The sequence below is a fragment of the Vibrio inusitatus genome, assembly GCA_024346935.1.
In the GTDB taxonomy this organism is placed as follows: domain Bacteria; phylum Pseudomonadota; class Gammaproteobacteria; order Enterobacterales; family Vibrionaceae; genus Vibrio; species Vibrio inusitatus.
In genome coordinates this window covers 2,537,227-2,594,897 of sequence record AP024878.1, presented here as the reverse complement: position 1 = coordinate 2,594,897, position 57,671 = coordinate 2,537,227, and the positions used below count along the sequence as shown (strand labels likewise).

Sequence of the window (57,671 nt, the reverse complement as noted above, 5' to 3'; positions counted from 1 at the left end):
GTTGTTCCTCTTACTCCGCGATCGGCGATTGACTCGAAACTGCCTTGTTCCGCCCTTAGAAAAGGGGAAGTAGCATTAGTTGGAGCAGGACCTGGCGACCCAGAACTATTAACGATTAAAGCGCTGAACATGCTTAGACAAGCCGAAGTTATCTTGTACGACTATCTAGTGTCGGATGAGATTATGTCGTTGGTTTCTAGTGACGCTATTCTGGTCTGCGTCGGCAAGCGAGCGGGTGCTCACAGTGTCCCGCAGCATAAAACAAATCAGCTACTTGTCGACTTTGCCAAGCAAGGTTATCGAGTTGTACGAATTAAAGGTGGCGATCCTTTTGTTTTCGGGCGAGGTGCGGAGGAGTTGGAAATCTTGGTCGATAATGGTGTGAGTTTTCAAGTGGTGCCAGGTATTACTGCGGCTTCTGGAGCAACCGCTTATGCGGGTATCCCTCTTACACACAGAGATTATGCGCAGTCAGCTCTGTTTGTTACTGGACACCTTAAAGAAGAAGACGCTAGTGTTGACTGGTCTACGTTAGCGAGAAAGAACCAAACACTAGTCATTTATATGGGCTTAATGAAATCTGGTTTTATAGAGAAGCAACTTCAACAGCATGGTAGGTCAGAAGATACTCCTATCGCGATTATTGAACGCGGCACGCAGTCGTCACAAAAAGTCATCTATGGCAAGCTTTCAGAGTTAAATGAGTTGTCTACACAGGCCGCATCTCCAGCGCTTATCGTAGTAGGAGAGGTGGTTGCTTTAGGTAAGAAATTAGAGTGGTTCAATAAAGATAGTGAGCATAGCCAAGAGTTAGCTTATATCTAATAAAAAAGGCCTGAGTAGTCACTACTCAGGCCTTTAGAAAAGATCAGAAAGCTTAGTCTTCGTAAGCCTCTAATGAGACACCATTGAGAAGATACCCAGTTTCAGCTAACTCACTCTCTATGGTTTGCGCCTTTAGTTCACCAACCACGTACACCACATCCCACAACTGCTGCACGGGAGCCCCACTTGGGAACTTCACGTAGATGATTTGGTTTGGTGGTGGTGGCGGTACGTGAATACAAGCACCAAAGTAGGGTACGAGTAGAAATTCAGTAACGTTATTGGCATCGCCTTCTAACGGAATGACAAATCCAGGGATCTTTACTTGGCTACCATCAAGCTCTGTGCGCACCGAGCCGACTTTAGGTTGCGCCGCTGCATTTGTACCCTCGTGACTTGATGCTGAGGGCATACCCTGAATATCAAATTGAGCGCGCTCACTTTCAGGAACTAGATCAATCCAGTTCAGTTGAAGTGGTTCGGCATGCGCCACAATGCTACATATTGTTAGCGCTGCGGCAGCAACCCAAAGGGTTATTTTTTTCATAACTTATCTCTTAAATTCGAATTGTCATGCCATCAGCAAGAGACTGACGGTATGCCCTAAATGCAGGTATAAATCCGATGACAACGCCTGCGCCTAATACTAGGCCAATCAAAGTCCATTCATGAGTGGTCAACATATTCAACTCAATACTTATACCATAAAGTTGCTGTACTATGGGCTTTAGTATCAATAACAGAGCGTAAAGCCCAGCAACACCAGTGGCAATACCGGCCATAGTCAGCGCTGTTGCTTCGCTTACCAGTAAAACAAAAATATGCCGAGGTCTTGCACCCATCGCTCTTAATATTGCCATTTCTCTGCGACGCTCTTGTAAGCTGGTTAATAAGCTACTCAGCATGCCAAGTAGACCAGCAATAACGACAAAGCCAGATACCGCGAGTAAGGCTTGTTCTGCAACAGACATCATACCCCATAGCTCGTGTAAGGCTATGCCAGGCAGTATCGCACTTAGAGGCTCTTTGTTATAAGTGTTAATTTGTCGCTGTAGAGTAAAAGTTTGTATCTTAGATTTTAATCCCAGCATGAAGGCTGTAATTTCTTTAGGCTGAAAATCAATCTTCTCTAGTACGTCCGCTCCAGGGTTCCCCCCCATGTTAGTACCTGATTCCCATCCAACATGAATTGCTTCTATAGCTTGTAGAGACACGTGTACGGTTTTATCTACAGGAGTCCCTGTTGGTGCCAATATACCGACTACTTTAAAAGGTAGATTGTCGTGCCTTGCAAAGCCAACATCCGCGATACCGTGCGCGATGATGATCTCTGTTCCTACTTTGTATCCGAGGGTTTTAGCGACATCTGCACCAATGGTGGCTTCAAAAAGGCGATTGAATGGTTTACCTGCACTCAATTCTAGGTGCTGTTTCTTGCCATATTTGTAGTGATCAAAATAGGCTTGCGTGGTGCCCATTACCCTAAAGCCTTTATGGGAGTCACCAAGGGAGATAGGTATAGCCCAGTCTACCGCAGGGTTGTTGCTGAATTCTTCAAAACTCTTCCAATCAATATTATTGGTGGCATTACCGATGCGAAAGACAGAGTAAAGTAATAGGTTTACCTGGCCTGAGCGAGCCCCCACTATCAAGTCGGTACCAGAGATAGTATTAGCAAAACTGTTTTTAGCTTGAGTGCGAATACGTTCTACGCCAAGGAGTAATATAACCGAGATAGCCACTGTCAAAATGGTGAGAAAAGCAGTGGTTTTTCGATTTGAAAGGCTTTTCCAAGCTAAATGCGCGGTCGCGTTCATTAATTTAATGCTCCGGTTTTAACTAGGTTGATATCTTGCAGGTTGATGCCTGTCTCGAACAGCTTTTCTAGTGTTGGGTCATGACTAACAAAGATTAACGTAGAGTTGGCTTGCTCTGCCTGCTCCATGAGTAATTCGATAAATGCGGTACGGTTTGCATAATCGAGAGCTGAAGTTGGTTCATCGGCAATGATAAGCTGTGGTTTACCAATGAGAGCACGTGCTGCTGCGACTCGTTGTTGTTGTCCGATACTCAGTTCAACCACAGGTTTATTCAATAAATCTTCAGCAAGATGGAGTCGCAGTAATAGTTCGCGGGCCTGCTGTTTGAGATCTCCGTCAACCCCACTTTTTCTTTGCTTGGAAAAATGACAGGGAAGCACGACATTATCGATCACGGATAAGTAAGGCAGTAGATTAAATTGCTGGAAAATATAACCAATGTTATCTGCACGGAATCTATCTCTTTGAGTCTGAGAAAGGGACGATAGTTCAGTATCCAATACCTTGAGAGAACCGCTTTCACACGAGGCAATGCCAGTCAGAAGACTAAGCAGAGTTGATTTACCACAACCACTTGGGCCCTTAATAAATATATGCTCGCCTCTATTTACCTTAAGTTTTGGTATATCTAGAGTAGGCGTAGGATTATCGGGCCATGAGAAGCGAACATCTTGTAGTTCGATAACGGTGTCTGTTTGAGAACGTTTGGTCACTATACTTCCTATTATCAATATGTTGAAAAGTGACAGGAGTTGGCCACTCCGCAGTAGTAGCCATTTTTTGACTAAAGCTTGATAACAGTATTATCTTTGGTTAATTCGGTAGCAATTTGTGCTGAGTCAGTTAGCAGGTTAACACGGATTGTCTGCGTACCACTGAATAGCTTGAACCAGTCGCTATCAATCTCGGTAAGCTTGCTGACATCTTTACACTGGTATTGATACGCAATGTTGAACTCACCGTGGCCACCACTATGCTCGTGGTCATGGTCATGGTCATGGTCATGGTCGTCGTGAGAGTCATGATCATGTTCTGAATGATCGTGCGCATCGTGGTCATGATGATCGTGCTCATCGGCATGCTTATCGTGGTCGTGAGAGTCATGGTCATGCCCATCATGATGATCAGCATGATCGTCACTGTGTTTATCATGATCGTGATCTTCATGATCAGAGTGATCATGTTCGTCATCACCACCTAGTGTGTGAGACACTTGTGCAGTGGACAGCTCACAGCCTGCTGCCGAACTCATTTTTAAGATAGAGTCAGCTGCATTGAGTTGAACAACCGCTTTTTCCAAAGCTTGTTGCTGCTCATCATTGCTTGGTGCGTGTTCAAAACCAACTACATCTGCACCTGGAGCAAGAATTTCAACAAGAAGGTCTTTGCCATCTTGAGCAATATTAAACTCAACACTGCCGTGAACGTGAGCACCATGTTGACGGAAGTTTTCTTCAGCATGAACTGAAACAGAGGCTACCGCTAGCGTTACAGCGCTTAGGGTGAATAGTGGCTTAACAGCTTTTATCATTGTTCTAATTACCTAAAGAAGTTAAAACGACGCATTGTAGCGTCGAAATCTTTCAATCATATTTCTCTGTTATTTCTAATCCTAACGGTTCAAGTTGGAACTAGCTAACAGAACTCAGACAGTCAAGCTTCTAAAAAGTTTGAGTTTTATAGATTTTCCTTAACTAAAGTGATCACTTGCTGTATCTCTTCAGTCGTTAACTCACCCTCTTTAGCCCAAAGGATATTTCCGTTCTTATCTTGAACCGCAATCAACGAAGTCTTTGATTCAAGATCCCAAGCTTTAGCCACAGCGCCATTTTCATCTAACACGATTGAGGAGTGCGGGAACTCAATTTTACTGTCTTCTGCACTCGATTTTACAAATGAGCTAGTACCCCAAATGGCATCATCTTGATTCACTATGGTAGTGGTTTGGTACTTATCCTGTGGGAAGTCGGCTAAGACTATTGCATCTATCATTGGCTTATTTAAAGCCTTAGCTGCAGAGCGACCAGCAATAGCTTGTATTACGCGCGTCTTACCCACCATGCTTGCTGAATCCCACTCATGATATGTTATATCATCATTTTTTACCATCGCTTCCCCATGACTGACAACGCTCACCATTGGGACTTTGTCTCCGGTATTTAGGTTCAGTGCCCATGAAGACAATGGTAGGGTCATTCCTAGTACAGCGATTAAATGTTTTACTTTCATATATCTTCCGTTGTTATGCTACAAGCGATCGGTGGCTTTAAGTATATGTTAAATAGATTATTTCACACTTCAGACTCATTGTTTTGTGGAGGAAAGCAGACTCCAGTACCGCCAATCCCACAATAACCATTCGGATTTTTAGCTAAATATTGCTGGTGATATTCTTCCGCAAGGTAATAGGGGCCAGCCGATGCAATCTCTGTGGTAATAGAGGGTTTTCCTGATTCAATGAGTAAGTCTTGGTAAGCGGTTTGTGACTCTCTTGCAACAAGCATTTGCTCATCACTGTAAGTATAAATAGCCGATCGATACTGAGTTCCTCGGTCATTGCCTTGGCGCATCCCTTGAGTAGGGTCGTGCTTTTCCCAAAATATTTGCAGTATTGTGGCTAAAGAAACCTGATTTGGGTCGAAGGTGACTTGCACGATCTCTGTATGACCGGTGTTCCCAGAGCAGACCTCGTCATAGGTTGGGTTAGGTGTATAACCTCCGGCATAACCGACGGAAGTAGATACAACCCCTGGGATTTTCCAGAATAGACGTTCTGCTCCCCAAAAACACCCCAAACCAAGTAAGATTTGCTGGCAACCTTTTGCTGGTGGCGCGGTCAAATCCGTGTGATTTACAAAGTGTTGCCCCGACTCAAGGATAGAATTATCACGACCCGGCAGCGCATCTTCCTTTGAAATCATGATTTGTTTGTCAAACATGTGGCCTCCTAGCGAAAGTAAGTGATTTTTTAAATTTTTTATCATGGATCAATCCTTTATACTATTTAGTCGCTCCCTTGGGGAATTTTTCTGGCTACACATCTCTGTTTCGTTACAGGAAGTACAGTAACAATTACATAATGAATCAACGCGTAATACGGATATTTATCGCTATCACTTTTTTGGTTTTCAGCCAACTAAGTCGAGCTGAGGCTACTCTTAACGTTAATGGACTTTCTGATAAGGCCGAAGACAACGTTGAGGCATATCTGTCTGCGATTCCTGAAAAAGAGTATTCCACTTCCCTCCGTTTTCAATCTCGTGTTGAAGAGAGCATAGTTCAAGCGGTTAGAGCTTTGGGCTATTACCACCCTGAACTCAATTTTACGGTAAATGAAGAAGAGCAAGAGCTTAACGTGGATGTTAAGTTAGGTGATCCTGTAGTTATCGAAAAACTGGATATCCAGTTGAGTGGTGAAGCAGAAGACGACCCTGCATTTGAGGCTTTAATCAAGGCAAGTAAGCTTAAGAAAGGTGCACAACTTAGTCATGGCGATTATGACGAGCTAAAGTCTGGCCTACGTAATTTAGCACTCAGGCGTGGCTACTTTGAAGGAGATTTTAGTGTTACACGTCTGGAGGTTGCCCCAGAACTCAATCAGGCTTTTGTACATCTGCATTACGAAAGCGGTATCCGATATACTTTTGGACCTACTAGCATATCAGGCTCGCAAATAGAGCGAGATAGAGTGTTCTCGCTGATTCCTTTTGAGCAAGGTGACCCCTACCTTGCTAGTGATATAGGCCAACTCAACCAAAATTTATCCAGTACTTCATGGTTCGCTTCTGTGTACGTAGAGCCCGATCTGAGCCAAGTCGGCAACGGGAAACGAGAACTGCCAATGGCAATTCGTCTCTCTCCGCAATCTCGCCATCAAGTGGAAACAGGTATTGGTTACTCTACTGATGTAGGGATCAGAGGTTCACTGAATTGGAAGCGCCCATGGCTGAATCCTCAAGGCCATAGCTTTACCAGTAGCTTTTCACTGTCTAAGCCTGAGCAAGAAATTGTAATGGGTTATAAAATACCCCTTGAAGATGTACTTCATGAATACTATCGAATTCAATATGGTATGAAATACCTAGATAACAACGATACTGAAAGTTTTGAATCGAGCCTAGGTCTAGAAAGACACTGGCAACTAGAAAGTGGTTGGCATCGAACCGTTTTCATTCGTTTACTCAATGAAGACTTTACTCAGGGTATTCAGGAAGACCGCTTTACTATGCTACTGCCAGGAATCTCATATTCTAAAACGCGCTCACGCGGTGGTGCTATGCCTAACTGGGGTGATAAGCAGACGATTTCGTTTGAGTATGGCGATCCTGCGGTTTTATCTCAAGCTCGTGTATTTCGAGTGCAAGGAAGAACTACATGGATTCGTAGTCTTGGTCGTAATCATCGTGGCATCTTCTATATCGGCGGTGGTGCCAACTTTACTGAATCTGTATTTGATCTACCCCCCTCTTTACGTTTCTTTGCCGGTGGCGATAACAACCTCCGTGGTTATGAATACGAATCTATTTCTCCAAAGGATAGTGAAGGCAAGCTAACGGGTGCTAAGTATATGGTCACGACTAGTCTAGAGTATCAATATCGAGTGCACGGAAATTGGTGGCTAGCAACCTTTGTGGATTATGGTGATGCATGGAATGAAACACCCGAAGGGAAAACCGGTACTGGTGTTGGAATAAGGTGGGCGTCACCAGTGGGGCCAGTTAGGCTTGATTTCGCCTTTGGTTTGGATGTAGAAGAGGGTACCGATAAGTTCCAACTTCACTTCGGTTTAGGGCCTGAGTTGTAATGACAAAAGAATCACAACAAAACGAACAGCAAGCAACAGCGGAATCACCGCCAGTCACCAAGAAAAAACGTCCTTTGTGGCGTCGCTTCTTGCGTGGAATTGCTCATCTCTCACTGGGGATGCTAGCTCTGATTTTGTTTATCATCATTATGCTATGGGTACTCCTTTTCACTAATTCAGGACTTAATGGAATTATTTGGACTGCTGAAAAATTCGTACCTGAATTAAAGGTAGACGATACCGAGGGCGCTTTACTTAACGACTTCCAGTTATATGGCATTCAATATAACAATCCCGACTTGTTCGTAGCACTACAGGCAGAAAAGCTTGCACTAGATATACAGTTGCGCTGCATTCCCAAGGTTGAGCTGTGTATCAAAACCTTAGGAGTAGAAGGTGCCAATTTTGCACTCACTGATATAGCTCCAAGTGAAGAGGCAGTAGAAGATCAGCCTAGCGAGCCAATAACTAGCATCTCGCTTCCTTTTGGGTTGGGTGTAAAGATTGAGCGCCTATATCTCAATAGAATTGACCTGGATATTTTGGGTAACAAGATCGCATGGAAAGAGTTTGAAACGGGCGCGCGAATGCGCTTTGATAGCCTGACTTTGAACCCTACACGTTTTGATGGTGGGAGACTCACTCTTGCCTCTAGCGAAGGTGAGACAGAAGTGAAACAGGAGACCAGTGCTGATTCACCTAAATCAAAGATTGTGTTACCTGAGGTATGGATTCCTCTTAGTGCCAAGATTGAAGATATTACCGTCACCGACTTTAAAATGACCTCACCAGAGATAGAGGTAGACCGAGCACATTTGATGGGCTCTGCTGAAGGAAACAAGGTAACTGTTCAAACCTTTGAATTATCTATGCCACTCGTAGATTTAAATTTAGAGGGCGAAGTAGAGCTAAAAGAAGACTATCCGCTCACTATTAATACCGATGCAAAGATAAAACAAACTACGCTTGCTGGCCAAACGCTGTCATTGAGTGCCCAGGGCAGTGTCGCTAACTTAGCGTTAAGTGCAGGATTGAGAGAACTCATTATTGCCGATATTGATGCCCAACTAGAGCCGTTAGATCCAGACATTCCATTTGATATTGATCTAAGACGAGCGCAAGTGCAATGGCCGTTACAAGGCGAAGCTGATTACCAAGCACAAATTGCATCATTGAAAGCTAAGGGTATTTTAAACAAGTATACACTCGACTTAATGGGCGCTGCACAAGGTAAGACTATTCCAGATGTCGATCTTACTGTGGATGGTGAGGGCAGCCTAGAGCATATTGATCTGAAAAGTATCGACGTTAAAACTTTGCAAGGTGTAATTGAAGGTAGTGTGATGGCCAATTGGGCTAGTCCTATAAATTGGGCTGCCAATCTTCAATTAAAAAATGTCAAACCAGGGAGTTATTGGCCAGAGGCTGAAGGTGATATTAGTGGTAGTTTGGCGACCACAGGCCGATTACCAGAGAAAGGCGGTTGGGAAGTTGAGCTTTCAGAGCTCGATATTGACGGCATCTTTCGTGATTACCCTCTCAATATCAATGGTGTACTTGAAGCCAAAGACTCGACAGGAAAGGGAGACTATCGGCTCGATACTCCTGGCTTAGTTGTAGCGCATGGGCAGAACAAAATCCGTATTTCAGGAAACCTTGATGAAAACTGGAATCTAGATACCAAGCTCGATATCCCAGAAATAAAGCATACAGTGCCTGATTTAGACGGTTCTGCGATGGGATTAATTGAGCTTCGAGGCCCCTTTGCTACACCTGAAGTCATCGCTGATGTTTCTGCAAATAAGATTGCTTGGCAAGATCAGGTAACAATTGAGTCTATAACTCTGAAAGGTGATGTGGAGCCATTGCCCACTCCGGGAGGAAAACTCAATTTGGTTGTGCAAGGCTTGCAGCACCTAGAACAGAAAGTTACCCGCAGTGAGTTTAGTTTTAATGGAACTCAAGAACAGCATAGGGCTTCATTTAGCATTGATTCAGAGATGGTTAAGGGTGGAGTAAGTGTATCTGGCGGTTTAGAAACCGAGCCCGGAATTAAGTGGAAGGGTGAACTGCAAGATGCGAGTCTGACCACGGTACAGGGCGAATGGAAAGTAGATCATAGTCCAAAGCTTTCCTATGACGTGGACACACAAGTCGCGTTTGTTGAAGCTCACTGCTGGTTACAGGCCGACTCTAAGTTGTGTCTAGATAAGGACTTGCAAGCGGGTCCATCTGGCGAAGTATTTGCTAGTATTCAGAATTTCAATTTCTCACAGGTAGCATCACTGTTGCCAAAAGAAGTTACCTTAGTGGGAAAAGTTGATGCCAATGCTCGAGCAAAGTGGTCACCAACGGCGTTACCTGAGGTAGAGCTTAAAGTGGATCTTCCTAAAGGAAGTGTGACACAAAAATTGGATCGCCCAGTAACGGTAGGGTGGAATAAAGTCGATCTTAATGCGAGCTTGATTAAGGATGACCTTAAGGCTGAGTGGATCATTGACCTGACTAATAACGGCGATATTAAGGGACGCGTTAACTTAGATAAAGTCTCCAAAGAAAACAAACAAATAGATGCTCGTTTGCAGTTACAGAAAATCACTTTGGATATGCTGGAGCCCTTATTTGGTGAGTTCAGTAAGGTTGGAGCGGATATTAACTCAGACATCCAATTACAAGGTCCAGTTGAACAGCCTAAGATCTTTGGTGACTTTAGAGTTGAGAATATTATTGCTACTGGTGATGTCAGCCCTATTGATGTGACCTCTGGTCAGGTAATAGCAAAGTTCTCCGGCTATCAGGGTGACTTCGATGCCAAGATTAAAACACAAGATGGAGAATTGTTAATCACGGGTAACCATGATTGGCAAGACATGACAGATTGGCATGCTAACTACAATATATCAGCCAACCAATTGCTGGTGGATGTCCCTCCTGTAGTGAAGGCGAGAATCGAACCCGATATCGATATAGACATCTCTCCTGGACTTATTGATGTAAAAGGAGAGGTGAGATTGCCTTGGGGAAGAATCACCGTTGAAGAACTTCCACCGTCAGCAATTTCAGTTTCATCAGATGAGGTGATTTTAGACAAAGATTTACAGCCATTGGAAAAGAGATCTGATTTCCCATTTGAGATTAAGTCAGATATTAAGGTCATTATAGGCGATGACTTTTTGTTAAGTGCCTTCGGTTTGAAAGGCGGTCTTGTTGGTGAGATCAATGTGTCTCAAAAGAATGAAGCACCGTTTATTCTTGGAGAGGTAAATATTGTCGATGGTAAATATCGCTCCTTTGGTCAAGACTTAATTATTGAAGAAGGCAAGGTTCAATTTAATGGGCCTGCAGATCAACCATACCTATCGATTAAAGCGATTCGAAATCCAGATAATACTGAAGATGATGTAGTGGCTGGTATTCAGGTTACAGGCCCTGCTGATGAACCTAGTATTGAGGTATTCTCTGAGCCTTCTATGCCTCAAGCTAATGCCTTATCGTATATTTTACGAGGACAGGATATCGACAGTGATTCAGGTGGTAACGCCATGACCACAGCCTTGATCGGATTGAGCTTAGCTCGAAGCGGGCGTGTTGTAGGTGAGATTGGTGAAGCCTTTGGAGTGAGTGATCTGCAGTTAGATACGGCAGGTACTGGAGATGACTCTCAGGTCACGGTAAGTGGCTACATTCTTCCTGGCTTGCAGGTCAAATATGGTGTGGGAATCTTTGAATCCGTTGGTGAGTTCACATTCCGCTACCGTTTAATGAAAGACCTGTATTTAGAAGTGATGTCAGGCACAGACAGCGCCGTAGATTTGTTGTATCAGTTTGAATTCGATTAAACATAGGGGGAAGGTATGCAGCATTTAGTTTTTGTTTATGGAACCTTGAGACAAGATGAGGCAAATCATTACCTTCTGCAAGGAAGTGAGTTTCTGGGCTTGTTTGAGACTCCACCTCAGTATGCACTTTACGATTTCAGCACACTTCCGGGTATTGTTGAGGGGCACGAGATCATTACTGGAGAGGTCTATAGGATTAGTGATGAAGTGCTAGTTAAGCTAGATATTTTCGAAGATGTCCCTATTGAATATAGAAGAGAAACTATCGAGACCCCCTTCGGAGAAGCGTGGATTTACCTTTATCAAGGAACAGAGGCAGGCAAAGCAATAGAGTCAGGAGATTGGAACTTACGTAATTAGGCCGACAGGCGGCCTGGTCATATTAAACAAGGAAGTATGTATGAAATGGATAGGAATGGCGTTGAGTTGCGTGATGCTTTGGGGATGTGTGGGGAAACCAGATCAGATCACTCCAGTGAATAACTTTGAACTGGAAAGATACCTAGGCAAGTGGTACGAGGTTGCTCGTCTTGATCACTCATTCGAAAGAGGCATGAATCAAGTGTCAGCTGAATATTCGATGCGTGAAGATGGCGGAGTTAAAGTACTAAACAGTGGCTATTCTACAGAAGATAAAGAGTGGAACAGTGCTGAGGGTAAGGCTTATTTTGTTGAGTCTGAAGACTTAGGATACTTAAAGGTTTCCTTCTTTGGGCCTTTTTACGGCTCCTACATCGTCTTTGAACTAGAAAAGCAGAACTATGATTATGCCTTTGTTTCAGGGCCAAATCATTCCTATCTTTGGCTTTTATCCAGAACGCCACAGATAAGCGATGACATAAAGCAGAAATTTAAAAGCCAAGCAAAAGAGCTTGGCTTTGATACTAGCGAATTAATCTGGGTCGAACAGACGGCAGATTAGTACTGGTCAGGGTTATCGCGTAGGAAACCGTGTAAGGTTTTAACCATATCGGTCGAGCCGGCGAAGAATGGCACACGCTGGTGCAGTTCTCCTGGCTTGATTTCCATGATGCGGCCTTCGCCATCTGTTGCTTCACCGCCAGCTTGTTCTGTTAGGAAAGCAATTGGGTTGCACTCATAAAGAAGACGTAGCTTGCCAGTTGGGTAAGCACGGGTGCTAGGGTAAAGGAAGATACCGCCCAGTAGTAGGTTACGGTGGAAATCTGATACCAAAGAACCAATGTAGCGAGAAGTGTAAGGGCGCTTGCCTGCTTCATCTTCTTCTTGGCAGTATTTAAGGTATTTCTTCACACCAGCAGGGAAGTTAATGTAGTTACCCTCGTTGATAGAGTAGATAAAACCCTGCTTTGGAATACGCATGTCTTCGTGAGACAGACAGAAAGAACCGATAGACGGGTCGTAAGTGAAGCCGTGAACGCCTTTACCTGTAGTGTAAACTAGCATGGTTGAAGAACCGTAGATCACGTAACCAGATGCAACTTGCTCAGTACCTGGTTGCAGGAAGTCACGAGCTTCCGTTAGTCCACCAATTGGCGACAAGCGACGGTAGATAGAGAAGATAGTACCTACTGATACGTTTACATCGATGTTGCTAGAACCATCTAGAGGATCCATCAATACCACGTATTTTGCTTGCTTGTTTAGCTCACTGTCGAAAGAAACGAAGTCGTCTTCTTCTTCACTCGCAATACCACAAACTTGGTCACGATTTTCTAATGCAGCTTTGAAAGTATCGTTTGCTAACACATCCAGTTTTTGTTGTGCTTCACCTTGGATATTTTCTTCACCGGCAGCACCAGTAATATCAACAAGGCCTGCCTTGTTGATTTCACGGTGTACGATTTTTGCCGCTAAATTAATAGAGGACAAAAGAGACGAGAGATCACCGCTAGCATGAGGGAAATCATGCTGCTTCTCTATGATAAATTCACCTAACGTTCTTAAATTGGACATGGGGGGTTCCGTTTATTTGTATGACAAGTTCTTTTTTTAGCCAAATATACAGGACAAAACATATTACGACACGCGAAGTAACTGATCTATTTCACAGTTTTCTGACTTTCATCACTCGTAATGCTATGGGTTAGTGCTCAGAATCTGGTTAGAATCAATTATAAGGCTTATCGACTCTCTTTGGGATAGAGCCAACCCTCAAAGCAAATGGAAACTTTATGCATATTCATATACTCGGAATTTGTGGCACCTTTATGGGTGGCGCGGCAGTACTAGCAAAGCAGCTTGGTCACAAAGTGACGGGGAGTGATGCGAACGTTTATCCTCCAATGAGCACACTGCTTGAGTCAGAAGGGGTTGAGATCATCCAAGGCTACGACCCTAAGCAACTGGAGCCTCGTCCAGATTTAGTGGTAATTGGTAATGCGATGAGTCGCGGTAACCCGTGCGTTGAATATGTATTGGATAACAACCTTAAATACACCTCAGGTCCGCAGTGGCTACAAGAATTTCTTTTACATGACCGCTGGGTTCTGGCCGTTGCGGGTACTCATGGTAAAACGACCACTTCAAGTATGTTGGCTTGGATATTGGAAGATTGCGGCTATGAACCGGGATTCCTTGTCGGCGGTGTACTAGGTAATTTTGATCAATCTGCCCGCCTAGGTGGTAGCATGTTTTTTGTGGTAGAAGCAGACGAATACGACAGTGCTTTTTTTGATAAACGATCTAAGTTTGTTCACTATCATCCTCGCACCCTAGTAATGAATAACCTTGAATTTGATCATGCAGATATCTTTGACGATCTTGAAGCAATCAAGCGTCAGTTTCATCATTTAGTTAGAACCGTTCCAAGTAACGGACGCATTTTATCTCCTGCTGATGATGAGGCTTTGACTGATGTACTATCTCGCGGGTGCTGGAGTGAAACCGAGTTCTCAGGCAAAGACTGGCAAGTGAAAAAACAAAAAGCAGACGGTAGTCACTTTGAGGTGTATTTGAAGCAGCAGCTAGTCGGTGAAGTCAAATGGGACTTAGTCGGTGACCATAATGTTAATAATGCATTGATGGCAATAGCTGCGGCGAGACATGTGGGCGTTGTCCCTGATCTGGCTTGCGAGTCTTTGGGGCGCTTTATCAATACCAAGCGCCGCTTAGAGCTGAAGGGTGAAGTGAATGGTATTACTGTATACGATGATTTTGCTCACCACCCAACAGCCGTTGAACTTACGCTAGATGGTTTGCGTAACAAAGTTGGCGAGCAAAGAATATTTGCAGTACTAGAGCCTCGTTCGAGTACTATGAAGATGGGAGTGCATAAAGATACTCTAGCAGCTTCTCTTGATTTGGCTGACAAGGTATTCCTTTACCAACCTGATAGCATTGATTGGTCAGTGGAAGATATTGCACAACAGTGCTCTCAGCCAGCACAAGCTTCTAAATCTGTAGATGACATTGTCCAATCGTTAGTTGAAGAGACTAAGCCTGGCGATCATATATTGGTGATGAGCAATGGTGGCTTTGAGGGAATCCATACTAAGCTTCTACAAGCACTACAGGTAGCGGAACATTAATGCAGCGTAACCATCAACAAAAAAGCATTACACTAGCGATGACAGGAGCTTCTGGAGCTCCCTACGGTCTAGCATTGCTTAAGAAACTACTCGAAGCGGATTATAAGGTTTTCTTTTTAGTCTCTTCGGCGGCTCGTGTCGTGTTAGCCACTGAGCATAACCTAAAACTTCCTAGTGGTCCGGATGCCATTAAAGCCACATTGGTGGAGCATTTGGGGTGCGATGACTCTAAGCTCGTTGTGTGTGGTAAAGAAGACTGGTTCTCTCCAGTGGCATCGGGTTCAGCAGCTCCTAAACAGATGATTGTTTGTCCTTGTTCTGCGGGGAGTCTTGCCTCTATTGCACATGGTATCTCTGACAATCTCATCGAGCGTGCCTCGGACGTGGTGCTCAAAGAGCGTGGCCAGTTGATTTTGGTGGTGCGTGAAACGCCATTCTCTACATTACACTTAGAGAATATGCTCAAGTTGTCAAAGATGGGGGCGACCATTATGCCTGCAGCCCCAGGATTCTATCATCAACCTCAGTCTATTGATGACTTGGTTAACTTCATGGTGGCGCGAGTGCTCGACCATATCGGTGTAAATCAAGATTTGGTCCAGCCTTGGGGCTACGATAGACGTCAGTAATTATTTAGATATCAACGCCAGCATATTGCTGGCGTTGTTCTTTCGATGTTCTCCTCTGTTTTATTCAGAGTTGAATTACAGGTTCTCCTCGGCAAATTCTGCCAATCGACTTCGCACTACGCCGTTAAGATGAATGTTGGCTGAGCCTTCAAAATTTTTGAAGCGCTCTACCATGTAGGTAAGGCCAGAGGTGACAGGAGTTAGATAAGGGGAGTCTATTTGTGCAAGGTTGCCAGAACAGACAATTTTGGTGCCTTCACCACAACGAGTAATAATGGTTTTTATCTGTGAGGCGGTAAGGTTTTGACATTCATCAAGTAAAACAAAGGCATTTTGGATGGAGCGTCCGCGCATAAAATTAATGGATTTAAATTGAATATTAGCCTTCTCACAAATATAGCGTAGAGACCCCTCAGTGCAGTGGTCGTTCTTATGTAGCGCCTCTAGGGTATCGGTGACCGCAGCAAGCCAAGGCAACATTTTTTCTTCCTCATTGCCCGGTAAGAAACCAATGGATTCTCCAATGTCTGGTGTATTGCGAGTCACGATGATCTTATCAAACATGTTCTGTTCAACCGCTTGCTCAAGAGCCGCTGCCATTGCTAGCAGGGTTTTACCACTACCTGCCGCACCCGTTAATATCACCAAGTCGATATCTGGGTCCATAAGGGCATCGAGCGCCATCCCTTGATATATATTCTTTGGTCTAATATCCCAGGCACGCCGACTCATCATCTTGTCACGGCTTAAGTCTTTTAGAGTAACTGATTCAGGATCTATCTCGGTTACCCGCGCGGCAAAGTCACTGTCGGAATCTAGAATATATTGGTTGATATAAGGCAGTTCGATACTGGATTGGTTGATTAGGTGGTGGGTTTTTCCGGCTAACGCGATTGAGTTGACTTCATTTATCTTATCCCAAAAAATGCCATCATATTGAATAAACCCTTTGGTTAAGTACTGCACATCGTCAATGAGTTGATCAGTGCGGTAATCTTCTACGTATCGGACGCCTGCGCCCTTGGCTCGTAGCCGCATATTTATATCTTTAGTGACGAGAACGACATCACGTGGTGAGCGTTTGTTTTGTAAGTAGATAACGGCATTGAGTATTCGATTATCTCCCGCCTTATCGGCAAAGGCTTTTACCGTTTCTTGCAGTTCAAAATCAGCCAGTATTGAAAGTGTGCCTGTTGATCTTGATTCATTGTTAAAACGGATACCCTCTGAGATTTGGTCTGGTGTTGCTTCGCGAAATAGGTCCTCTAGTGTTCGAATCGCTACACGTGCATCACGAGCAACATCTCGTTTACTGTCTTTGATTCGGTCTAGCTCTTCTAAGACCGTCATGGGAATGACGACGTCGTGTTCTTGAAAGGAAAAAATGGCATGTGGTTCGTGAAGTAGGATATTGGTGTCGAGTACGAAAATCTTGCGTTCGCTATAACCCATAAGCGTCTCCTTTGCTTATTTGACGTTGTGTATCCAAGCGATCTCAAAACCCAGTTTGTAGACTGATGAAGAGAGCTCAGTTAGACATTGAAAACCTCTTCTATTTTGAGTGTAGTTTGGTTTCATTTGTTTGACAGTTTGATTGCATAATTTATATCCAGCGAAATTAAGGTTTTACGTGCCCAGCATCCAGCGATGTACTATCATGTCGCCCTTTTTCTGATAGGAAACTTAGCCAAATCTGCTTGGTTTTCTTCTACTATTGTTAGAGTCGATTTTACAAAAGGGTTTTAGCTGAATGGCATTTGCGATTGGTCAACGTTGGATTAGTGATACAGAGAGTGATTTAGGTCTTGGAACAATAGTTGCCATTGATGCGCGCACGGTAACCTTAATGTTTGCCGCTTCAGAAGAAGAGCGACTGTACGCTATTAGTGATGCTCCGATTACTCGTGTCACCTTTGCTGTTGGCGACACTATTGAAGCGCATGAAGGCTGGTCACTAAATGTGGAGCAGGTCATTGAAGAAAAAGAGGTGCTTTGCTACGTAGGTACGCGCGAAGATACCGGTGAGCAAGGTGTGGAGCTTCGAGAGATTTTCCTAAGTCACCAGATCCGCTTCAACAAACCACAAGACAAGCTGTTCACTGGCCAAATTGACCGTATGGACAATTTTGTATTGCGTTACCAGGCTTTGAACAATCAATACCAGCAACATAGAAGTCCACTTCGAGGACTGACGGGTATGCGCGCGGGTCTGATTCCTCATCAGCTTTTTATTGCTCAAGAAGTAGGCCGTCGATACGCTCCACGTGTTTTGCTAGCCGATGAAGTAGGTCTAGGTAAAACCATTGAAGCAGGCATGATCATTCACCAACAAGTGTTGGCAGGTCGCGCGGAACGAATTTTGATTGTGGTGCCGGAGACGCTAACACATCAATGGCTGGTGGAAATGATGCGTCGTTTCAATTTGCATTTCTCTGTGTTTGATGAAGAGCGTTGCGTTGAGGCTTATGCAGAAGCACCGAATCCATTTGATACTCAGCAATTAGTTCTTTGCTCCCTAGATTTCCTTAAGAGCAGCCCTAAGCGTCATCAACAGGTGCTAGAAGCAGAATGGGACCTATTGGTTGTTGATGAGGCTCACCACTTGGAGTGGAGTGTAGAAGCGCCAAGCTCTGAGTATATGGCTATAGAATCGCTAGCATCAAAGATTCCTGCGGTACTCTTACTAACCGCGACACCGGAGCAGTTGGGTCGTGAAAGTCACTTTGCACGACTGCGTCTATTAGATCCTGACCGCTTCTATGATTATCAAGCTTTTGTTAATGAAGAAGAAAACTACGCTCCTGTGGCTGAAGCTGTCAGCCAGTTGCTATCAGGCCAAACACTACCTAATGACGCTAAGAATCAGATCACTGAGCTGTTATCTGAGCAAGATGTTGAGCCGATGCTTAAGGCCATCTCCGACGACCAACACCCTGAACAGCAAGCATCGGCAAGACAAGAGTTGATTGATAACCTGATGGATCGCCACGGCACGGGACGCGTATTGTTCCGAAATACTCGTGCGGCTATCAAGGGCTTCCCTGAGCGTCGAGTCCACTTGCTACCTATGCCTTTGCCTGAGCAGTATGCTCGCGCTATTAAAGTGTCGAAGATGTTCAATGTTGACCTGCCTTTAGAGAAGCAAGCCGGTATCATGCTTTATCCTGAAGAGGTCTTCCAAGAGCTGGGAGATACTGGCTCGTGGTGGCAGTTTGATAGCCGAGTAGATTGGCTGATCGAGAAGGTTAAAGAAAAGCGCTCGGAGAAAGTACTGGTTATTGCTTCAAGAGCCACCACCGCATTGCAACTTGAACAAGCATTGCGTGAGCGTGAAGGTATTCGAGCTACAGTGTTCCATGAAGGTATGTCGATTATAGAGCGTGATAAAGCGGCTGCTTATTTTGCTCAAGAAGAAGGCGGCGCACAGGTGTTGATCTGTTCAGAGATTGGCTCTGAAGGGCGTAACTTCCAGTTTGCTAATCAGTTGGTGATGTTTGATTTGCCATTTAACCCTGACTTACTAGAACAGCGCATAGGTCGTTTGGATCGTATTGGCCAGAATTCAGATATTGATGTATTCGTTCCGTACCTAGAGGGTAGCTCTCAAGGCGTATTGGCTCATTGGTATAATGAAGGCCTTAATGCTTTTGCTGAAACCTGCCCAACGGGCCGCACTGTGTATGAGAAGTTATCTTATGAACTGACAGAAATGATCGCAACTGGAGATAGCTCCGCGCTTCCTGAAGTGATAGCTCAATCGGCCAAGATTAATCAGCAACTTAAAAAAGATCTTGAGCAAGGCCGAGACCGACTTTTAGAGATGCACTCTAATGGTGGTGATAGAGCGCAAGATTTGGTTCAAGAGATTGCTTCCAAAGACAATGACACTCAGTTTGTCAGTTTTGCCCTTAGCCTATTTGATTGTATTGGCTTAAACCAAGACGACAAGGGAGAGAATGCACTGGTTGTTACTCCTTCTGAGCACATGCTAGTGCCTAGTTACCCTGGGCTTCCATATGATGGCGCAACCATCACCTTTGACCGTGATACGGCCCTTTCCCGTGAAGATATGAACTTTATGTCTTGGGAGCATCCAATGATTCAAGGCGGTATTGATTTACTGCTGAGTGAAGGGGTAGGAGCATCTGCTGTTTCTTTATTAAAAAACAAAGCCTTGCCAGTAGGTACTATGCTTTTAGAGTTGGTATATCTGGTTGATGCTCAAGCGCCAAAACGCAGTGGTATCTCTCGCTTCTTACCACAAACGCCAATTCGTTTGATGTTAGATGGTAAAGGCAACGATCTCTCTGAGCAGGTAGAATTTGCGAGCTTTAATCGCCAGTTGAGTCCGATCAATCGTCATATAGCCAGTAAGCTGGTGACTTCTGTTCAGGCACAAGTGCAAGCTTTGATTAGTGTGGGTGATGAAAAAGTACTATCAAAGCATGAGCAAGTTAAACAGCAAGCAAAGAATGAGATGCAAGCAAGCTTAAGTGCCGAGTTGGAGCGTCTACTTGCCTTGAAAGCAGTTAATCCTAATATCCGAGATGAAGAAGTGACTGCAATTGAAGAGCAAATTAGCGAGCTTGATGGCTTTATTTCTCAAGCACAAATTCAATTGGATTCATTGCGCCTAATTGTTGTTTCTCATAATTAAAACTGGAGTGTAAATATGGCCATGACTGAATATCACCCTCCAGTAGATCCGTGGATAGATATTGTTTACCAAGATGAACATATCTTGGTAGCTAATAAGCCTGCAGGCTTGCTATCTGTACCTGGTAGGGAAGAGCGTCATTACGATAGTCTATGGAGTCGTCTTGTTGAGGAATATACCGAGATTCAAGTCGTGCATCGTTTGGACATGGCCACATCCGGTTTAATGTTGTTTGCTCTTAGTAAAGAGGCAGAGCGTCATCTCAAAAAGCAATTTCAATATCGCTTAACCCATAAGGTCTATTACGCTCGTGTTTGGGGCGAGCTAGAAGAAAAAGAGGGGATTGTCGATCTTCCTCTTATCTGCGATTGGCCAAATAGGCCAAGACAGAAAGTGTGCACCCACGACGGTAAACCTTCTAGAACGGATTATCAAAAGGTACAGCAGGAAGACAAAACTTGTATTGTGCGCCTTTTGCCTATTACAGGACGTTCACACCAATTGCGTGTGCACATGAATGAAATGGGACATTCCATTGTTGGCGATGAGTTTTATTCTGAAGGTGAGGCAAGGGCCTACTCTGAGCGCTTGCAATTGCATTCAACAGAGTTGAGCTTTTATCACCCTAAAGATGGCAAGTTAGTCAGTATGTTTGTGCCATGCGACTTTTATCCTGAGGCAGAACCTTTAGTATTGAAACTCTACTCTGCGGAGCCTGAGTTACCAGACTATAAAACCTTGCCTAAGCATTAAGGATTTTGCATGCAACAATCGTTACCTAAAGTTGTCTTTTTAGATAAAGCGACCATTCCTGCACATGTGCTATTTCGTGAATTGAACTTTTCTCATCAGTGGGTGGAGTATGATTACACCTCTCCTGAGCAGTTAAAAGAACGCTTAACTGGAGCAGAGGTTGTTATTAGCAATAAGGTAGCGCTTAATGGATCGATACTGAGGCAATTTCCTTCCATTAAGTTGATCGCAGTGTCTGCGACTGGAACCAACAACGTTGATTTGGATTACTGCATTGAGAATCAAATAGCGGTATGCAATATCCAAGGGTACGCCACACGTTCAGTGCCAGAGCACGTGGTAGGGATGATATTTGCTCTGAAACGTAATTTGTTCGCTTATCATCAGGATATAGAGAAAGGCGTGTGGCAAAAAGACAAGCAATTTTGTTTTTTTACGCACCCTATTACGGATGTAGCAGGGTCAACTATAGCGGTTATCGGCAGTGGCAGCTTAGGTAAAGCCGTAGCTACCCTTGCGAGTGCTGTTGGAATGAAGCCCATCTTCGCTGAGCGCAAAGGTGCTTTGCAGGTGAGAGAAGGTTATGTCAGCTTTGAAAAGGCTCTACAGCAGGCGGATATCGTGACTCTTCATTGCCCTCTAACCCCGAGTACAACTAATCTGATCGCACGTGACGAGTTTGCTTTGATGAAGTCGACCTCGGTTGTTATTAACACGGGTAGAGGTGGTTTAGTGAATGAAGCTCATCTAATAGAAGCGCTTAAATCGGGCAAAATAGCGGGTGCGGGAGTCGATGTGTTTACCAATGAGCCAGCGGATATATCCAATCCCTTACTTGCCAATTTGTCACTACCAAACTTATTGCTCACTCCGCATGTTGCTTGGGGAAGTGATTCTGCATTGCAAAGCTTGGTCGATATTCTGCTTAATAACATTGATGATTTTGTGGCAGGGAAGCATTCAAATAGAGTGGTTTAGTACAAAACTATTGAATACAAATAAAAACGGTCACCGCAAATAGGTGACCATTTTTTTGTACGTTGTCTTAACCTTGAGGCTTAATCACGAGTACGTTTACAGGAGAGTTATGTACAACTTTACTTGCCACTGAACCCAAAACAACGTTATCAATTCGAGAGCGCTTGTGGCTTGGCATAACAATTAAGTCAGCGCCTAGCTTTTCTGCATAATCGATGATGGTAGCATAAGGCTTACCTTCAGCAATGTGAACCTGATAGACCAGTTCAGGGTCTACAAAGCTATCTGCGAAATTTCGAAGTTGAGCTTCGACATCTTTTTTCATGTCTTGCACTGCGTCCTTAGGGAAGTAGGTTGCCACCATGGACATGTGGATTCCTGGTAATACGTTCAAAAGATGCAGTTGTGCATTGCTTTGCTTGGCATGCCAAACGGCTGCCTTTAAGGCTTTATCACTGAAGCCTTTTTCGTTCAGGTCAACGGGGACTAAGATCTGTTTGTACATGGGAAATGCTCTTGAATTTTTGTCGTGCTATTGCCCCATAGTGTAGACCATGGGGCATTGAGCGAAATCAAACTATGCGTTGATAGACTCTCTAGCTCGACGTCGTTTTTGATTTAGTGCCATCAATAGCACCAGAATCAATGCAGGAAGAAATACCCATTCTTTCATTGGGCGTTCTGCCTTTTGAATGATGTGCTTGATCTTCCAGTCAAAATCTATGCCGGCTGCTTCTGCAGGGCTACCGAATTCGACCATATCTACAATAACGTTATTATCACTCCGAGACAGCATCAATCCCATTGACGAAATACGATCCTCTGCGGTGCTTGCATCGTCATCAAACGGTAATCGGACTGTTTTACTGATTAGCTTACCTTCTAGATTTTCACCCTCGACACGCATTTGCAGAGCCTTGCCTATTGGCATTTGCTCAACAACGGTCGATATCTCAGTCGCAGGCACTTCCAACTGAGCTGGATAAATTTGATCCCACCAAAAACCGGGACGGAAAAAGGTAAAGGTCAGCACGAGCAAGACAATGGTCTCCCACCACTTGTTGCGAGTGAGCCACCAACCTTGAGTGGCGGCAGAAAACAGCAACATTGCAGTGATCGCCGAAAGTACGGTGAGTAGCAGATGCCACCAACTGTCTATTCCCATCATTAGAAGTTGGGTATTAAATACAAACATGAATGGCAAGATGGCGGTTCGTATATCATAGGTAAAGCCTTGAATACCCGTACGAATTGGATCGGATTTTGCAATTGCCGCTGCCGCGAAGGCTGCCAGGCCAACGGGAGGTGTATCATCGGCAAGGATACCGAAATAGAACACAAATAGGTGCACGGCGATCAGAGGTATAATCAGCCCATGTGCGGCGCCTAAAGTAACAATTACCGGAGCCATCAATGTGGATACAACAATGTAGTTGGCCGTGGTGGGCAGTCCCATACCTAGAATAAGGCTGATAACAGCAGTAAATAGCAGCATCATGATGACGCTACCACCAGAGATGAACTCGACAAAATCTGTCATCACGAGTCCAATACCTGTCAAGGTGACCACACCCACGACAGTACCAGCAGCAGCGGTAGCAACACCGATGCCTATCATATTGCGTGCGCCCGAAACTAATGCTTCTAAAAGGTCATGAAAGCCGGTTTTAACTGCTTTCGCAATCTCATGGTCTTTATTGAAATAGCTCATCAAAGGGCGTTGAGTGATCAGAATAAAGATCATGAATACCGTAGCCCAAAAAGCAGATAGACCCGGCGAGAATCGCTCTACGGTCAAACACCAAACTAGCACCACGATTGGTAGCAAAAAGTGCAGACCAGATTTGACGGTCGGTCCTACATCTGGGATCTCCGTTAGGTCTGGATCCATCTCAGCATGTTCTTGATATTGCGAGGAGATGCGCACAAGTCCAACATAAGAGATGAGTAGTGCAACGGTAACAATAGGTGTGGCTGCTGCGCCGAATACGTCTTTTGTCCATCCAATACCATAGTATACAGCTGCACTAATTACGCACAGGCCAAGAATAGTACCAATGAAAGAGAGTAAGCTCTGTAATTTAGTTGGCGTATGACGACGAGGTAAACCTTCCATACCCGCCTTACAGGCCTCTAAGTGAACAATATAGATTAGAGCGATATAAGAGATGAGTGCGGGTAATAGAGCGGCTTTAATCACTTCTACATAGGATATACCCACATACTCAACCATTAAGAATGCCGCTGCGCCCATGATAGGAGGAGTTAACTGGCCATTTGTGGAAGCAGCAACCTCAACGGCACCTGCTTTAGTGCCAGGAAAACCAACACGCTTCATTAGTGGGATAGTAAAGGTACCGGTAGTTACCACGTTGGCGATAGATGAGCCGGACACTAAACCTGAAAGACCAGAAGCGACAACAGCCGCTTTTGCTGGACCACCGCGCATATGACCCAGTAGAGAGAAGGCGACCTTAATAAAGTACGCACCCGCTCCAGCTCTTTCTAGCATGGCTCCAAAGAGCACAAATAAGAATACAAATGAAGTCGAGACACCCAAAGCAACACCGAATACACCCTCAGTAGTCAGCCACAAGTGAGACATTGCTTTGTTCAAGCTTGCTCCCTTATGTGCGATGACATCTGGCATATGAGGGCCACCAAAGGTGTAAAGTAGGAATACGGCTGCTACCACCATCAGTGGTGGGCCAAGTGCACGGCGAGTTGCCTCTAGAAGTAGAGCCATACCGATAACCGAAGCCACAATATCCATTGTGGTTGGTGCACCAGAACGTTCGGCTAATTGGGTATAAAAGAGATAAATGTAGCCGGCAGCTAAACTGCCAAGCAATGCCAATATCCAATCAATGACAGGAATTCTATCTCGTGGCGATCCCTTTAATGCTGGATAGGCAGTAAAGGCAAGGAATATGGCAAAAGTGAGATGGATCGAGCGAGCTTCGGTATCATTGAGGATAGCGAAATTGAAAATGAACGGCAGTGGTGAGGCATACCAAAGCTGAAACAGTGACCAGCATAGCGGCACAAACCATAGAATTCGTCCGGGAATACCTGAAGGGTTTCTTGCCCCAGTATCCGCTTGTGCGACGATTTCTTGTGCCTCTTGAATAGGAGTCGTTGAATGTGTCATTAGTGTGTCCTAATTCTGTTGACGCGAGGGTTGGCTAGGCGCGCACCTTTAGGTACTCAATAACCTTAGACCAAGCCCAAATACTAGCCAATAAATTGCAATATAAAGAGAAGGGGGTGCCAAATGAAGGCAAATAGAAAGCCCCAGTCGAAAAAGGGACATTGGCTAGTAAACATAAGGGGATGTTGTGTTGTCCCCTATTTTCACCGAAGAAAAGTAAGGAGGCTTTAGCCTCCTTATCTTATCGGGTTACTTGATAAGGCCTACTTCTTTGTAGTACTTCTCTGCACCAGGGTGAAGAGGAATCGATAGGCCGTCTTTTACCATGTTTTCTTTCTTGAGACTTGAAAATGCAGGATGTAGACGTTTGAAAGTATCAAAATTCTCGAATACCGCTTTAGCCACTGTGTAAGCAACTTCGTCTGAAACGTCAGTCGTCGTTACCATAGTTGCTGCTACGCCGAAGCTGTTAACGTCTTGGTCTGTACCACGGTACATGCCAGCAGGTACTGTGCTAAATGCATAGTAAGGGTTGTCAGCGACGATCTTATCGATCTCTGGGCCTGTTGCTGGAACTAGTTTTGCGTTACAAGAGGTTGTCGCTTCTTTGATTGAACCATTTGGGTGTCCAACCATGTAGATGAATGCATCAATTTTGTTATCACAAAGTGCTTGAGAACGCTCAGAGCCTTTAAGCTCAGAAGCTAATTTGAAGCTATCGTTGGTCCAACCCATAGCGTCCATTACTACGCCCATGGTTGCACGGTCACCAGAACCAGGGTTACCAATGTTGACACGCTTGCCTACTAGATCAGAAACGTTGTTAATATCAGCGTCTTCGCGTGCAATGATGTTAAAAGGTTCTGTATGAAGAGAGAATACAGCACGAAGCTTTTTGTAAGGTCCTTGCTCAGAGAATTTGCTAGTTCCGTTGTAGCCATGGAACTGCCAATCAGACTGAACAATACCAAAGTCCAACTCACCGGAGCGCATAGTATTTACGTTATAGATAGAACCGCCAGTAGACTCTACTGAACAACGTACATTGTGGTCATTACGATCTTTGTTAACAAGCTTACAGATAGCACCGCCAGTAGGGTAGTAAACACCGGTTACTGAACCTGTACCAATAGTAATGAACTCCTGCGCTGAGACTGCGCCTGCGCCCATAACTGCTGCAGCAATCGCACCAAGCTTAATCGCTTTCTTAAATGCCATGATGTTTCTTCCTTATATCCATGATCATATCAACAGCCTTCTATGTACTGTTGAGGTTTCCTGTATGGAAACGGCATCTTTTTCAATCCAAATCCAGCCAACAGCACTTGATGTAATGTTAAATATTCGATCCAACCGAATCTTCTTAGTTTAGATCGACTTTAGAAGAAACGTTCAACATAACAACAATAGCAGAGAGAAAATCGTTGAAAAAGTGGCTGAATGATAGCAAAAAATAGGCAAAAAGAGAGTGAGCAGTATGGGGGAGAATAGAAAATTGGTTGCTTATACGGGGAATTAAATCTGCTGACTTTATGAAATAGTCATTGTAAACAGTAAGTTACCAAAGGGCTGGTGGTGGGTTGCGATTTTAATAGGATGTGATCGACTTCACAGCTTATTGTCTAAACTGTGAAGGTTGAATAAAGGATTTTATCCAGCGTATTCAAAGAGTTCACAAACAGAATCGAACAATTGTTTAGTGCTGATTTCAAGAGTAGGGGTGATGAAAATGGTGTCATCACCAGCAACAACACCAAGAATTCCCTCCGACTTTCCAAGAGAATCGAGCAGTCGGGCAATTAATTGAGCTCCAGCTGGTCCTGTATGTATGACAACTAATGCGTTGTTGTAGTCAATATCCAGTACAAGCTCACGTAAAGAGCTAGATACTGTAGGAACACCAAGCTCTGCTGGAAGACAGTAAACCATCTCCATTTTTGCGTTTCGTGTACGAACAGCACCAAACTTGGTCAGCATACGAGAGACCTTAGATTGGTTTATGTTGTCAAAGCCTTCAAGTTTAAGTGCTTCTACAATCTCGCTTTGCGAGCCGAAACGTTCTTGCTTTAAAAGAGATTTGAACTCGCGGACTAAACGGTCCTGTTTTTCGCTGTTTCGCATTTGTTGTTCCACATATTATTAGTTTTATCAGTCGGATGAGAGGTACCCTCAAGCAAACTAGTGTCTCACAGAACTGTAATATACCCAAGTAAAGGGGGCAGATGTCTCATGAAAACTGGTTACTTACTTTTCCAATACGTGAGAAGGGTCTTTTAATATTAAAATTGCTACTTCGATGAGTGAGTAAGGTCGCAAAGGTGTCGTTACGTGTTTGTAAAGGTAAAGTAAATATTATAGTTTCGAGATTATATAAGAACTAGAACAATAATTACCTCTATCTTACCCAAGGAGAACACAATGAAAGTCGCTGTTATCGGAGCTGCTGGTGGTATTGGACAAGCACTGGCACTTCTATTAAAAAATAATCTTCCTGCTGGCTCAGATCTCGCTCTATACGATATCGCACCTGTGACTCCTGGTGTTGCAGCGGATCTTAGTCATATCCCAACTCCAGTATCGGTAATCGGTTTTTCAGGTGTAGATCCTACGCCAGCTCTTGAAGGCGCTGACGTGGTATTGATTTCTGCAGGTGTCGCTCGTAAACCAGGCATGGATCGTGCAGATCTTTTTAATGTGAACGCGGGTATTGTCAAATCTCTTGCAGAAAAGATTGCGGTAGTATGTCCAAAAGCATGTGTGGGTATCATTACTAATCCAGTGAATACGACTGTTGCTATTGCTGCTGATGTGCTGAAAAAAGCAGGTGTTTATGACAAGCGCCGTCTATTTGGTGTAACAACACTTGATGTTATTCGCTCTGAAACCTTTGTTGGTCAGCTTAAGGGTCTAGATCCTACTAAACTAGAAGTACCTGTTATCGGTGGTCACTCAGGCGTAACAATTCTGCCATTATTATCGCAAGTTAAAGGTGTTGAGTTTACTAGCGAAGAGATTGCATCACTGACGACCCGTATTCAAAATGCAGGTACAGAGGTTGTTGAAGCAAAAGCTGGTGGTGGTAGTGCGACACTGTCTATGGGGCAAGCGGCATGTCGCTTTGGTTTGTCACTAGTTCGTGCTCTACAAGGCGAGGCGAACGTCGTTGAGTGTGCTTATGTAGAAGGCAGTGGTGAACATACTCGCTTCTTTGCACAACCAGTTAAATTGGGCACAGCGGGCATTGAAGAAGTCTTGGATTATGGTGTACTAAGTGAGTTTGAGAGAGCCTCTTTAGATGACATGCTTGAAACACTATCTGGTGATATTTCAAAAGGTGAAGAGTTCGCTAAATAAGGACTCTTTGACAAGGCAATACAAATGACTGAAAGCGGATCTTTATGATCCGCTTTTTTGATCTCGTTACACATTTTCCGCGTACTAGTTACTATTAATCAAGAGTAAGGGTATCGCTATGGACATGGATAAAATCGCGACGGGTATGTGGGTAGAATCTTCTGAAGGCCTAGGGCGCGTCCTAGCAGTAGATAAGAGAGATGAGATGGTACTTGTCGAAGGGTTGCACGAAGAGCAGTGGGCCGTACACGTCAGTTCAGTTAATCAAGACGCTCAATTGCATCCAGATTGCGACAAATACTATTAGGTTAAAGCAAGTAACGACACGCCACCCTTGCGAGTGGCGTTTTTGTATTTAGCTTATTTATTACGTTTAACTGCGAGATGCGCTAACGCTTCAAGAGCTGATTTTTCAGTCGAATCTGGCAAAATTGCTAAAGCTGCAATAGCCTTGTCTGCCTCTTCGTTAGCGACCGTGGTTGTGTATTCCAAAGAACCTGTATCATGCATAGCCTGCATAATATCGTCCAAGCGCTCCATACCATTGGCCTGTTCAATCGCTTCAACAATCATCGCTCGCTGTGAGTCTGAACCATTTTGCATTGCATAAAGAAGCGGCAGGGTAGGTTTACCCTCTGCGAGGTCATCTCCCACGTTTTTTCCCATCTCTTTACCGTCAGCGGTGTAATCCAATACATCATCAACGAGCTGAAAGGCCGTGCCTAGGTGGCGACCATAGTTTTGCATCGCAACTTCTAGCTCCGGAGTAGAGTGAGTCAATATCGCTGCAATTTGCGATGCTGATTCAAATAAGCGCGCGGTTTTAGAATAAATGACCTGCATGTAGCTTTCTTCGGTTGTAGAGGCATCATTGCAGTTCATTAATTGCAAAACCTCACCTTCAGCGATCACATTCACCGCTTCACTCATTAATTCGAGGATCCTCAATGATCCTAGGCTTGTCATCATTTGGAAAGAACGAGTGTAGATGTAATCACCCACCAAAACGCTGGCCGCATTGCCAAAAGCTGCATTGGCGGTTTCTTTCCCTCGGCGCATATCCGATTCATCAACCACATCATCGTGTAATAGTGTTGCTGTGTGAATGAATTCAATGAACGCAGCTGCGGTGATATGCCCTTCGCCTTCATATCCTAAAGCACGAGCTGATAGGAGCGTGATCAGCGGGCGTAGACGCTTTCCACCACCGCTAACAATGTAGTGCCCTAATTGATTGATTAGAGCCACTTCTGAGGTCAGCTGAGCGTGAATTGTTTTATCTACTTTTACCATGTCGTCGGCAGTGAGGGCCTGAATAGCGCTAAAGTCCATTGTACTTCCGGTTTTGAGTCGCTACGGGGAGTAGCTGGATGATAATTAATGTTGAATTTTACACTAAAAAACGTTGCCAAATACACCTGTAAAAGGCATCATTCTCGCACTTTTATGTGGCGATTATCTTTTCGCCAATTTTTTTAAAATATGGCTTGTTTTATGTGATGCGTTCACGTAGAATCTGCGCCCTATTGATGAATTAGTTAGCGCACACCCAAACTACTTAATTAGGTTAAAGGCTGTGCGGAAAAAGCGGAGTAAAATATGTACGCTGTTTTCCAATCTGGTGGTAAACAACACCGTGTAAGCGAAGGTCAAACTCTTCGTTTAGAGAAATTGGACGTTGAAACTGGTGCAACTGTTGAGTTTGACTCAGTTCTTATGATCGCTAACGGTGAAGAAATCACTGTTGGTGCACCTCTTGTTGAAGGTGGCAAAGTTGTAGCTGAAGTGGTTAAGCACGGTCGTGGCGATAAAGTAAAAATCGTTAAATTCCGTCGTCGTAAGCACTCTCGTAAGCAACAAGGTCATCGTCAGTGGTTCACTGAAGTGAAGATCACTGGCATCAACGCTTAAGTTATAGGAGAGTTTAACAATGGCACACAAAAAAGCTGGCGGTTCTACTCGTAACGGTCGCGATTCAGAAAGCAAACGTCTTGGCGTTAAGCGTTTTGGTGGCGAATCAGTTCTAGCGGGTAACATCATCGTTCGTCAACGTGGTACTAAATTCCACGCTGGTGACAACGTTGGTATCGGTAAAGACCACACTCTTTTCGCTCTTACTGAAGGTAAAGTGAAATTTGAAGTTAAAGGTCCTAAGAACCGTAAATTCGTTAGCATCGACTCTGAGTAATTAATACTTAGTTTCAAGCTGAATTCAAAAGCCCTGCCGATTCGGCGGGGTTTTTTATTTGTAGGATACTAGGTTTCTTGGCTCTGAGTCCTAGGCTGTTTGCAGCCTAGGGCCTATAGCCTAGACCCCTAGATCCTAATTAGGTATGGATCTGCTAAAGTTGATCCAGCAAGATATTCACACCAATACGGAGTGAGAAATGAAATTCGTAGATGAAGCAACTGTAAAGGTAGAAGCAGGCGATGGCGGTAATGGCATTGTTAGTTTCTGGCGTGAAAAGTTTATAACTAAAGGTGGCCCCGATGGTGGCGACGGCGGTGATGGTGGTGATATCTACCTTGAAGCTGACGAAAACCTAAATACACTTATCGATTACCGTTTCCAACGCTTTTATGCAGCAGATCGTGGTGCGAATGGCCGTGGTGGTAACTGTACTGGTAAGCGTGGTAATGACCTTACACTTAAGGTTCCTGTAGGGACACGTGCTGTAGACATCCATACCAATGAGGTAGTGGGTGAAGTTGCAGAGCATGGCAAGAAGGTAATGATCGCGAAAGGTGGTTGGCACGGACTAGGTAACACCCGCTTTAAATCATCCGTGAACCGAGCACCTCGTCAAAAGACAATGGGCACTAAAGGGGAAGTTCGTGAACTTCGTCTAGAGCTACTGTTATTGGCAGATGTGGGCATGCTTGGTCTACCAAATGCGGGTAAGTCGACCTTTATCCGTTCTGTTTCTGCAGCTAAACCAAAAGTAGCTGATTACCCGTTTACGACTCTTATCCCTAGCTTGGGTGTAGTGAGTGTGGTTCCAGAAAAGAGTTTTGTTGTTGCCGATATCCCTGGTTTGATCGAGGGTGCAGCAGATGGTGCCGGTCTTGGTATTCGCTTCTTGAAGCATCTAGAACGCTGTCGTGTGTTGCTGCATATGATCGACATCATGCCGGTTGATCAAAGTGATCCTGTGCAAAATGCTTTGACTATCATCGATGAACTTGAGCAGTACAGTGAGAAGTTAGCGGATAAACCACGTTGGTTGGTATTCAATAAGACTGATCTTATGCCTGAAGACGAAGCGAATGAAACGATCCAACAGATCTTGGATGCGCTAGGTTGGGAAGAGCAATACTTTAAGATCTCAGCAATTAACAAACATGGCACTAAAGAGTTGTGTTACAAATTAGCAGACTTTATGGAAACACTTCCTCGTCAAGCGGAAGAAATTTCAGAAGAAGATAAAGTCGACTTTATGTGGGACGATTACCATAAAGATGCGATGTCAGGCAGCAACGTTGTTACTGAAGACGATGATGACTGGGACGACGATGAAGAAGATGACGGTCATGTTATCTATGTTCGCGACTAGTATCTTTTGTAGACAATGGTCTGAACAATAAACATAATAAAAAGAGCCTGAATTAGATTCCGGCTCTTTTTTTATCTGTGCGAAAGCAATTTTATCTCAAGGATCTGAGATCATGCACCTAAACCAGAAAATATCCAATCTAGATGCGTTTATCTTCGCGAATTACCGAGTTGTCCATGGTATTCGTATTTCCATAGCCTTTGTAATTACCCTTATTGCTACGACGTATTTTGAGATTCCTGAGCGAACTTGGATTTTAATTACGCTATTTGTGGTCATAGGACCGATATCTTATCTTGGTAATGTTTTGCCGAGGGCTTGGCATCGTGTTTTAGGAACTTGTCTTGGCGCTATATCAGGCATACTAGGAATTGCTATTAGCCAATATTCTGTGCTGCTGATGTACATATGGTGTGCGGTAATTATTTTTCTGAGTGCTTATTTTGCTCTGGGGAAAAGGCCGTATGTTGGGGTATTAATTGGCATTACTTTAGCCGTCACTTTAGGGGCTGCGAATGCAGATATTGATGTCGCAATGTGGCGTGGCGTTGATGTGACTATCGGTTGTATTGTTGCGGTTTTGTTTTGTCTTATCTACCCACAGCGCGCGTTTATCCACTGGCGCTTGCGCATCGCAAATACCCTAAATACCTTCGCTAAGGTCTATCATTTATCTTATTCTCCCAATGTGTTGGAAAAGCCGGATCTTGAGCCGTTTCAAAATACTTTAGTGAAAGAAATGACAACAATTACCACCTTAACAGCCCCATCGATTAAGGAGACTAAACTCAAGCGTCAATTGCTCGAAGCGATTCAAATCCAACTTCGCAATATGCTTAGTACGATAGATCTGCTTAACCATTCTTATTGGAGCGACAGAGAAAGTCATCTAAATATGCTTTGGTCTAAATCGCTTAAGCAATGCCAGCAACAAGTGGAGCAACAGCTCGAAGATTTAGCTTATTTGGTGGAAAAAGGGCAGGTCCGTGGTGAAAATCGCGTTGAAGAAAGGGAGGCAATTACTCGTGATCTAAAGGCTATCATTGCTGAGCTAGGTGAAGGAAACTCCAATATTCATGGCTATATTTGGTTAAACCTCAAATTGATCGAAGATTTGGGGAATCTCAAAAAATTACTCGTTTTAGCTTTAAATCTGTCACAAAAATCTTGAGTTGATTAAAGTATTCAATTTCGGTTGTTCTTAATCAATTAAATTTGAATTATCAGTATTGTTTTATATGCAAACCCAATAGAATATTGGTTTTATTTTAAACAATTCTCAAAGAGATAGAATGGAATCGAAACAACGCGCAGTTTCCCGCCTTATTGCTCAAGCAGGTCAGATGTTGCATGCACATGGAGCTGAAAGTGCACTTATTTGCGGTATCATGGAACGTATCGGTCTAGCATGTGGTATGGATGAAGTGGAAGTATCACTTTCATCCAGTGCTCTTGTTGTGACAACGGTAACTGATGATCGTTGTATGACGACCACGCGACGTTGCCCTGATAAGGGAATTAACATGCGCGCTGTGACAGAGGTACAGCGTATCTGCATCATGCTAGAAAAAGGCATCCTAGACCACGATCTTGCGCAGCAGAAGCTGGATAAAATTACTCCTGAGCGTTACAACCGTTGGCTTGTGGTGTTTATGATTGGACTATCGTGCGCCTCATTTAGTCATCTTGCTGGTGGTGATAGTGCTGTATTTGCTATGACCTTTGTAGCCTCTGCTATTGGTATGATTGTCCGACAAGAGATTGGTCATCGTCATTTCAATCCTCTCCTTAATTTCGCGACAACTGCGTTTGTAACCACCTTTATTTCGGCGCAAGCGGTGGTATTTGAGATTGGTAACAATCCAAACGTGGTAATGGCATCATCTGTTCTTATGTTAGTTCCCGGCTTCCCCTTAATTAATTCTGTTGCCGACGTATTGAAAGGGTATATCAATATGGGCATTGCTCGGTTTGTGATGGGCAGTTTACTTACTCTGGCTACCTGCCTGGGGATTGTTGCGGTGAGCGGTGTATTAGGCATGTTTGGGGTGACACTATGAGTGATTTCTTTGCCTTGTTTTTAGGGCTTATCGATGACATGTTCTTTGCATCAATTCCTGCTGTTGGTTTTGCGTTGGTTTTCAATGTGCCAAAGAGTGCGTTGTTCTATTGCGCATTGGGGGGAGCTATTGGTCACGGTTCGCGCTATTTGATGATGCAGTTTGGTATGCCAATTGAATGGGCGACCTTGTTTGCTGCGACCATTGTTGGCTTTATTGGTGTCGCATGGTCGCATCGATTTTTAGCTCACCCTAAGGTGTTTACTGTAGCGGCTATGATTCCTATGGTTCCCGGTGTCTATGCCTTCAATGCCATGATAGCAATGGTAGAAATTAACCAATTGGGTTATACCCATGAATTATTTTCTAGCCTAATAGAGAATTTCCTCACCGCAATGTTTATCATTGCTGGACTTGCAGTTGGGCTCGCTATGCCTGGCTTATTTATTTATCGTCGCCGTCCCATTGTTTAGAGGAACCCCTATGATCGTTAGTATGATTGCCGCTATGGCTAACAACCGCATTATCGGTAAAGACAACCAAATGCCGTGGCATCTTCCCGCAGATTTTGCTTGGTTCAAAAAATGCACCATGGGTAAACCTGTGATTATGGGACGTAAAACTTACGACTCAATTGGTAGGCCACTTCCTGGTCGTCAAAATATCGTGATTAGCCGAGATAGCGACTTGTTGATCGAAGGGGTGGAGACAGTGACTTCAATCGACAAGGCCCTGCAAGTGGCAGGAGATGTGCCTGAAGTTATGATCATTGGAGGAGGCTCAGTTTATGAGTACTGTCTCCCTGCTGCATCTAAACTGTACCTAACACATATCGACTTAAGCGTTGAAGGTGACACACAATTTCCAGATTGGGGACAGGGTTGGAAGCAAGAACATAGCGAACATTACAAAGCGGATGAGAAAAATGCTCATGACATGCAGTTTATTGTTTTAAATAGAGAGTGATGAATCTATGGCGAAAGACCGCTTTGCAAATTTAGACCTCAATCTATTAAGAACTTTTCTGGTGCTCTCCCAAGAGCTCAATATGCGCAAGGCATCAACACGTCTGCATGTAAGCCAGCCTGCAATAAGTCAGTCTCTGCAAAAATTGCGTCATCACTTTGATGATCAGTTGTTTGTTAAAGTGCGTTCAGGCTTAGAGCCTACCCCTTATACTTTGGAATTAGCGAACTCAATCACCCCATTTTTTGATGGCTTGGCAGAAGCTATTAATGGAATAGGTGAGTTTTCTCCTCTAGAGGTTGAGCAAACCTTAAATATCGGAATGATTCCGACAGTAGAAACCGCTTTAGTGGGACGTTTATATCACGCTCTAAAGCAAGCGGCGCCTAAAGCGTCACTTGGTATAAAATCATGGTCTCAAGATTCGATAAATCAATTGATTACAGGGCAAAGCTTATTGGCTGTTGCTTATGAGTCCTCTTTATCAAAAGAGATTTATTCTGAGAAATTAATAGAGATACAAGGAATGTTAGTTGCTCGGAAAGGGCATCCGTTGGCGGGAAAGAGCTGTCAATTAGCAGAGCTTGAAGGCGCACAACTTGCGACCTTTGCAACCGCTGGATGGAACGATAACTACAGCTATGCCCAAGAGTTTCTGAAGAAATATGGCATTAATGTAGAGATTGGTTTTCGCTCAGAATTGATTATGCCTGTCATTGACATAACTCATCGCACGAACATGTTACTACCACATTCTGATCTTTTTCCTTTTAAACAGTTTACTAATTTAGTACCGCTAGATATCGATATTGACAACATTGAAAAGGGTTCCAATATCACCCTTTATGCTCACTATCATGTTAAATATCGCAATAGTCCGCTTATTAATTGGTTAGTGAGATTAATTAGGCAAGAGCTACAAAATCAAATTGAAGATAATCATTGCTTATTGCGGAGATAAGCACTGGTGATTTTTGCTTATCATAATATTCTCTTACACTTCTCGGCAATTTAAGACGCACGGAGCGCAAAAAATCATCAAGGATAAATTTACATTGCCTTTGAGAATAATATGAAAAAATTACTTGTTACTATCGCAACTCTAGCTTTGACTGCCACGCCTGTTTTTGCTGAAACGTCGACACAAGAACCTGAAGCAAATGGACATCGCATCGGAATTGGTTTTTCTAGCACGAAAGATGTGACTTACGATAGTGTCAAATTAGGTACAGGCGTAAAGCTTGAATACGGTTATGAATTTAATAACATTGTCGGCATCAATCTCTCATATGCAGGATATAGTGATAGTGCTTCTGAATATGGCTTAACGTTGGATGTTGATGGTTCTACGATTAAAATTGATACTGATTTAGGTTATACCTTTCATTTTGAGCAGTGGGCTTTGAAACCTTATGCAGCAATAGGTATTGTTCGCCATAATGAAGAGTGGCGACTACTAGGTGAAAAAGAATCAATGGACGATACTAAATTATTCTTCGGTATTGGTGCACGAGCAACGATTAAAGAGCATTACTATGCAGATGCTCGCCTAGAAGGCTTTGCTACGGATTATGCTGACTACGGACAGTTCTCAATGACCTTTGGTTACCGTTTCTAAGTAAAGGTTAAAGCGCTGCTTGAGTAAAGTAGCGCTTATCTTCCCATCTAAGCATTGTCATGTGATTACCCCAGACACAACCAGTATCTAAACCGATAACACTGTGTGAGTCAGTCCCCATCAATGCGGCCCAATGTCCAAATATAGCTTTCTTTGGTAACTGAACTCTTTGTTCTAATTCAAACCAAGGTATCAGCTTACTCTTGTCTACTTCTTCCGGTGGCAGTTTGCTATCCATATCCAAACGTCCATCATGGTAGCAATAACGCATGCGCGTCATTGCGTTAATAGTAAATCTTAGGCGCGGCATTCCCTCTAGTAAGGGATCCCAGATGTCGGGAGAGTTGCCGTACATCTTTTTGATAAGCTTTTTCCAGTTATCTCCTGACAAAGCCTTTTCTACTTCTTGCGCAGCATTGCGTGCCTCATCTAATGTCCAAAGCGGATAGATGCCTGCATGGCTCATAACAAACTCAGGGTGTTCTGCGAGCAAGGGTTGGTGGCGCAGCCATTCAATTAATTCAGAGCAATCATCAGCCTCAAAAATAGGCAAGGTTTTATCTTTTGGCTTGGCTTTATGAACCCCCAATGAAATCGCAATAAGGTGTAGATCATGGTTACCCAAAACTATTTTTGCTGAGTCGCCCATCGAGCGGATAAATCGTAAAGTTTCTAGTGACTTGGGGCCACGAGCGACCAGATCTCCAGCGACCCAAAGTGTATCCTGCTGTGGATTAAAATTGACTTCTTCTAGCAGTAAAAGGAGTTCATCTAGGCAACCTTGGATGTCTCCAACAAGATAATTGGACAAGCGGACCTCTAACTAGTTGATAATGTTTGGCACGGAAAGATTGAAAGGGGCTATCTGAGCTTTAAAGGTATCACCATCGTCAGATTGCATAATATAGTGCCCTTGCATGATTCCTACAGGGGTTTCGAGAGCGGTACCACTGGTATAAGTATAATCGTCATTGGAAGGGATTATGGGCTGCTCACCAACGACACCATCACCTTCTACGGTGATCTGTTTACCATTGCCATCGGTAATGAGCCAACTACGAGAGAGAAGTTGTACGGAGTGAGGGCTAAGATTTTTTATAGTGATCATGTACGCAAATACATAGCGGTCATTATCGGGTTCCGATTGTGCCTCTATGTATTTGGTGTGTACATGACATTTGATACAAGGTTGACTGACGTCCATGTGTGGTCTCCTTGTTAGAGCTTATTGGCTCTAGTGATTGTCGGCAAGCCAGTTCGCCATATCGACAAATTGTTCCAGAGTTAGATTCTCTGGTCGCATGCTTGGATTGACTCCAAGCCCTTCCATGACTTCAGTGCTTATCAGTGAACGGTAGCAATTTCTCACCGTCTTACGGCGTTGATTGAAACCATCTCGACACACTCTATCCAACCATTTTAGGTCTTTTGCCGGGTGCGGTAATGTTTCATACGGCATTAGACGAACAACGGCTGAATCCACTTTTGGCGGCGGAACAAAAGCAGTTGGTGGTACTTCTAAAACAGGCATGACTTTGCAGTAATACTGAGCCATAACAGTTAGGCGACCATAAGCTTTGGTGCCAGGGCCGGCAGCTAAGCGGTTAACCACTTCCTTTTGCAACATAAAGTGCATGTCTTGAACATCTTTATGGAACTCAAACAAGTGGAACATCAAAGGGGTTGAGATGTTATACGGTAAGTTGCCGAAGATACGCAGTTTGTTGTTTGGCTTTACCAGTTGGGTAAAGTCAAAACGCATGGCATCGCCTTCGTGGATAGTTAGCTTTTCACTCAAGTCTGGGTGATTACGCAAACGCTCGGCTAGATCTCTGTCGAGCTCAATAACGGTCAGTTTATCAACCAACTTGCCGACAGGCTCAGTAATTGCACCTAAACCAGGGCCAATCTCAACCAAGTTTTGTCCTGGAAGAGGGTTAATAGAAGAAACGATACCGTCAATAATGTACGGGTCGTTTAGAAAGTTTTGACCAAAACGTTTACGCGCTTTGTGTCCTAAGTGGACATCATTACTCATTGTTTTTTCTCAACTAATTCAATCGCGTGGGAAAGTGCAGTTTGGAAACTTCCTGTATCCGCGTTACCTGTGCCGGCCAAATCCAAGGCAGTGCCGTGGTCGACAGAGGTTCTTATAAAGGGTAGACCTAAAGTGATATTCACTGAACTTCCAAAGCCTTTGTATTTTAGCACTGGAAGCACTTGGTCGTGGTACATACCCAAAATCACATCAGCATCTTGTAGATACTTGTGATTAAAAATGGTGTCAGCAGGTAAAGGACCAATAATATCCATACCTTGCTCTCTGAGCTTATTTAGGGTTGGGGTAATTGTTTCAATTTCCTCTTGCCCTAAACAGCCGTCTTCCCCTGCATGAGGGTTCAAGCCGCAAACATAGATTCGAGGGTGAGGAAGGGCAAATTTAGTCACCATATCCTTATGCAATATCTGCATAATTTGCTCGATTCTTTCTTTTGTCACCGCTTTTGATACATACGCTAATGGTATGTGTGTAGTGACCAGTGCCACTCTTAACCCTTCTGTTGCTAACATCATCACGACCATAGGCGTGTTGGATTGTTCAGCAAAAAACTCTGTGTGCCCACTAAAGGCAACGCCAGCTCGGTTAATTACGCCCTTATGCACGGGGCCGGTCACTATAGCGGCAAATTCATCATTCATACAGCCTTGAGCGGCTCTTTCTAATGTTTTTAGCACATAGTGTCCATTAGCTTCATTCAGTTGACCAATTACTGCTTCTTTTGCCATTGGAATGTGTTCAACCGTCAGTGTCCCTCTACGCTGAGGTGATGGCGCTTGCTTGGCATCGTAATCGAGTAAAGCAACGTCTATGCCTAGATGCAGTGCACGTTGCTGCAACATGTTTTTATCAGCGCATATCACTAACTGATGTGGGTGATTATTATGTACTAGAGATAAGACTAAATCAGGACCAATCCCGGCAGGTTCACCTGCCGTAATAATGATGCGATTACAGCTCATTACTGACCTCTTCGTCATCTTGACTTTGTACCATTTCTATAAAGGCACTGGCTCTAAGCTCTTGCATCCAAGCTGAGGCTTCTTCGTTAAATTTACGATTGAATAAGATTCTGTATGCTTTGTTATTCATTGCGCTATCAGTACGATCAACTTCACGGCGATCTATCACCTCGACAATGTGCCAGCCATGTACCGTTTTGAATGGTTCACTAATTTGACCAACAGGCAATGTTTCTACTTGGTATTTAAATTCAGGTACGTACAAATCAGGAGTTTGGTAGCCAAGTTCACCATCACGAGCAGCAGAGCCTGGGTCAGCGCTGTATTGTTGTGCTAGTTCGCCAAAGGTCGCTTCACCTGCTCTGATTTGACGAATAAAGCCGTACAGTTCTTTTTGTGCACCTTCATCACTTAGAATGACAGAGGTCTTAATTAGGATATGGCGAGCATTAACTTCAGTTACTGCAACTGTTTCCAGTCCTTGCACATCTTCAATTTTCAGTATGTGGAAACCAATTCCGCTGCGAAATGGACCTATAATGGCATCTTTGCCTTGCGTAGTGATTTGGTCAGCAAAAATTGTCGGCATTTCTTCTTTACGCATCCACCCCCAATCACCACCTTCTAGGGCTTTAGGTCCCTTAGAATAGGCAATCGCAAGCTCAGAAAATTTCTCACCCTTTTTCAAACGCTCAACCAACTCATTAGCTTGTTCTTCAATTTCTGCTTTTGAATCATCATCATTGAAGCGTAGCTGGATATGGCCCACGCGATAGTTAACGCTCTTATTGGTTTCCTTCGCTAACATACCTGCCATTGATTCTACCTCGGCAGGAAGAATATTAATTCGGCGACGAACTAGAGCATTGCGCGCCTCTGAGATAGCGACCTCTTTGCGAATTTGTTCACGAAATTCAGTGTAGGTTAAGCCTTGTGCTTGAATACTCGCAATGAGCTCAGCTTGTGTTTGCTTATTGCTTTTAGCGATGCTTTGCACTGCATCATCAAGGCGGTTGTCATCAATTCTTACACCAATGCGCTCTGCTTCTTGAGATTGCAGTTCATCCATGACCAATTTGTCGATCACTTGCTCATTTAACACATCTGCTTCAGGAAGAGCTTGCTGATTTTCTTGAGCATTGAACTTCAGTGTCTTCATTGCACTATCAATGTCGCTCTGCAAGATTACGCCGTCGTTAACGATTACAACTACTCTGTCCATTTCTACTGGGGCAGCTAGGCTAATAGCGGGCAGCAGGACCAAGAGAATAGTAGTAACGAGTCGTTTAAACTTATTCATTATTTTTCCAATACATCTTCTTCGTGGTCATCGGCATATTGCCAATGAGATATTTAATTATTCAGGTAGAAAGGACGACCGTAACCTAGAGCGTTACCTCCGTCACCATACTCAGTGCCAAAGTTAGTGCCAAATCCGATAATACCGATATTAAAGCTAATATTCTCTTCGTATTCAGGTCCAGGATTAGCTGTACCGACGCCACCTGGCCATGAACGAAGTTGATCTGTGTAGGTTATACCCACATACCAACAATCTGAGGTGTAAGTAATACGAGCCAAGGATTCAAGGGTAATGTTCTCTGTTGTATCGTAGAAATATTGAGCGTTAAAATTCCAGTTTCTATTGAATTTATACCCACCTAGTAGACCAACCTGAGAAATACCGTCAGTGGTGATTGAATCTATAGAACTAATGTCTACCGAATTTTCAATGTAATCTTTAGTTACATAGCGATAGTTGGTTTGAATGTAACCCGGACCTTTTCGATATTCTAAAGTACTATCAGCTATTTCTACGCTTTGTGAGTTGACACCATACTGGATGCTACCATTGTAAAAAATGGAGTCATTGAAGTTAAACTCGGCTTCAACAGCCCACGTTAAGTTGTCAGAATTACCGTTACCGCGATTTGGGTTTTCTGTGCTTTCTTCATCAAATTTGTAAATTTGGCCAAATGCAATGTTGAGTCGTTCTCTGTAAGCTGCATCATAGAATCGCGTGGTTGCGCCATAGCTTACTTGATTCGCATTTTTTATATAGTCTACGCCACTATAGCTTCGACTACGGAATAGACCATAGTAATCTGTTTGAAGGTTAGTCGTATCATAGAAATAGATGTCTTCTTGAAACTTATCAGGTACGTAAAGATATTGTATCTTCGGCTCCAAGGTTTGCGTGTATCCATTTGCTAGAGTAGTGCCTCTCTCTAAATATATAGTTCCGCTAGTCCTAAACTCTGGCAGTACTCGAGTAACGCTACTTTCTAAGTATTGGGTACCATCTGCGATTGAAGGTGTTACCCCATCAAGATCTTGATTGTAGTAAGTAGTTAAAAGCCTACCTTCAGTTTCCCAATGACCCCATGTAGTGTTTAAAGGTATTTTAAGTCCTGGTTCGATGTGTACTCGTGTTGCAGAATTGGGTTTATTATTTTGAGTGTCATCAGTTTCAAAGTGAGTTACGTGGCTGATCATGTCAAAATCAAGATATGGTAAAAGTTCCGGATAAAAATAGTTTGCACTAAGCTGAGGCACCATTCGATAAGGTAGATCGTTAGTGTCTGATAACAACTGAAAATCTCGTACTAGTACACTGGTATCCCAATGCTCATTACGATAGGACACCTTACCTTGTTGTAATAGTTGACCATCTTCGCGTTCACCGATACTAGATGAAACATCTCGGAAGTAATAAATGTCGCTGACCTTGGCATAGTCAACTTCGACTTTCCAGTTGCGATCAAACACACCATAGTGGGTATAACCTACGCCCCAACGATCGCCATATTCAGGGTACTTTTGGTCATCACCTAAAAATTGAGCATCGATTTGGCCGCGTCCCCAGCCACTCAAGTACCTGAATTTACCATCAGTCTGCACTCCACGTTCTGACATGTATTTAAACGTGGTTTCTAAATCGTAGTTTGGTGCAAGGTTCCAATAGACAGGGATTTCAAGCTCAAAGCCATCGCTTGTTCCATATGCGACTGTTGGATAAAGGAAACCAGTCTTACGTGTGTCACCGATAGGTACGGTCAACCAAGGCGAATAGAACACGGGGATGTTTTGGATTTCAAAACGAGGATGATACAAGGTGGCTTCTTCTGCCTCTTGGTCAATCTCGATAGATGAAGAAACTAAACGCCATGAGTTATCATCTTCTGGACAAGAGGTGATCGAGCCATCTTCTAATTCATAGTAAAGCTTTCCTTCAACGCGAATAACTTTGGCATCGCCACGTCCGTTCTGACACAGCAAATTATAATTTGCCATTTCTAGTGTCGTTACATCAGTGTCTAGGTTAGTGGTGGCGGTTTCTGATACGGTCTTAATTTGACCGTCAGACATTTCCACATTACCTTTTGCAACTATAGTATTGTCAGCTTGGAACAAGGTTACAGTATCAGCATTAACACGCTTTGTTCCCTGGGTGACCTTTACATTACCTCGGTAGGTGGCTTCTTTACCGTTGATACCATCGAGCGAGTCAGCCTCTACATGAGTGGGCAGTTCCTCTTCCTCTTCTGATTTTTCAGGGATAATACATTGAGAGGTAAGGTCAAAGGTCTGGTCTTCGGCTGCAGAAACAATTGCCGTCAGCTCAGCTGCCGGTTCTGCATTTTGTTCGGCAGTTGAATTATCGGTGAGTTCTGTTTGGGAGTCGCTAAGATCAACTTGTGAAAGTGAGCCTTGATCTTCTTGTGAGTTCTCCTGCACACTAGTTTCTGCCTGCGCATTTGTAACACACAGTGCTGTGGTTATTGAAAGAGCGAGCCAGGTGCGGGGAAATTTTGACATCGAATTAGAAACTTCCTTGATGATGAATAAGTCCGTAGACTGTAACTGACCGTTTACTTGGTCGAATGTTCCTTATGATAATAGAATTTGGAGCATCAGGCACTAAAAGAGCACATTACTCTATAAAAATTAGTAGATTGAGAAAAAAGCATGTATTTTTTTGGCAAAATTTTAGGCGCATTTTTTGGTTTTCTGTTTGGTGGGCCCATTGGCGCATTCATCGGATTGTATATTGGCCATCGTTTTGATCGCGCAAAAGCGATCAATCAAGCCCGTCAGGGAGGCTTTTCTGGATACCAGAGAACCGTTAATCCAGCACAGCAAGTAGAGTTCTTTAAAGCTGCATTTTCGGTAATGGGTCATGTATCAAAAGCAAAAGGCCAAGTCACTGAACGAGAGATTCAGCTTGCAAATATTATGATGCAACGCATGAATCTGGATGAAAATCAGAGACGCATTGCTCAAGAAGCATTTCGTGAAGGTAAGTCATCGTCTTTTCCATTGAGAGAAGTGTTAGGTCGCGTTCGAGAAGTGAGTGGGCGTAGGCATGATTTAATGCAGTTCTTTTTAGAACTGCAGATTTCCGCAGCCTTTGCCGATGGTAGTATCCACCCCAACGAGCGCGATGTGCTGCATATCGTGGCTGAAGTGTTAGGTTTCAGTGCTGCGCAACTTGAGCGTCGTTTGAAAATGCAAGAAGCGGCTTATCGCTTTCAACAAAGCGGCGGCTATGGCGGACAGTACTCTGGTGGCGGCTATCAGCAGCAAGCCACAACTCAAGATCAGCTTGCAGCCGCTTATGACATCCTAGGGGTAGAAGCCTCGGCTGAACCTAAAGAGATTAAACGCGCTTATCGCAAGTTAATGAATGAGCACCATCCAGATAAACTATCAGCAAAAGGCTTGCCGCCAGAAATGCTTGAAGTAGCAAAAGAAAAGGCGCAAGAGATTCAAAATGCCTATGATGTAGTGAAGAAAGAACGAGGCTTCAAATAAGGGTATTTTATGACACCAAGTTACGATGATGTGTTGATTTTTTGGTTCGAAGAATTGCAGCCAAATGATTGGTTTCGTTCTAGTGCTGAACTAGATCAACAGATTAAGCAGCGATTTGGTGAATTGCACAGCAAGGCCTGCCGATGTGAGTTAGTTGAGTGGCGTCAGTCTCCTCAGGGGAGACTGGCGGAAATAATCGTTCTAGATCAGTTTTCGCGTAATCTATTTAGGGATTCACCACGGGCCTTTGCGAGTGACCCTCTAGCTCTTGCTCTAGCGCAAGAAGCGGTCTCGCTTGACGATGATTCAAAACTCTCCTCACAGCAACGTAGCTTTGTTTACATGCCGTACATGCACAGTGAATCATTATTGATACACGAACATGGACTGCAATTATTTACCCAAAGCGGTTTGACACAAAACGTCGAGTTCCATCTTAAGCATACGGCTATTTTAGAACGATTTGGTCGTTACCCTCATCGCAATATAGTTTTAGGTCGCGAAAGTACCAGTGAGGAAGTTCTGTTCCTTACTCAGCCCGGCTCAAGCTTCTAGTTTGCTTTATTGAGTTTCCAGTCGTAATCAAAGCTCACTTTTCCTTCAAAGTCTGTGAGTTCAGGGCGATACTTTGCAAGATGCTTGATCACTCCTTGTTCTCCCTTAAAGTCAATCGCAAACCAATCATAAATTGAAGAAAGCTGAAGCTCACCATTGCTGAGTTTGGCCCCCTTATCACTGTTGATAAAGGTTTGCGCACTCAGCTCTAGTAGTTGCTCAGTGTTTTCGGAGGTAAACGCCTGTGCTTGAAGGTTCGGGCAACCTAGACTGGCACAATTGACCGCGTAGTGGGTACGGGGGTCTTGCCAAATTGGGCGCAGAATCCGATGTTCAATATCATTGAGGCTCAATGGCTTTCCTGCCACTTCAATAATGTTCTCACCCCAAGGTCCAAAGCTAAATAATCCGCCTAGCTTGGTGATGGATTTTACCGGGTAGTTATCTAGAATCAGGTCAACGGTTAAGGCATTGTAAAAGTTAACCCAATACGCGTATTGCTCTGCTTGAGAGTACTGGCGAGGGTCAATCTTGGCTAAGGCTGAGATGTAGGTCTTGAGCGCTTGCTTGTCAGTGTCTGTGACTGAGGCATAACGAAACAAAGTATATTCACTGCTCTCAACTAAATAAGCGTCCAATAAAGCCTGCCATTGGTTGTGATCGATGCTTTGTGTACTTTGGGTGTGTTTATCCCAAAATGGCCATGGTTCGGATTTTGGTGCGCTAAATGCATTAAATGAGAATAACGTGAGAATCAATATCCATACCTTGTACATGTCTTTCTCCAATTTGGTATTAGGGCCTAGAAAAAAAGGCCTTGTATAAACAAGACCTTTCAATTGAGAACTCTATTTCAACAAATTGTATTTAACGCATAAATGCAGGGATATTGTTCTCGTACTCTGTGATTTTTTCAGCATGCTGAAGAGTCAAACCAATGTTATCTAAGCCATTGAGCAGACAGTGACGACGGAACTCATCAATTTCAAAGCTGTACTGCTTGTCATTAGCGGTAACTAGCATCGCTTCTAAATCTACCGTCACTTCAGCACCTTCGTTTGCATCAACAAAGGTGAATATTTCATCGACTTCTTGTTCCGTTAGGCGCACTGGAACCATCTGGTTGTTGATGGAGTTGCCATAAAAAATATCGGCAAAACTGGGTGCTATCATCACTTGAATGCCGTAGTCAGCTAGTGCCCAAGGTGCGTGTTCACGTGATGAGCCACAACCAAAGTTCTCGCGAGCCAGAAGGATACTTGCGCCCTTGTAACGAGGTTCATTCATTACAAACTCAGGGTTTGCTTGCTGACCAGCATCATCTAAGAAGCGCCAATCGTGGAACAAGTGCTGCCCAAAGCCCGTGCGCGTAACCTTTTGTAGAAATTGCTTTGGAATGATGGCATCTGTGTCCACATTCGCAGCGTCAAGAGGAACGACTAAGCCTGTATGTTGTTTAAAACCTGACATGTTATTTCCTCTTACTGCTGTTCAAAAGTGCGAATATCGACAAAATGACCAGCGATTGCTGCTGCCGCGGCCATTGCTGGGCTAACTAGATGCGTACGACCTTCACGGCCTTGGCGTCCCTCAAAGTTACGGTTACTGGTAGAGGCACAACGCTCTTTTGGACCCAAGCGGTCGTTATTCATAGCAAGGCACATTGAACAGCCCGGTAGGCGCCACTCAAAGCCCGCGTCGATAAAGATCTTATCTAGACCTTCTGCTTCTGCCTGAGCTTTTACTTGCTCGGAGCCGGGAACGATTAGCGCTTGAACGTGACTCGCTACTTGGCGACCCTGTGCAACTTTTGCCGCTGCGCGCATGTCTTCAATTCGAGAGTTGGTACAAGAGCCCACAAACACCTTATCGACAGGGTAATCAGAAAGTGATTTGCCTGCTTCTAGTCCCATATAAGCGAGAGCTTTTTCCGCAGAGGCTTTCTCTACAGGGTCGCTGAAGCTTGTCGGATTAGGGATCGGTGTATCCACTGAGATAACCTGACCTGGGTTCGTTCCCCATGTAACTTGAGGTTTTATCTCTGTAGCATCTAGTGTCACTACAGCATCAAACTCAGCGTCATCATCGGTTTTTAGGCTCGACCAGTATGAAACGGCCTCATCCCAATCATTGCCTGTTGGTGCAAACTTGCGTCCTTTGATGTAATCAAAGGTAGTTTGATCTGGAGCGACTAGGCCAGCTTTAGCACCTAGTTCAATCGCCATATTACAGACTGTCATGCGACCTTCCATCGATAAGTCTGTAATGGCTTCACCACAGAATTCAACCACATAGCCAGTACCACCGGCAGCCGTTGTTTTACCGATAATAGCAAGTACGATGTCTTTGGCGGTAATGCCCTCTGCAACCTTACCCTTAACCTCAATCTTCATGGTTTTAGCACGAGATTGTTTTAGCGTTTGAGTGGCAAGTACATGTTCAACTTCAGATGTACCGATGCCAAACGCGATAGAGCCAAATGCGCCATGAGTCGCAGTATGAGAATCACCACAAACGATAGTCATGCCAGGAAGAGTAATACCAAGCTCAGGGCCCATTACGTGCACAATACCTTGATATTTATGGTTTAAATCATAAAGGCGAACGCCAAACTCAGCACAGTTGCGAGATAATGTTTCCATTTGGATGCGAGCCATTTCACCAGAGGCATTGATGTCTTTGGTGGTAGTGGATACGTTGTGATCCATAGTGGCGAAGGTTTTGCTTGTTTGACGTACGCGACGTCCTTTTTCACGCAGACCATCAAACGCTTGTGGTGAGGTCACTTCATGAACTAGATGGCGATCAATGTACAAGATTGGGTTTTCACCCTTTGCTTCTACAGCAATGTGCGCATCGTAGATTTTTTCGTATAAGGTTTTAGCCATTATTCTTTCCTTTTTCTTTCACAAATGAATGCGAAGGAAATTAATCTATTTTAAGAGTTACGAACGTATTCAGCGATTTTATCGCCCATCTCTGAAGTCGTTAGCGCAGTTTTTTCGCCAGCAAGATCTGCAGTAAGCTCACCTGCGGCCAATGCTTTAGATACTGCGTTTTCGATATCTTTTGCTGCGGCTTCTTCACCTAGGCTGTAGCGCAACATTAGAGCGGCAGATAGGATTTGGGCGACTGGGTTAGCGATGTTTTTGCCAGCAATATCAGGAGCACTGCCGCCAGCAGGTTCATATAGACCAAAGTTACTTTCGTTCAGACTTGCTGAAGGTAACATACCCATTGAACCCGTGATCATTGCGCATTCGTCAGAGATGATGTCGCCAAAGATGTTTGAGCACAACATGATGTCGAATTGAGATGGGTCTTTGATAAGCTGCATAGTCGCGTTATCGATGTACATGTGGTTCAGTTCAACATCAGGGAAGTCTTTTGCTACTTCTTCTACAACTTCACGCCAAAGAATAGAGCTTTGTAGAACATTCGCTTTGTCGATGGAGTAAACGTTTTTCCCACGCAGGCGAGCAGACTCAAATGCGATACGCGCAATACGCTCAATCTCATAGCGATGGTAAACCTCAGTATCAAATGCTTTCTCATTTGCACCTTCGCCTTCGCGCCCTTTCGGCTGACCAAAGTAAATACCACCAGTTAATTCACGAACCACGACAATATCGAAGCCACGCTCTGAGATGTCTGCACGAAGCGGAGAGAAATTCTCTAAGCCTTTGTGGATTTGTGCGGGACGCAAGTTACAGAACAGTTGGAAATGTTTACGTAGAGGAAGTAGGGCACCACGCTCAGGTTGATCATTTGGAGGTAGGTTTTCCCACTTAGGGCCACCTACAGATCCAAACAAGATAGCATCAGAAGCTTCACAGCCGTTTAGCGTTGACTCTGGTAATGGCGAGCCATGATTGTCGATAGCAATACCACCTACATCATGCTCACTACGCTCAAACTTAATAGAGTGCTTGCTTTCAATTGCATCAAGAACTTTATGAGCTTGTTGCATTACTTCTGGGCCAATGCCGTCACCGGGTAAAACGGCAATCTTGTAAGATTTATCTGCCATGAAATGGTCTTCCTTAAAATTATAAATGTTGAGCAGCCCCTTGCGAAAATAAACAAGGGGCGAAGTATTAAACGGTTTCTGTGTTTCTTTTCTGCTTCATCACTTCGATTTGATCGGCACGATGAATACTATTAATTACATGAAGTAATGCTTGTCCCGATGCTTCTACGATATCGGTAGCTAGGCCTGTACCGTGATATTTACGCCCTTTATAATTGGCAATGATATCTGCCTGACCTAAACCATCTTCGCCTTCACCTTTCGCTGTAAGGTCGAACTTATCTAGGTCAATTTCATAACCCGTTAAGCGGTAAATACATTGATAAAGGGCATCAACAGGGCCGTTGCCCACTGCAGCTTCGCATTTTTCTTCATCACCACACTGTAATTTGATACTAGTGGTTGCCATTACACTACCAGACTGAACGCTCAAGTAGTTAAGCTTGAAGAAGTCATCTTCGTCACGAAGGTTTGCAAAGTGCATCAGAGCTTCAAGGTCGTAGTCGAATACTTGACCTTTACGATCGGCTAATTTCAAGAAGTCAGCGTACAAAGTATCTAGTTGATACTCTTCTTCTTTATACCCCATGCTATCCATATGGCTCTTCACCGCAGCGCGGCCAGAGCGACTAGTTAGGTTCAACGCTTGGTTTTTAAGGCCGATAGACTCAGGAGTCATGATCTCGTAGGTATTTTTATTCTTCAGCATGCCATCTTGATGGATACCTGAGGAGTGGCTAAAGGCATTAGCACCTACAATCGCTTTGTTTGCTTGCACTGGCATATTACAAAGCTGAGAAACCAATTTGCTGGTACGGTGAATTTCATCGTGTTTAAGGTTGGTTTGAACACCAAGGAAGCTTTCACGAGTTTTGATGATCATCGCAATTTCTTCTAATGAACAGTTACCCGCACGTTCACCGATACCATTGATAGTCCCTTCGATCTGACGAGCACCTGCCTGTACTGCCGCAATAGAGTTAGCTACAGACATACCTAAGTCATCATGACAGTGCACAGAGATAATCGCTTTATCGATATTCGGTACACGATTAAACAGGGTTTCGATGATGCTGCCAAATTCATTAGGAACGGTATAGCCCACAGTATCAGGAATATTGATTGTGTTGGCACCTGCATTGATTGCAGATTCCACCATACGACATAGATTATCGATAGGGGTACGACCTGCATCTTCACAAGAAAACTCAACATCATCAGTGTATTTACGTGCATGTTTTACTGCATTTACACCCATTTCAATGACATCATCATAGCTACGACGAAGCTTGTCTTGAACATGAATGGTTGAAGTTGAGATAAAGGTATGAATTCGGAACTGGTCCGCAACCTTTAGCGCCTCTGCAGCGGCGTCGATATCTTTAGCTACTGCGCGAGACAGTGCACAGATACGACTGTTTTTGATGTGCTTAGCAATGGTTTGTACTGACTCAAAATCACCTGGAGAGGAAATAGGGAAGCCAGCTTCAATAACATCCACACCCAAGCGCTCGAGTGCATAGGCAATCTGTAGTTTCTCTTTGACAGTTAAGCTCGCAGAGAGTGCTTGCTCGCCATCTCGTAGTGTGGTGTCAAAGACAATGACCTTATCGCTCATGTTGGCATCCTTTTTCCAGCGTTGTGATTAAATTTCAGCATAAAAAAACCCGCATTCAAGTTGCGGGTTTTATCAATCTTGGTGGTGTTTTTCGCCCACTAGCAACCCGCGTGTTTAAGTCACGATCAGGAGGAGGAGCAGAGAAGTTGAAACACCAAATTTCATAATAGAAAAACAATCCACCAATTAAGTTAACAAATTAATACCGCAATTCGCTTGTAAGCGTCAAGGGGTAAGTGGAATAAATCTTCAACATTTCTTCAAAATTAGATTTACAGGTAAAGATTGCTATCTCAATTTCATCTTTAACGCATTGATTAAGCTAAATTAATCACTTTTATTGTTTTTGATTAATTTAACTCCTCTCTATTTCCGTATTACGTCACTATAATTAATCAATTGAGTAATTAAAGAGTGATTGGAATTCGATGTCTAGAAAGGCGGGTCGCCCAGCTGAAAAAACGGAGGCGAGAGAGTGTCTCATTCAGAGCGCCAAATTGCTGTTTAGCAGTATGCCCTATGAAAAAGTATCAACGCGCCTGATTGCAGAAAAGGCAGGGGTAAATTCAGCCATGATTCGTTATTACTTTAGCAATAAAGAAGGTCTGTTTGAGGCCATGATAAATTCAGTAATGACACCGATACTTGAAAGCATGCGTAGGCATAAGCAAAGTCCAAGCTCACAATCTTTAGAGAGCATCATGCGTGTTCACTATCAGGTCATGAGTAAAGACCCAGAGTTTCCTCGCATGCTTACGCGTATAATGATGCAACCTTCTTCGGAAGTTCAGCGTCAAGTGACGGAAAAGCTATTTGATCAACTCGTAGGTACTCTGGGTGATGATCTGCTCTTTAGCCAAAATAAACACAATGTATTTCGTTCGGACTTAGATGTTAAGAAGTGCAAGCTTACTTTCATCAGTATGCTGATGTTTCCCTTTATCTCACCGCCGGCAATACTGGAAAAGCATCAAATTGAACTCACCCCAAGCTTTCTAGAAGAGATGCTTCAACATAACCTCAGTGTTATCGCATCAGGAATGATAAATACCAAGGTTCAGAGCCAGGACAACAATCAATGAAACTTAACCGAAAACTGCTTTTCTTCCCCGCACTTGCTGTCGGAATCATCACTCTTGTTGTAATGATTGAAACTCGCCCTGATGTTCCAACTAAGCCGGCGGGAGACAGAGCGAGGCCTGTTGAAGTCATGATAATGACTCCAGTCTCTATGGCCCCAGAGGCCATAGGATTTGGACAGGTATCTCCTAAGTTTGAATGGAAGGCAATTGCAGAGGTTACCGGTAAGGTCGTTTATCGAAATCCAGACCTTGAACGCGGACGCATCCTAACCGCGGGCACTGAAGTGCTTAGGATTGACCCGTTAGATTACGAATTAAAACTGATTCAAGCTAAAGCGGACCTAGGTTCCAGTGAAACCCAACTTAAAAAATTGGCTCTAGAAAACAGTAACAATAAGAACAGTTTAAAAATTGAAAAGAACCGCTTAAAGCTAGCCGAAACAGAACTCAAGCGTATTCAAGATTTGAGAAGCAAGAAAGTGGCTTCTCAGTCTGACGTTGATGCACAGCAACAAACATATCTTGCACAGCAGAAGTTGGTTCAAGATATTGAAAATCAGATGGCGCTGTATCCTGATGAAACAAAAGTCGCAGAGGCACTAATCGAAGTCAATCAAGCCAAAGTGAAAGAGGCAGAACGTTCCCTTGAAAAAACCAGTATTGTTCTTCCTCGTGATTTACGAATTTCGTCGGTCGATATCGAGCTTAATCAGGTAGTGAACCTACAACAAGAAATGATAGTCGCGCAAGGACTAGACGTAATGGAGGTTGAGGCTCAGCTTTCTATCCATGATATGCAACTGCTAGTGCAAAGTCTTGAAGCGAAAGAGCGTGATGCAGTGGGTTCTCCGCTGCCAAGTTTTTCTCGTCTTCATGCAGAGGTCACTTTATCCAGTGGTAATCTGGAAGCCACGTGGCCGGCTAAAGTTGCAAGAGTGAGTGATTCTATCGACCCTACTCAAGCAACAGCAGGTGTTATTCTAGAGGTTAAGCAAGACTATAGTCAGCTATCTCCGAGTGGCACACCACCAATGGTCAGTGGCATGCTGGTTCGAGCTAAAATCGAGGGGACTGAATCTGCTGCTTGGGTAATCCCAGAGCGAGCTTTGCATGGCGATAAGGTTTATTTATTCGAAGACAGTAAGTTAAAAATATTATCAGTAACCGTACTGTATCGACGTGACCAGCAGGTGATTGTTGATGGTGATTTCTCTGATGGGGATACTTTGATTCTTAACGATTTGTTGCCAGCGATCCCCGGGATGTTACTGAAGCTTGAAACCCTTGACGATGATCCAAAGTCTTTGGAGGGTGACGCGTGATTCGTTTTTTTGCAAGGCACCCAACAGCTGCCAACTTATTGATGCTGTTTATCTTTCTGGTAGGTGTTCTTACTTTGCCTACGATCAAACGAGAAACATTTCCTGAGTTTTCTCCCCCTTACATTATGGCGACCATTGTCTACCCTGGTGCTTCGCCAATGGAAGTGGAAGAGAGTTTGTGTGTCAGGATGGAAGATGCCGTAGATGGATTGTCCAACATTGAAGAAACCACCTGTGAGGCTATCGAAGGTAGCGCTCGACTGACGTTAAAGCTCGATAATTCAGCGGATATTGGTCGTATGCTGGTGGATGTGCAAACGCAAATTAACTCCATCAATGACTTTCCAGACGAGATAGAATCTCCAATGGTGCAAGAGCTTGATTGGAATGAGCCCGTGGTAGATGTTGCGATTACTGCCGATACTAGTTGGCCAGAGTTAAAGGCTTACGCAGAAAGTCTGAAACGCACTATGAAGCTGGATTATGGCGTATCACTGGTTGATGTTTCAGGTTTTTCTGATCATCAATATCGCGTCGAACTCAATACTTACATCATGCGTCAGCTTGGACTGAGCGTAAATGATATCGCATTACAAATTGGGAAACAGAACGTAAAACTGCCTAGTGGTAATGTGGAGACTCCGGATAAAAATTTACTGATTCGTTTTGATGAAAGGCGTATTACTCCACAGCAACTAGAGAGTCTTGTTGTGGGTTCTGGGCCCAATGGTTCTATTGTGCGACTGCGTGATGTAGCGACCATCACTGATCGTTTTGAGTTGGATGAGCAGAAGGTGCTGTTTGACGAAAAGCCTTCGGCAATACTCAAAGTAAGTAAAAATAAAGAAGATGATGCCCTTAGGATCAAAGACAATGTAGTCCGTTTTGTTGAAGATCAGCGCGCTATTGCGCCCGATGGAGTCACAATCGAGATGACCAATGATCTTTCATCTGTGCTCTGGGACCGACTGAGCATGATGGTGCGTAATGGTTGGCAAGGCATTGTTTTAGTATTTGCAACTATGTGGCTGTTCTTTAGTTTGCGATATTCATTCTGGGTTGCTGCAGGTCTTCCAGTTGCTTTCTTAGGTGGTATTTTCATGATGGCAAATCTGGGGATTTCCATCAATATTATGTCGCTGGTTGGTTTACTGATGGCCATCGGTATCATGATGGATGATGCTATCGTGATAGCCGAGTCGATAGCCTCGCACCTTGATCGAGGGCAAAGCATTGATGATGCGGTAATCAACGGTGTGAAAAAGGTTCTCCCCGGAGTTGTATCTTCATTTCTAACCACAGTATGCATTTTTGGCAGCTTGTTGTTCTTAGATGGCGAGATGGGTGCGGTACTAAAAGCGGTGCCACAAGTTCTGATTCTAGTGTTAAGCATCAGTCTTATAGAGGCTTTTTTGATCTTGCCACATCACTTAGCGCATTCACTACACGGAGCTAAGAAAGAGCGCCCAGATCTGCGCTTTAAAACGGTATTTCTGCAGAAGTTTGAGCAGTTTCGTAATGGGCCGTTAGTTCGTGCAGTGGATAAGGCGGTTGAGTATCGATACCTATTTATGGGCTCGGTTATCGCAGCCTTGCTCATTTCTATTTCTTTGCTTGCAGGTGGTCACCTCAAGTTCGTACCTTTTCCTGAGTTGGATGGAGATATAGCTGAAGCCCGAATCATACTACCTCCTGGTGCGTCACTGAGCCAAACTGAAAAGGTAGTCGATCGACTGGTTAAATCTGCAGAAAGGCTTGATAAGGAATGGACCGAAAAAGTCGAAAATGGCGTCCCCTTGATTCAACACATTACCGCAAGCTTTAATAGCAATGCTGATGCCAATGAATCAGGCCCGCACATTGCAACGGTTCGTCTAGACCTGCTTGGCGCTGAAGTGCGAAATACTATCCTTGATGACTTTATTGATGCTTGGCGCGAAGATGCAGGGGAAATGGCTGCGCCTATTTCGCTGGTATTTAAGCAACCGACTATGGGGCCTGGTGGACGAGCAATAGAGATCCGTTTGCAGCATGATGATCTTGAGTCACTTAAGGCAGCCTCAGTAGAGATACAGTCTTACCTGAATGAATTTGATGGTGTGCATGGCGTGCTTGATGATATGCGAATGGGTAAAGAAGAAGTTTTGGTTAAATTGCGTCCTGGTGCTGAAACCTACGGCGTGAACGGGCAGATGATTGCAAGCCAGTTACGTGCAGCCTTTTATGGTGAAACGGCGGATGAGATCCAGATTGGTGTTGAGAATATTAAGATTGAGGTGCGTTTAGACAAGGAGGAGGCGGGCAATCTTGAGCGTCTGGCTAACTTCCCAATTATCATGCCAGATGGGGCTCAGATCCCTCTTGCAACCTTAGCAAGCTTCGACTTTCAGCGTAATTATGTGCGCATTCAGCGGATTAACGGTATGCGAACGGTGGCGGTATTTAGTGATTTAGACACATCAAAGGCTAGTTCTGGGGAGATTATCAATAAGTTCAAAACACAGGAACTTGCTAAGCTTCAGCAGAAGTACCCTGGTATTCGTGTCGATTTTGAAGGAGAGTCTAAAGACACAGCAAAGACCGGTTCATCGATGGGTAAAGGCTTCTTAGTTGGCTTGTTTGGGGTATTTGCTATATTGAGTTATCAATTCCGTAGCTATCTTGAACCTTTTGTCGTCATGCTAGCAATACCGTTAGCCTTCATTGGGGTTATTTGGGGACATTTCCTACTGGGTCACAATATGAGTATGCCAAGTATTATGGGATTTGTTTCTCTTGCGGGGATTGTGGTCAATGATTCTATTCTTTTAGTTCAGTACATACGCTTTCATGTAGACGATGGGGATACAGTGCATGATGCAGTGGTTAAAGCGAGTAAAGAGCGTTTCCGAGCGGTATTTATTACTTCGCTGACAACTGCAGCGGGTTTATTGCCCTTGCTACTGGAAACAAGTCTACAGGCTCAGGTTATTCAACCTCTGGTGATATCAATAGTATTTGGCATCTTTGCTTCAACAGTTTTGGTACTGTTCATGGTTCCTTGCGCTTATTCCATACTGGCGGACTTTGGCAAGGTATCTAAGCATGAGAATCTTAATGCATAACTATCAATGATTTAGTTTGAGTACATCAAAAAGTGTTTGAAATGTAACCTCAGGTCAAACAAAACGTCACCTTCTTGTCATTTAACTTCCTTAGTTTGGGCATTAACCCATTGGGGTAGTTGATAAGGAAGGCGACATGAGTAGTTTTGATATAGAAAGTCAGGGTATACAACGATTAAACCCGATCGTTCGTTTTGATCTCGCGTTTTCACTGTTCTGTCTTGAACATAGATTCGCTTCTCAAGTAGGCTTATTTAGCAGGGCCATCTCTCATTCTGGAGATGGTCATCTCTACGCAGCAATAGCTCTGATTGCTTGGGTTGCTGATTCGACTATCGGCAGCCTTTTTCTTGCCTGCGGTCTGATTTCGTTTGTAATTGAGTTGCCTATTTATTGGATTGCAAAGAATAGCTTTCGCCGCCGCCGCCCCCATGATTTATCCTCTAGATTAACCAATTTTATTGAGCCTTCTGATAAGTACAGTATGCCGTCAGGCCATACTGCTGCTGCGACTATTATGGCGGTGCTAACTTGTACTTTTTTCCCCAGTTTAGTTGTGATAGCGGTGGTTTGGGCTGGTCTCATTGCACTATCTCGAATTCTACTGGGCGTTCATTTCTTTAGCGATATCGTTGCTGGTGTGATGCTGGGCTTAGCCAGTTCATTCACCGCAATGGCAATCGTAGGAGTGTAACTTGTGAAGATACTCTATGGCGTGCAAGGCACCGGAAATGGACACATCGCTCGAGCTAGGGCGATGGCTGAAGCCTTTCAAAAGCAAGATGGGATTCAGGTCGACTTTGTGTTTTCGGGCAGAGAAAGAGAAAAGTACTTCTCAATGGAGTCTTTTAATGGTTATCGTTCTTTTTCTGGACTCACATTTAACTCTCATTGTGGCAAAGTAGATTATATAAAAACGGCTACCAATAATAATTTGCTGGAGTTGTTCCAAGACATTAATAGCTTAAATGTCAAAGACTACGACCTAGTACTGAATGACTTTGAGCCTATCTCTGCGTGGGCAGCTAAGAAGCACAAAGTGCCTTGCATTGGAATCAGTCATCAGAATGCGTTTCGTTTTCAGGTTCCAAAGAAAGGGTTTGGCTTGATGGATAAAACGATTATTCATCACTTCGCCCCTTCAGACTTCCAACTTGGCCTGCATTGGTATCACTTTGAGCAACCTATCTTGCCACCAATTGTTCACACTTGTGCGCAAAATACAGTAACTGAAGAAGCGTTTATTTTAGTATATTTACCATTTGAGGATTTAAAACAAGTCGCAGATTTGTTGCAGCGTTTTTCTGATCATTCCTTTCGCTGTTATCACCCGGACGTAAGAGATGCAGATGACATTGGGAATGTGCAGTTCCGTCCTCTGTCATTTTCTTCATTTCAGGGCGACCTTTCTCGTTGCCAGGGAGTGATTGCGAACGGTGGATTTGAATTGCCATCAGAGGCTCTCTCATTGGGGAAAAAACTACTGCTTAAACCTCTTAATGGACAATTTGAACAGCAAAGCAATGTGGCTACTTTGGAATATCTTGGCTTGGGTTCGGCAATGCTAGAATTAGAAGCTGGAACAATACGAAAGTGGTTAGGCGAGC

Annotated in this window: 52 protein-coding genes (2 of these 52 only partly in view); 28 read left to right on the top strand and 24 right to left on the bottom strand. The window is 43.9% G+C overall.

Annotated features, from left to right (window positions below):
* Nucleotides 1-825, top strand: partial view of a uroporphyrinogen-III C-methyltransferase gene (cobA, locus tag OCU48_RS11875; protein WP_141344822.1) — the 3' portion only. It extends 12 nt beyond the left edge of the window; 825 of the gene's 837 nt are visible here — the last part of the coding sequence; its start codon lies beyond the left edge, outside the window; its stop codon occupies nt 823-825.
* 52 nt (nt 826-877) lie between these two features.
* On the opposite strand, the gene OCU48_RS11870 is transcribed toward cobA, so the two are convergent.
* From OCU48_RS11870 to msrA, 6 genes are all read right to left on the bottom strand, one after another.
* Entirely contained in the window at nt 878-1,372 is a 495-nt protein-coding gene (locus tag OCU48_RS11870; RefSeq protein WP_141344823.1) for a DUF3299 domain-containing protein, read from the bottom strand.
* A 10-nt stretch (nt 1,373-1,382) separates the two neighbouring features.
* Nucleotides 1,383-2,642, bottom strand: coding sequence for an ABC transporter permease (locus OCU48_RS11865; protein WP_141344824.1), 1,260 nt, complete (start codon nt 2,640-2,642; stop codon nt 1,383-1,385).
* On the bottom strand, nt 2,642-3,358 hold the full coding sequence (locus tag OCU48_RS11860) for an ABC transporter ATP-binding protein (RefSeq protein ID WP_141344825.1): 717 nt from the start codon (nt 3,356-3,358) through the stop codon (nt 2,642-2,644). The genes OCU48_RS11865 and OCU48_RS11860 overlap by 1 nt, the downstream gene beginning before the upstream one ends.
* A gap of 71 nt (nt 3,359-3,429) precedes the next feature.
* A complete protein-coding gene (gene zrgA / locus OCU48_RS11855) occupies nt 3,430-4,176 on the bottom strand; it encodes a zinc uptake protein ZrgA (protein ID WP_141344826.1) in 747 nt (248 codons plus the stop codon).
* A 146-nt stretch (nt 4,177-4,322) separates the two neighbouring features.
* Nucleotides 4,323-4,874, bottom strand: coding sequence for a YtfJ family protein (locus tag OCU48_RS11850; RefSeq protein ID WP_141344827.1), 552 nt, complete (start codon nt 4,872-4,874; stop codon nt 4,323-4,325).
* A gap of 62 nt (nt 4,875-4,936) precedes the next feature.
* Entirely contained in the window at nt 4,937-5,584 is a 648-nt protein-coding gene (msrA, locus tag OCU48_RS11845; RefSeq protein ID WP_141344828.1) for a peptide-methionine (S)-S-oxide reductase MsrA, read from the bottom strand.
* A 140-nt stretch (nt 5,585-5,724) separates the two neighbouring features.
* On the opposite strand from msrA, the gene tamA reads away from it, so the two are divergent.
* Genes tamA through OCU48_RS11825 form a run of 4 tightly spaced genes read left to right on the top strand, consistent with a single transcriptional unit; the run spans nt 5,725 to nt 12,210 of the window.
* Entirely contained in the window at nt 5,725-7,449 is a 1,725-nt protein-coding gene (gene tamA, locus OCU48_RS11840) for an autotransporter assembly complex protein TamA (protein WP_167496167.1), read from the top strand.
* Nucleotides 7,449-11,288: an autotransporter assembly complex protein TamB gene (gene tamB, locus OCU48_RS11835; protein ID WP_141344829.1), complete on the top strand. Its 3,840-nt coding sequence runs from the start codon at nt 7,449-7,451 to the stop codon at nt 11,286-11,288. The genes tamA and tamB overlap by 1 nt, the downstream gene beginning before the upstream one ends.
* Nucleotides 11,289-11,303: 15 nt before the next feature.
* Nucleotides 11,304-11,648 carry a gamma-glutamylcyclotransferase family protein gene (locus OCU48_RS11830; protein WP_141344830.1) on the top strand — a complete coding sequence of 115 codons (345 nt, stop codon included), beginning with the start codon at nt 11,304-11,306 and terminating at the stop codon, nt 11,646-11,648.
* A 40-nt stretch (nt 11,649-11,688) separates the two neighbouring features.
* Nucleotides 11,689-12,210 carry a lipocalin family protein gene (locus OCU48_RS11825; RefSeq protein ID WP_141344831.1) on the top strand — a complete coding sequence of 174 codons (522 nt, stop codon included), beginning with the start codon at nt 11,689-11,691 and terminating at the stop codon, nt 12,208-12,210.
* Here the strand turns inward: OCU48_RS11825 and fbp are convergent.
* Nucleotides 12,207-13,223, bottom strand: a complete 1,017-nt coding sequence (fbp, locus tag OCU48_RS11820) for a class 1 fructose-bisphosphatase (protein WP_141344832.1) — start codon at nt 13,221-13,223, stop codon at nt 12,207-12,209. The genes OCU48_RS11825 and fbp overlap by 4 nt on opposite strands.
* 218 nt (nt 13,224-13,441) lie before the next feature.
* On the opposite strand from fbp, the gene mpl reads away from it, so the two are divergent.
* Nucleotides 13,442-14,797 carry a UDP-N-acetylmuramate:L-alanyl-gamma-D-glutamyl-meso-diaminopimelate ligase gene (gene mpl / locus OCU48_RS11815; protein ID WP_141344833.1) on the top strand — a complete coding sequence of 452 codons (1,356 nt, stop codon included), beginning with the start codon at nt 13,442-13,444 and terminating at the stop codon, nt 14,795-14,797.
* Nucleotides 14,797-15,426, top strand: a complete 630-nt coding sequence (locus OCU48_RS11810; protein WP_141344834.1) for a flavin prenyltransferase UbiX — start codon at nt 14,797-14,799, stop codon at nt 15,424-15,426. Before mpl ends, OCU48_RS11810 begins: the two co-directional genes overlap by 1 nt.
* A gap of 75 nt (nt 15,427-15,501) precedes the next feature.
* On the opposite strand, the gene OCU48_RS11805 is transcribed toward OCU48_RS11810, so the two are convergent.
* Complete coding sequence (locus OCU48_RS11805; protein WP_141344835.1) at nt 15,502-16,878, bottom strand: PhoH family protein; 1,377 nt, start codon at nt 16,876-16,878, stop codon at nt 15,502-15,504.
* A 298-nt stretch (nt 16,879-17,176) separates the two neighbouring features.
* Here OCU48_RS11805 and rapA point away from each other — a divergent pair, with 298 nt between their 5' ends.
* From rapA to OCU48_RS11790, 3 genes are read left to right on the top strand one after another with little or no spacing between them, the layout of a single operon-like run.
* Nucleotides 17,177-20,083 (top strand): RNA polymerase-associated protein RapA, encoded by a 2,907-nt coding sequence (gene rapA / locus OCU48_RS11800; protein ID WP_337983892.1) that lies wholly within the window; start codon nt 17,177-17,179, stop codon nt 20,081-20,083.
* Between the two features lie 15 nt (nt 20,084-20,098).
* Nucleotides 20,099-20,836, top strand: coding sequence for a bifunctional tRNA pseudouridine(32) synthase/23S rRNA pseudouridine(746) synthase RluA (gene rluA / locus OCU48_RS11795; protein ID WP_141344837.1), 738 nt, complete (start codon nt 20,099-20,101; stop codon nt 20,834-20,836).
* A 9-nt stretch (nt 20,837-20,845) separates the two neighbouring features.
* Nucleotides 20,846-21,814 carry a D-2-hydroxyacid dehydrogenase gene (locus OCU48_RS11790; protein WP_141344838.1) on the top strand — a complete coding sequence of 323 codons (969 nt, stop codon included), beginning with the start codon at nt 20,846-20,848 and terminating at the stop codon, nt 21,812-21,814.
* Between the two features lie 67 nt (nt 21,815-21,881).
* On the opposite strand, the gene OCU48_RS11785 is transcribed toward OCU48_RS11790, so the two are convergent.
* The 4 genes from OCU48_RS11785 to argR form a co-directional block, all read right to left on the bottom strand.
* Nucleotides 21,882-22,319, bottom strand: a complete 438-nt coding sequence (locus OCU48_RS11785; protein WP_017242774.1) for a universal stress protein — start codon at nt 22,317-22,319, stop codon at nt 21,882-21,884.
* Between the two features lie 72 nt (nt 22,320-22,391).
* Entirely contained in the window at nt 22,392-24,965 is a 2,574-nt protein-coding gene (locus tag OCU48_RS11780) for a TRAP transporter permease (protein ID WP_141344839.1), read from the bottom strand.
* Between the two features lie 249 nt (nt 24,966-25,214).
* Nucleotides 25,215-26,183, bottom strand: a complete 969-nt coding sequence (locus tag OCU48_RS11775) for a TAXI family TRAP transporter solute-binding subunit (RefSeq protein ID WP_141344840.1) — start codon at nt 26,181-26,183, stop codon at nt 25,215-25,217.
* 432 nt (nt 26,184-26,615) lie between these two features.
* The gene (argR, locus tag OCU48_RS11770) at nt 26,616-27,086 is read right to left on the bottom strand and encodes a transcriptional regulator ArgR (protein WP_141344841.1); all 471 of its coding nucleotides are present in this window, start codon (nt 27,084-27,086) and stop codon (nt 26,616-26,618) included.
* A 297-nt stretch (nt 27,087-27,383) separates the two neighbouring features.
* On the opposite strand from argR, the gene mdh reads away from it, so the two are divergent.
* Together mdh and OCU48_RS11760 are read left to right on the top strand one after the other, a co-directional pair.
* Entirely contained in the window at nt 27,384-28,319 is a 936-nt protein-coding gene (gene mdh, locus OCU48_RS11765) for a malate dehydrogenase (protein ID WP_141344842.1), read from the top strand.
* A gap of 118 nt (nt 28,320-28,437) precedes the next feature.
* A complete protein-coding gene (locus tag OCU48_RS11760; RefSeq protein ID WP_141344843.1) occupies nt 28,438-28,626 on the top strand; it encodes a hypothetical protein in 189 nt (62 codons plus the stop codon).
* 53 nt (nt 28,627-28,679) lie between these two features.
* On the opposite strand, the gene ispB is transcribed toward OCU48_RS11760, so the two are convergent.
* Nucleotides 28,680-29,651: an octaprenyl diphosphate synthase gene (gene ispB, locus OCU48_RS11755; protein ID WP_141344844.1), complete on the bottom strand. Its 972-nt coding sequence runs from the start codon at nt 29,649-29,651 to the stop codon at nt 28,680-28,682.
* 267 nt (nt 29,652-29,918) lie between these two features.
* Here ispB and rplU point away from each other — a divergent pair, with 267 nt between their 5' ends.
* The 9 genes from rplU to OCU48_RS11710 all read left to right on the top strand — a co-directional run bounded on the left by rplU (nt 29,919) and on the right by OCU48_RS11710 (nt 36,517).
* A complete protein-coding gene (gene rplU / locus OCU48_RS11750) occupies nt 29,919-30,230 on the top strand; it encodes a 50S ribosomal protein L21 (RefSeq protein ID WP_017029047.1) in 312 nt (103 codons plus the stop codon).
* A 19-nt stretch (nt 30,231-30,249) separates the two neighbouring features.
* A complete protein-coding gene (gene rpmA, locus OCU48_RS11745; RefSeq protein WP_141344845.1) occupies nt 30,250-30,507 on the top strand; it encodes a 50S ribosomal protein L27 in 258 nt (85 codons plus the stop codon).
* Between the two features lie 199 nt (nt 30,508-30,706).
* Complete coding sequence (cgtA, locus tag OCU48_RS11740) at nt 30,707-31,873, top strand: Obg family GTPase CgtA (protein WP_141344846.1); 1,167 nt, start codon at nt 30,707-30,709, stop codon at nt 31,871-31,873.
* A gap of 112 nt (nt 31,874-31,985) precedes the next feature.
* Nucleotides 31,986-33,044 (top strand): FUSC family protein, encoded by a 1,059-nt coding sequence (locus OCU48_RS11735; RefSeq protein ID WP_141344847.1) that lies wholly within the window; start codon nt 31,986-31,988, stop codon nt 33,042-33,044.
* A 121-nt stretch (nt 33,045-33,165) separates the two neighbouring features.
* Nucleotides 33,166-33,933 carry a threonine/serine exporter family protein gene (locus OCU48_RS11730; protein ID WP_141344848.1) on the top strand — a complete coding sequence of 256 codons (768 nt, stop codon included), beginning with the start codon at nt 33,166-33,168 and terminating at the stop codon, nt 33,931-33,933.
* Nucleotides 33,930-34,406 carry a threonine/serine exporter family protein gene (locus tag OCU48_RS11725; protein WP_141344849.1) on the top strand — a complete coding sequence of 159 codons (477 nt, stop codon included), beginning with the start codon at nt 33,930-33,932 and terminating at the stop codon, nt 34,404-34,406. Before OCU48_RS11730 ends, OCU48_RS11725 begins: the two co-directional genes overlap by 4 nt.
* Nucleotides 34,407-34,416: 10 nt before the next feature.
* The gene (folA, locus tag OCU48_RS11720; RefSeq protein WP_141344850.1) at nt 34,417-34,899 is read left to right on the top strand and encodes a type 3 dihydrofolate reductase; all 483 of its coding nucleotides are present in this window, start codon (nt 34,417-34,419) and stop codon (nt 34,897-34,899) included.
* A 7-nt stretch (nt 34,900-34,906) separates the two neighbouring features.
* Nucleotides 34,907-35,860 carry a LysR family transcriptional regulator gene (locus OCU48_RS11715; RefSeq protein ID WP_141344851.1) on the top strand — a complete coding sequence of 318 codons (954 nt, stop codon included), beginning with the start codon at nt 34,907-34,909 and terminating at the stop codon, nt 35,858-35,860.
* A 111-nt stretch (nt 35,861-35,971) separates the two neighbouring features.
* Entirely contained in the window at nt 35,972-36,517 is a 546-nt protein-coding gene (locus OCU48_RS11710; RefSeq protein WP_141344852.1) for a porin family protein, read from the top strand.
* Nucleotides 36,518-36,524: 7 nt separating this feature from the next.
* On the opposite strand, the gene apaH is transcribed toward OCU48_RS11710, so the two are convergent.
* From apaH to lptD, 6 genes are read right to left on the bottom strand one after another with little or no spacing between them, the layout of a single operon-like run.
* The gene (apaH, locus tag OCU48_RS11705; RefSeq protein WP_141344853.1) at nt 36,525-37,328 is read right to left on the bottom strand and encodes a bis(5'-nucleosyl)-tetraphosphatase (symmetrical) ApaH; all 804 of its coding nucleotides are present in this window, start codon (nt 37,326-37,328) and stop codon (nt 36,525-36,527) included.
* A 12-nt stretch (nt 37,329-37,340) separates the two neighbouring features.
* Nucleotides 37,341-37,721 (bottom strand): Co2+/Mg2+ efflux protein ApaG, encoded by a 381-nt coding sequence (apaG, locus tag OCU48_RS11700; RefSeq protein ID WP_141344854.1) that lies wholly within the window; start codon nt 37,719-37,721, stop codon nt 37,341-37,343.
* 30 nt (nt 37,722-37,751) lie between these two features.
* Nucleotides 37,752-38,555, bottom strand: a complete 804-nt coding sequence (gene rsmA, locus OCU48_RS11695) for a 16S rRNA (adenine(1518)-N(6)/adenine(1519)-N(6))-dimethyltransferase RsmA (RefSeq protein ID WP_141344855.1) — start codon at nt 38,553-38,555, stop codon at nt 37,752-37,754.
* Entirely contained in the window at nt 38,552-39,538 is a 987-nt protein-coding gene (gene pdxA, locus OCU48_RS11690; RefSeq protein ID WP_167496168.1) for a 4-hydroxythreonine-4-phosphate dehydrogenase PdxA, read from the bottom strand. Before pdxA ends, rsmA begins: the two co-directional genes overlap by 4 nt.
* The gene (surA, locus tag OCU48_RS11685) at nt 39,528-40,838 is read right to left on the bottom strand and encodes a peptidylprolyl isomerase SurA (RefSeq protein ID WP_141344857.1); all 1,311 of its coding nucleotides are present in this window, start codon (nt 40,836-40,838) and stop codon (nt 39,528-39,530) included. The genes pdxA and surA overlap by 11 nt, the downstream gene beginning before the upstream one ends.
* A gap of 53 nt (nt 40,839-40,891) precedes the next feature.
* Nucleotides 40,892-43,357 carry an LPS assembly protein LptD gene (gene lptD / locus OCU48_RS11680; RefSeq protein WP_141344858.1) on the bottom strand — a complete coding sequence of 822 codons (2,466 nt, stop codon included), beginning with the start codon at nt 43,355-43,357 and terminating at the stop codon, nt 40,892-40,894.
* Between the two features lie 150 nt (nt 43,358-43,507).
* On the opposite strand from lptD, the gene djlA reads away from it, so the two are divergent.
* Complete coding sequence (gene djlA, locus OCU48_RS11675; RefSeq protein WP_141344859.1) at nt 43,508-44,353, top strand: co-chaperone DjlA; 846 nt, start codon at nt 43,508-43,510, stop codon at nt 44,351-44,353.
* A 9-nt stretch (nt 44,354-44,362) separates the two neighbouring features.
* Nucleotides 44,363-44,908, top strand: coding sequence for a DUF924 family protein (locus OCU48_RS11670; RefSeq protein WP_141344860.1), 546 nt, complete (start codon nt 44,363-44,365; stop codon nt 44,906-44,908).
* Here the strand turns inward: OCU48_RS11670 and OCU48_RS11665 are convergent.
* The 5 genes from OCU48_RS11665 to leuA all read right to left on the bottom strand — a co-directional run bounded on the left by OCU48_RS11665 (nt 44,905) and on the right by leuA (nt 50,556).
* On the bottom strand, nt 44,905-45,684 hold the full coding sequence (locus tag OCU48_RS11665) for a DUF547 domain-containing protein (protein ID WP_141344861.1): 780 nt from the start codon (nt 45,682-45,684) through the stop codon (nt 44,905-44,907). The genes OCU48_RS11670 and OCU48_RS11665 overlap by 4 nt on opposite strands.
* 91 nt (nt 45,685-45,775) lie before the next feature.
* Nucleotides 45,776-46,378, bottom strand: a complete 603-nt coding sequence (gene leuD / locus OCU48_RS11660; protein ID WP_141344862.1) for a 3-isopropylmalate dehydratase small subunit — start codon at nt 46,376-46,378, stop codon at nt 45,776-45,778.
* A gap of 11 nt (nt 46,379-46,389) precedes the next feature.
* Complete coding sequence (leuC, locus tag OCU48_RS11655; protein ID WP_141344863.1) at nt 46,390-47,796, bottom strand: 3-isopropylmalate dehydratase large subunit; 1,407 nt, start codon at nt 47,794-47,796, stop codon at nt 46,390-46,392.
* Nucleotides 47,797-47,846: 50 nt separating this feature from the next.
* On the bottom strand, nt 47,847-48,938 hold the full coding sequence (gene leuB, locus OCU48_RS11650; protein ID WP_141344864.1) for a 3-isopropylmalate dehydrogenase: 1,092 nt from the start codon (nt 48,936-48,938) through the stop codon (nt 47,847-47,849).
* Nucleotides 48,939-49,005: 67 nt separating this feature from the next.
* Entirely contained in the window at nt 49,006-50,556 is a 1,551-nt protein-coding gene (gene leuA / locus OCU48_RS11645; protein WP_141344865.1) for a 2-isopropylmalate synthase, read from the bottom strand.
* A gap of 428 nt (nt 50,557-50,984) precedes the next feature.
* On the opposite strand from leuA, the gene OCU48_RS11640 reads away from it, so the two are divergent.
* The 5 genes from OCU48_RS11640 to OCU48_RS11620 form a co-directional block, all read left to right on the top strand.
* Complete coding sequence (locus tag OCU48_RS11640) at nt 50,985-51,638, top strand: TetR/AcrR family transcriptional regulator (protein ID WP_141344866.1); 654 nt, start codon at nt 50,985-50,987, stop codon at nt 51,636-51,638.
* Nucleotides 51,635-52,960 carry an efflux RND transporter periplasmic adaptor subunit gene (locus tag OCU48_RS11635; protein WP_141344867.1) on the top strand — a complete coding sequence of 442 codons (1,326 nt, stop codon included), beginning with the start codon at nt 51,635-51,637 and terminating at the stop codon, nt 52,958-52,960. Before OCU48_RS11640 ends, OCU48_RS11635 begins: the two co-directional genes overlap by 4 nt.
* On the top strand, nt 52,957-56,064 hold the full coding sequence (locus tag OCU48_RS11630) for an efflux RND transporter permease subunit (RefSeq protein ID WP_141344868.1): 3,108 nt from the start codon (nt 52,957-52,959) through the stop codon (nt 56,062-56,064). The genes OCU48_RS11635 and OCU48_RS11630 overlap by 4 nt, the downstream gene beginning before the upstream one ends.
* Nucleotides 56,065-56,200: 136 nt before the next feature.
* Nucleotides 56,201-56,758, top strand: coding sequence for a phosphatase PAP2 family protein (locus OCU48_RS11625; RefSeq protein ID WP_141344869.1), 558 nt, complete (start codon nt 56,201-56,203; stop codon nt 56,756-56,758).
* Between the two features lie 3 nt (nt 56,759-56,761).
* Nucleotides 56,762-57,671, top strand: partial view of an MJ1255/VC2487 family glycosyltransferase gene (locus tag OCU48_RS11620; protein WP_141344870.1) — the 5' portion only. It continues 149 nt past the right edge of the window; only the first 910 of its 1,059 coding nucleotides appear in the window; it begins with the start codon at nt 56,762-56,764; its stop codon lies off the right edge, out of view.

Coding starts and splice junctions, on each gene's coding strand:
- OCU48_RS11870 (WP_141344823.1), bottom strand. CDS start 1,372: ATGAAAAAAATAACCCTTTGGGTTGCTGCCGCAGCGCTAACAATATGT.
- OCU48_RS11865 (WP_141344824.1), bottom strand. CDS start 2,642: ATGAACGCGACCGCGCATTTAGCTTGGAAAAGCCTTTCAAATCGAAAA.
- zrgA (WP_141344826.1), bottom strand. CDS start 4,176: ATGATAAAAGCTGTTAAGCCACTATTCACCCTAAGCGCTGTAACGCTA.
- OCU48_RS11850 (WP_141344827.1), bottom strand. CDS start 4,874: ATGAAAGTAAAACATTTAATCGCTGTACTAGGAATGACCCTACCATTG.
- msrA (WP_141344828.1), bottom strand. CDS start 5,584: ATGTTTGACAAACAAATCATGATTTCAAAGGAAGATGCGCTGCCGGGT.
- tamA (WP_167496167.1), top strand. CDS start 5,725: ATGAATCAACGCGTAATACGGATATTTATCGCTATCACTTTTTTGGTT.
- tamB (WP_141344829.1), top strand. CDS start 7,449: ATGACAAAAGAATCACAACAAAACGAACAGCAAGCAACAGCGGAATCA.
- OCU48_RS11830 (WP_141344830.1), top strand. CDS start 11,304: ATGCAGCATTTAGTTTTTGTTTATGGAACCTTGAGACAAGATGAGGCA.
- OCU48_RS11825 (WP_141344831.1), top strand. CDS start 11,689: ATGAAATGGATAGGAATGGCGTTGAGTTGCGTGATGCTTTGGGGATGT.
- fbp (WP_141344832.1), bottom strand. CDS start 13,223: ATGTCCAATTTAAGAACGTTAGGTGAATTTATCATAGAGAAGCAGCAT.
- mpl (WP_141344833.1), top strand. CDS start 13,442: ATGCATATTCATATACTCGGAATTTGTGGCACCTTTATGGGTGGCGCG.
- OCU48_RS11810 (WP_141344834.1), top strand. CDS start 14,797: ATGCAGCGTAACCATCAACAAAAAAGCATTACACTAGCGATGACAGGA.
- OCU48_RS11805 (WP_141344835.1), bottom strand. CDS start 16,878: ATGGGTTATAGCGAACGCAAGATTTTCGTACTCGACACCAATATCCTA.
- rapA (WP_337983892.1), top strand. CDS start 17,177: ATGGCATTTGCGATTGGTCAACGTTGGATTAGTGATACAGAGAGTGAT.
- rluA (WP_141344837.1), top strand. CDS start 20,099: ATGGCCATGACTGAATATCACCCTCCAGTAGATCCGTGGATAGATATT.
- OCU48_RS11790 (WP_141344838.1), top strand. CDS start 20,846: ATGCAACAATCGTTACCTAAAGTTGTCTTTTTAGATAAAGCGACCATT.
- OCU48_RS11785 (WP_017242774.1), bottom strand. CDS start 22,319: ATGTACAAACAGATCTTAGTCCCCGTTGACCTGAACGAAAAAGGCTTC.
- OCU48_RS11780 (WP_141344839.1), bottom strand. CDS start 24,965: ATGACACATTCAACGACTCCTATTCAAGAGGCACAAGAAATCGTCGCA.
- OCU48_RS11775 (WP_141344840.1), bottom strand. CDS start 26,183: ATGGCATTTAAGAAAGCGATTAAGCTTGGTGCGATTGCTGCAGCAGTT.
- argR (WP_141344841.1), bottom strand. CDS start 27,086: ATGCGAAACAGCGAAAAACAGGACCGTTTAGTCCGCGAGTTCAAATCT.
- mdh (WP_141344842.1), top strand. CDS start 27,384: ATGAAAGTCGCTGTTATCGGAGCTGCTGGTGGTATTGGACAAGCACTG.
- OCU48_RS11760 (WP_141344843.1), top strand. CDS start 28,438: ATGGACATGGATAAAATCGCGACGGGTATGTGGGTAGAATCTTCTGAA.
- ispB (WP_141344844.1), bottom strand. CDS start 29,651: ATGGACTTTAGCGCTATTCAGGCCCTCACTGCCGACGACATGGTAAAA.
- rplU (WP_017029047.1), top strand. CDS start 29,919: ATGTACGCTGTTTTCCAATCTGGTGGTAAACAACACCGTGTAAGCGAA.
- rpmA (WP_141344845.1), top strand. CDS start 30,250: ATGGCACACAAAAAAGCTGGCGGTTCTACTCGTAACGGTCGCGATTCA.
- cgtA (WP_141344846.1), top strand. CDS start 30,707: ATGAAATTCGTAGATGAAGCAACTGTAAAGGTAGAAGCAGGCGATGGC.
- OCU48_RS11735 (WP_141344847.1), top strand. CDS start 31,986: ATGCACCTAAACCAGAAAATATCCAATCTAGATGCGTTTATCTTCGCG.
- OCU48_RS11730 (WP_141344848.1), top strand. CDS start 33,166: ATGGAATCGAAACAACGCGCAGTTTCCCGCCTTATTGCTCAAGCAGGT.
- OCU48_RS11725 (WP_141344849.1), top strand. CDS start 33,930: ATGAGTGATTTCTTTGCCTTGTTTTTAGGGCTTATCGATGACATGTTC.
- folA (WP_141344850.1), top strand. CDS start 34,417: ATGATCGTTAGTATGATTGCCGCTATGGCTAACAACCGCATTATCGGT.
- OCU48_RS11715 (WP_141344851.1), top strand. CDS start 34,907: ATGGCGAAAGACCGCTTTGCAAATTTAGACCTCAATCTATTAAGAACT.
- OCU48_RS11710 (WP_141344852.1), top strand. CDS start 35,972: ATGAAAAAATTACTTGTTACTATCGCAACTCTAGCTTTGACTGCCACG.
- apaG (WP_141344854.1), bottom strand. CDS start 37,721: ATGGACGTCAGTCAACCTTGTATCAAATGTCATGTACACACCAAATAC.
- rsmA (WP_141344855.1), bottom strand. CDS start 38,555: ATGAGTAATGATGTCCACTTAGGACACAAAGCGCGTAAACGTTTTGGT.
- pdxA (WP_167496168.1), bottom strand. CDS start 39,538: ATGAGCTGTAATCGCATCATTATTACGGCAGGTGAACCTGCCGGGATT.
- surA (WP_141344857.1), bottom strand. CDS start 40,838: ATGAATAAGTTTAAACGACTCGTTACTACTATTCTCTTGGTCCTGCTG.
- lptD (WP_141344858.1), bottom strand. CDS start 43,357: ATGTCAAAATTTCCCCGCACCTGGCTCGCTCTTTCAATAACCACAGCA.
- djlA (WP_141344859.1), top strand. CDS start 43,508: ATGTATTTTTTTGGCAAAATTTTAGGCGCATTTTTTGGTTTTCTGTTT.
- OCU48_RS11670 (WP_141344860.1), top strand. CDS start 44,363: ATGACACCAAGTTACGATGATGTGTTGATTTTTTGGTTCGAAGAATTG.
- OCU48_RS11665 (WP_141344861.1), bottom strand. CDS start 45,684: ATGTACAAGGTATGGATATTGATTCTCACGTTATTCTCATTTAATGCA.
- leuD (WP_141344862.1), bottom strand. CDS start 46,378: ATGTCAGGTTTTAAACAACATACAGGCTTAGTCGTTCCTCTTGACGCT.
- leuC (WP_141344863.1), bottom strand. CDS start 47,796: ATGGCTAAAACCTTATACGAAAAAATCTACGATGCGCACATTGCTGTA.
- leuB (WP_141344864.1), bottom strand. CDS start 48,938: ATGGCAGATAAATCTTACAAGATTGCCGTTTTACCCGGTGACGGCATT.
- leuA (WP_141344865.1), bottom strand. CDS start 50,556: ATGAGCGATAAGGTCATTGTCTTTGACACCACACTACGAGATGGCGAG.
- OCU48_RS11640 (WP_141344866.1), top strand. CDS start 50,985: ATGTCTAGAAAGGCGGGTCGCCCAGCTGAAAAAACGGAGGCGAGAGAG.
- OCU48_RS11635 (WP_141344867.1), top strand. CDS start 51,635: ATGAAACTTAACCGAAAACTGCTTTTCTTCCCCGCACTTGCTGTCGGA.
- OCU48_RS11625 (WP_141344869.1), top strand. CDS start 56,201: ATGAGTAGTTTTGATATAGAAAGTCAGGGTATACAACGATTAAACCCG.